The sequence below is a fragment of the Aquimarina sp. Aq78 genome (genome assembly GCF_900299525.1).
In the GTDB taxonomy this organism is placed as follows: domain Bacteria; phylum Bacteroidota; class Bacteroidia; order Flavobacteriales; family Flavobacteriaceae; genus Aquimarina.
In genome coordinates this window covers 698,359-756,029 of sequence record NZ_OMKA01000029.1, presented here as the reverse complement: position 1 = coordinate 756,029, position 57,671 = coordinate 698,359, and the positions used below count along the sequence as shown (strand labels likewise).

General features: G+C 33.0%; 51 protein-coding genes and 1 tRNA gene (1 of these 52 running past the window's edge). 23 read left to right on the top strand and 29 right to left on the bottom strand.

What is annotated here, in order from left to right; translation table 11 throughout:
• The first annotated feature begins 78 nt into the window (after window positions 1-78).
• On the top strand, window positions 79-636 hold the full coding sequence (locus DG435_RS22640; protein WP_106791909.1) for a DUF4303 domain-containing protein: 558 nt from the start codon (window positions 79-81) through the stop codon (window positions 634-636).
• Between the two features lie 118 nt (window positions 637-754).
• Here DG435_RS22640 and rodA read toward each other — a convergent pair whose 3' ends face one another.
• From rodA to purH, 6 genes are all read right to left on the bottom strand, one after another.
• The gene (rodA, locus tag DG435_RS22635; protein WP_106791910.1) at window positions 755-2,008 is read right to left on the bottom strand and encodes a rod shape-determining protein RodA; all 1,254 of its coding nucleotides are present in this window, start codon (window positions 2,006-2,008) and stop codon (window positions 755-757) included.
• Window positions 2,008-3,879: a penicillin-binding protein 2 gene (gene mrdA / locus DG435_RS22630; RefSeq protein WP_106791911.1), complete on the bottom strand. Its 1,872-nt coding sequence runs from the start codon at window positions 3,877-3,879 to the stop codon at window positions 2,008-2,010. The genes rodA and mrdA overlap by 1 nt, the downstream gene beginning before the upstream one ends.
• On the bottom strand, window positions 3,876-4,382 hold the full coding sequence (locus DG435_RS22625; RefSeq protein WP_024772406.1) for a hypothetical protein: 507 nt from the start codon (window positions 4,380-4,382) through the stop codon (window positions 3,876-3,878). The genes mrdA and DG435_RS22625 overlap by 4 nt, the downstream gene beginning before the upstream one ends.
• Before the next feature lie 3 nt (window positions 4,383-4,385).
• Window positions 4,386-5,198, bottom strand: coding sequence for a rod shape-determining protein MreC (mreC, locus tag DG435_RS22620; RefSeq protein WP_106791912.1), 813 nt, complete (start codon window positions 5,196-5,198; stop codon window positions 4,386-4,388).
• A 130-nt stretch (window positions 5,199-5,328) separates the two neighbouring features.
• Window positions 5,329-6,357, bottom strand: coding sequence for a rod shape-determining protein (locus DG435_RS22615; RefSeq protein WP_024772404.1), 1,029 nt, complete (start codon window positions 6,355-6,357; stop codon window positions 5,329-5,331).
• Between the two features lie 43 nt (window positions 6,358-6,400).
• Complete coding sequence (gene purH / locus DG435_RS22610) at window positions 6,401-7,933, bottom strand: bifunctional phosphoribosylaminoimidazolecarboxamide formyltransferase/IMP cyclohydrolase (protein WP_106791913.1); 1,533 nt, start codon at window positions 7,931-7,933, stop codon at window positions 6,401-6,403.
• A gap of 151 nt (window positions 7,934-8,084) precedes the next feature.
• Here purH and DG435_RS22605 point away from each other — a divergent pair, with 151 nt between their 5' ends.
• Window positions 8,085-9,338, top strand: a complete 1,254-nt coding sequence (locus tag DG435_RS22605; RefSeq protein ID WP_024772402.1) for an ABC transporter permease — start codon at window positions 8,085-8,087, stop codon at window positions 9,336-9,338.
• 56 nt (window positions 9,339-9,394) lie between these two features.
• Here the strand turns inward: DG435_RS22605 and DG435_RS22600 are convergent, their stop codons facing one another.
• The 10 genes from DG435_RS22600 to DG435_RS22555 all read right to left on the bottom strand — a co-directional run bounded on the left by DG435_RS22600 (window position 9,395) and on the right by DG435_RS22555 (window position 26,150).
• On the bottom strand, window positions 9,395-10,270 hold the full coding sequence (locus DG435_RS22600; RefSeq protein ID WP_159025513.1) for a type IX secretion system membrane protein PorP/SprF: 876 nt from the start codon (window positions 10,268-10,270) through the stop codon (window positions 9,395-9,397).
• Window positions 10,271-10,340: 70 nt separating this feature from the next.
• Window positions 10,341-16,202, bottom strand: a complete 5,862-nt coding sequence (locus DG435_RS22595; RefSeq protein WP_108840671.1) for an Ig-like domain-containing protein — start codon at window positions 16,200-16,202, stop codon at window positions 10,341-10,343.
• 26 nt (window positions 16,203-16,228) lie between these two features.
• Complete coding sequence (locus tag DG435_RS22590) at window positions 16,229-17,236, bottom strand: hypothetical protein (RefSeq protein WP_106791917.1); 1,008 nt, start codon at window positions 17,234-17,236, stop codon at window positions 16,229-16,231.
• A 52-nt stretch (window positions 17,237-17,288) separates the two neighbouring features.
• Window positions 17,289-17,843 carry a phage tail protein gene (locus tag DG435_RS22585; protein ID WP_106791918.1) on the bottom strand — a complete coding sequence of 185 codons (555 nt, stop codon included), beginning with the start codon at window positions 17,841-17,843 and terminating at the stop codon, window positions 17,289-17,291.
• Between the two features lie 55 nt (window positions 17,844-17,898).
• Window positions 17,899-18,453, bottom strand: coding sequence for a phage tail protein (locus tag DG435_RS22580; RefSeq protein ID WP_106791919.1), 555 nt, complete (start codon window positions 18,451-18,453; stop codon window positions 17,899-17,901).
• 46 nt (window positions 18,454-18,499) lie between these two features.
• On the bottom strand, window positions 18,500-19,465 hold the full coding sequence (locus DG435_RS22575; RefSeq protein ID WP_159025514.1) for a methionyl-tRNA formyltransferase: 966 nt from the start codon (window positions 19,463-19,465) through the stop codon (window positions 18,500-18,502).
• 476 nt (window positions 19,466-19,941) lie between these two features.
• The gene (locus DG435_RS22570) at window positions 19,942-20,379 is read right to left on the bottom strand and encodes a retropepsin-like aspartic protease (RefSeq protein ID WP_106791921.1); all 438 of its coding nucleotides are present in this window, start codon (window positions 20,377-20,379) and stop codon (window positions 19,942-19,944) included.
• Window positions 20,376-22,988, bottom strand: a complete 2,613-nt coding sequence (locus DG435_RS22565) for a CHAT domain-containing protein (protein WP_159025515.1) — start codon at window positions 22,986-22,988, stop codon at window positions 20,376-20,378. The genes DG435_RS22570 and DG435_RS22565 overlap by 4 nt, the downstream gene beginning before the upstream one ends.
• Window positions 22,969-24,963 carry a PKD domain-containing protein gene (locus DG435_RS22560; RefSeq protein ID WP_106791923.1) on the bottom strand — a complete coding sequence of 665 codons (1,995 nt, stop codon included), beginning with the start codon at window positions 24,961-24,963 and terminating at the stop codon, window positions 22,969-22,971. The genes DG435_RS22565 and DG435_RS22560 overlap by 20 nt, the downstream gene beginning before the upstream one ends.
• Window positions 24,964-25,112: 149 nt before the next feature.
• Entirely contained in the window at window positions 25,113-26,150 is a 1,038-nt protein-coding gene (locus tag DG435_RS22555) for a hypothetical protein (RefSeq protein WP_106791924.1), read from the bottom strand.
• Between the two features lie 105 nt (window positions 26,151-26,255).
• Between DG435_RS22555 and DG435_RS22550 the strand changes: the two genes are divergently transcribed.
• From DG435_RS22550 to DG435_RS22495, 12 genes are all read left to right on the top strand, one after another.
• On the top strand, window positions 26,256-26,843 hold the full coding sequence (locus tag DG435_RS22550; RefSeq protein WP_106791925.1) for an RNA polymerase sigma factor: 588 nt from the start codon (window positions 26,256-26,258) through the stop codon (window positions 26,841-26,843).
• Window positions 26,840-27,577, top strand: a complete 738-nt coding sequence (locus DG435_RS22545) for a M48 family metallopeptidase (protein WP_106791926.1) — start codon at window positions 26,840-26,842, stop codon at window positions 27,575-27,577. The genes DG435_RS22550 and DG435_RS22545 overlap by 4 nt, the downstream gene beginning before the upstream one ends.
• A gap of 111 nt (window positions 27,578-27,688) precedes the next feature.
• Window positions 27,689-28,477: a TatD family hydrolase gene (locus DG435_RS22540; RefSeq protein WP_106791927.1), complete on the top strand. Its 789-nt coding sequence runs from the start codon at window positions 27,689-27,691 to the stop codon at window positions 28,475-28,477.
• 38 nt (window positions 28,478-28,515) lie between these two features.
• Window positions 28,516-29,550 carry an asparaginase gene (locus DG435_RS22535; RefSeq protein ID WP_106791928.1) on the top strand — a complete coding sequence of 345 codons (1,035 nt, stop codon included), beginning with the start codon at window positions 28,516-28,518 and terminating at the stop codon, window positions 29,548-29,550.
• A 69-nt stretch (window positions 29,551-29,619) separates the two neighbouring features.
• Window positions 29,620-29,707: transfer RNA gene (locus DG435_RS22530), tRNA-Ser, on the top strand.
• A gap of 82 nt (window positions 29,708-29,789) precedes the next feature.
• On the top strand, window positions 29,790-30,599 hold the full coding sequence (locus tag DG435_RS22525) for a MotA/TolQ/ExbB proton channel family protein (RefSeq protein ID WP_024772272.1): 810 nt from the start codon (window positions 29,790-29,792) through the stop codon (window positions 30,597-30,599).
• Window positions 30,600-30,698: 99 nt separating this feature from the next.
• Window positions 30,699-31,193: a hypothetical protein gene (locus tag DG435_RS22520; RefSeq protein ID WP_106791929.1), complete on the top strand. Its 495-nt coding sequence runs from the start codon at window positions 30,699-30,701 to the stop codon at window positions 31,191-31,193.
• Between the two features lie 6 nt (window positions 31,194-31,199).
• Entirely contained in the window at window positions 31,200-31,808 is a 609-nt protein-coding gene (locus tag DG435_RS22515) for a biopolymer transporter ExbD (protein ID WP_024772274.1), read from the top strand.
• 23 nt (window positions 31,809-31,831) lie between these two features.
• Window positions 31,832-32,314 (top strand): biopolymer transporter ExbD, encoded by a 483-nt coding sequence (locus tag DG435_RS22510; RefSeq protein WP_024772275.1) that lies wholly within the window; start codon window positions 31,832-31,834, stop codon window positions 32,312-32,314.
• Between the two features lie 397 nt (window positions 32,315-32,711).
• A complete protein-coding gene (locus tag DG435_RS22505) occupies window positions 32,712-33,326 on the top strand; it encodes a biopolymer transporter ExbD (RefSeq protein ID WP_106791930.1) in 615 nt (204 codons plus the stop codon).
• 16 nt (window positions 33,327-33,342) lie between these two features.
• Window positions 33,343-33,819 carry a biopolymer transporter ExbD gene (locus tag DG435_RS22500; protein WP_024772276.1) on the top strand — a complete coding sequence of 159 codons (477 nt, stop codon included), beginning with the start codon at window positions 33,343-33,345 and terminating at the stop codon, window positions 33,817-33,819.
• Between the two features lie 118 nt (window positions 33,820-33,937).
• Complete coding sequence (locus DG435_RS22495) at window positions 33,938-34,645, top strand: porin family protein (RefSeq protein WP_106791931.1); 708 nt, start codon at window positions 33,938-33,940, stop codon at window positions 34,643-34,645.
• On the opposite strand, the gene DG435_RS22490 is transcribed toward DG435_RS22495, so the two are convergent.
• The 12 genes from DG435_RS22490 to DG435_RS22425 form a co-directional block, all read right to left on the bottom strand.
• A complete protein-coding gene (locus DG435_RS22490; RefSeq protein ID WP_024772278.1) occupies window positions 34,640-35,245 on the bottom strand; it encodes a hypothetical protein in 606 nt (201 codons plus the stop codon). The genes DG435_RS22495 and DG435_RS22490 overlap by 6 nt on opposite strands.
• The gene (gene rpoN, locus DG435_RS22485) at window positions 35,245-36,705 is read right to left on the bottom strand and encodes an RNA polymerase factor sigma-54 (protein WP_024772279.1); all 1,461 of its coding nucleotides are present in this window, start codon (window positions 36,703-36,705) and stop codon (window positions 35,245-35,247) included. The genes DG435_RS22490 and rpoN overlap by 1 nt, the downstream gene beginning before the upstream one ends.
• 556 nt (window positions 36,706-37,261) lie before the next feature.
• Window positions 37,262-37,903, bottom strand: coding sequence for a response regulator transcription factor (locus DG435_RS22480; protein WP_024772280.1), 642 nt, complete (start codon window positions 37,901-37,903; stop codon window positions 37,262-37,264).
• 42 nt (window positions 37,904-37,945) lie between these two features.
• Complete coding sequence (locus DG435_RS22475) at window positions 37,946-38,740, bottom strand: sensor histidine kinase (RefSeq protein WP_106791932.1); 795 nt, start codon at window positions 38,738-38,740, stop codon at window positions 37,946-37,948.
• Window positions 38,741-39,420: 680 nt separating this feature from the next.
• Window positions 39,421-40,089: a hypothetical protein gene (locus DG435_RS22465; RefSeq protein WP_106791934.1), complete on the bottom strand. Its 669-nt coding sequence runs from the start codon at window positions 40,087-40,089 to the stop codon at window positions 39,421-39,423.
• 491 nt (window positions 40,090-40,580) lie between these two features.
• On the bottom strand, window positions 40,581-41,246 hold the full coding sequence (locus tag DG435_RS22455) for a hypothetical protein (protein WP_106791936.1): 666 nt from the start codon (window positions 41,244-41,246) through the stop codon (window positions 40,581-40,583).
• Window positions 41,236-41,964 (bottom strand): hypothetical protein, encoded by a 729-nt coding sequence (locus tag DG435_RS22450; RefSeq protein WP_106791937.1) that lies wholly within the window; start codon window positions 41,962-41,964, stop codon window positions 41,236-41,238. The genes DG435_RS22455 and DG435_RS22450 overlap by 11 nt, the downstream gene beginning before the upstream one ends.
• 230 nt (window positions 41,965-42,194) lie before the next feature.
• Entirely contained in the window at window positions 42,195-42,662 is a 468-nt protein-coding gene (locus tag DG435_RS22445) for a GNAT family N-acetyltransferase (RefSeq protein WP_106791938.1), read from the bottom strand.
• Window positions 42,663-42,714: 52 nt separating this feature from the next.
• The gene (locus DG435_RS22440; protein ID WP_106791939.1) at window positions 42,715-43,251 is read right to left on the bottom strand and encodes a GNAT family N-acetyltransferase; all 537 of its coding nucleotides are present in this window, start codon (window positions 43,249-43,251) and stop codon (window positions 42,715-42,717) included.
• Window positions 43,251-43,733 (bottom strand): MarR family winged helix-turn-helix transcriptional regulator, encoded by a 483-nt coding sequence (locus DG435_RS22435; protein ID WP_106791940.1) that lies wholly within the window; start codon window positions 43,731-43,733, stop codon window positions 43,251-43,253. The genes DG435_RS22440 and DG435_RS22435 overlap by 1 nt, the downstream gene beginning before the upstream one ends.
• Before the next feature lie 114 nt (window positions 43,734-43,847).
• A complete protein-coding gene (locus DG435_RS22430) occupies window positions 43,848-44,441 on the bottom strand; it encodes a hypothetical protein (protein ID WP_106791941.1) in 594 nt (197 codons plus the stop codon).
• Between the two features lie 112 nt (window positions 44,442-44,553).
• A complete protein-coding gene (locus DG435_RS22425) occupies window positions 44,554-44,949 on the bottom strand; it encodes a molecular chaperone Tir (RefSeq protein WP_106791942.1) in 396 nt (131 codons plus the stop codon).
• A 322-nt stretch (window positions 44,950-45,271) separates the two neighbouring features.
• On the opposite strand from DG435_RS22425, the gene DG435_RS22420 reads away from it, so the two are divergent.
• The 9 genes from DG435_RS22420 to DG435_RS22380 all read left to right on the top strand — a co-directional run bounded on the left by DG435_RS22420 (window position 45,272) and on the right by DG435_RS22380 (window position 56,230).
• Window positions 45,272-46,030, top strand: a complete 759-nt coding sequence (locus DG435_RS22420; protein ID WP_106791943.1) for a helix-turn-helix domain-containing protein — start codon at window positions 45,272-45,274, stop codon at window positions 46,028-46,030.
• Window positions 46,031-46,628: 598 nt separating this feature from the next.
• Entirely contained in the window at window positions 46,629-48,872 is a 2,244-nt protein-coding gene (gene katG / locus DG435_RS22415) for a catalase/peroxidase HPI (protein ID WP_106791944.1), read from the top strand.
• 101 nt (window positions 48,873-48,973) lie between these two features.
• Window positions 48,974-49,441 (top strand): ankyrin repeat domain-containing protein, encoded by a 468-nt coding sequence (locus DG435_RS22410; protein WP_106791945.1) that lies wholly within the window; start codon window positions 48,974-48,976, stop codon window positions 49,439-49,441.
• Entirely contained in the window at window positions 49,438-50,019 is a 582-nt protein-coding gene (locus DG435_RS22405; RefSeq protein ID WP_159025516.1) for a hypothetical protein, read from the top strand. Before DG435_RS22410 ends, DG435_RS22405 begins: the two co-directional genes overlap by 4 nt.
• Window positions 50,020-50,615: 596 nt before the next feature.
• Window positions 50,616-51,362, top strand: a complete 747-nt coding sequence (locus tag DG435_RS22400) for a matrixin family metalloprotease (protein ID WP_106791947.1) — start codon at window positions 50,616-50,618, stop codon at window positions 51,360-51,362.
• Between the two features lie 398 nt (window positions 51,363-51,760).
• Complete coding sequence (locus DG435_RS22395; RefSeq protein ID WP_106791948.1) at window positions 51,761-53,212, top strand: hypothetical protein; 1,452 nt, start codon at window positions 51,761-51,763, stop codon at window positions 53,210-53,212.
• Between the two features lie 108 nt (window positions 53,213-53,320).
• A complete protein-coding gene (locus DG435_RS22390; protein WP_159025517.1) occupies window positions 53,321-54,322 on the top strand; it encodes a sensor histidine kinase in 1,002 nt (333 codons plus the stop codon).
• A 134-nt stretch (window positions 54,323-54,456) separates the two neighbouring features.
• Complete coding sequence (locus DG435_RS22385; protein WP_159025518.1) at window positions 54,457-55,491, top strand: histidine kinase; 1,035 nt, start codon at window positions 54,457-54,459, stop codon at window positions 55,489-55,491.
• A complete protein-coding gene (locus tag DG435_RS22380; RefSeq protein WP_199852651.1) occupies window positions 55,472-56,230 on the top strand; it encodes a LytTR family DNA-binding domain-containing protein in 759 nt (252 codons plus the stop codon). The genes DG435_RS22385 and DG435_RS22380 overlap by 20 nt, the downstream gene beginning before the upstream one ends.
• A gap of 91 nt (window positions 56,231-56,321) precedes the next feature.
• On the opposite strand, the gene asnS is transcribed toward DG435_RS22380, so the two are convergent.
• Window positions 56,322-57,671, bottom strand: partial view of an asparagine--tRNA ligase gene (asnS, locus tag DG435_RS22375; RefSeq protein ID WP_024772301.1) — the 3' portion only. The gene runs 93 nt beyond the window's last position; the window shows 1,350 of its 1,443 coding nt (coding positions 94-1,443); the start codon falls outside the window, past its right edge; the stop codon is at window positions 56,322-56,324.

Here is a 57,671-nt window from a genome sequence, read left to right as displayed (position 1 = left end):
TCAAGATTGAATAAATATTTCAGAATAAGCTGAATAGACACTAAAAGTTGGAGTAGGCATAATTAAAATAAAACAGAAATGAACTTTATAAAATTAGAACAAAAAATTGAAAAAGCAACTAAAAAGGCCTTTATAGAAATTTCTAATAAGTATAAAGATGAAGGAATATATTGCTTTTCACTTTATAGTGACGAAGGAGCAATGACTGTTTGCCCTTCTACAAACACAATTGATTTTTTGAAAAACTTGAATGAGGAAGAAAAAGAAGAGCTGACATATTACAAATTTGATCCTGTTGAATGGAAATATGAGATGATTGGTGGGGATGAGGAATTTGATGAAATATGCAAAGATTTAAGAACTGAACTTCATAAAAATGATTTTGAGAATGAGTATGAAAATGAAGAAACTTTTGTGATTTTTAGAAATCGTCTTTTTGAAATTTGTATTAATGTTCTTAAAAGATTAAAGACAGAGGGCTTTTTTAAAAAATATATCGGACAAGACATTTTTTTAACTTTCTCTGTTTCTGATTTCGAGTATGACCGTAAAGAACTTGAAAATATAATAATAGAACTGAATGATAATGAATATAAAAATGAATATTTAGAGTGGATGAAAACGTGGAAGGAATAAAAGCCGAACCCATAACACTTAGCGATGATTAATGCGATTTTTTACAAACTTGAAACAGAGACTTAATAGAAATTCTAAAATGTTATTTGAATAAATAACAACTTGATATTAGAATTTTTTACCACTCATTTACCCGATTCGAATCTAGCTTAATAAAAATAAAGAGTAAAATTGTAAACCCCCATAAACTTGAGCCCCCGTAGCTAAAAAAAGGCAGAGGAATCCCAATAGTTGGCATTAACCCTGTTACCATACCTATATTTATTGTAAAATGAATAAATAAGATGCCGACCACACTGTAGCCATATACACGACTAAATTGAGATTTTTGCCTTTCGGCCAGATGAATAAGCCGAATTAATAATAAAACAAATAGAGCTATAATCATAGTTGCACCCAGAAAGCCCCATTCTTCACCAACGGTACTAAATATGTAATCAGTACGTTGTTCTGGAACAAAACCTCCTTTGGTTTGTGTTCCTTCTTTAAATCCTTTACCAATCCAACCACCACTACCAATAGCAATCTGACTTTGATTGGTATTATAGCCTATACCTTTAGAATCTACTTCTTTACCTAAAACAATATTAAACCTATCTCTGTGTCTTTGTTCGAACACATGGTTAAAGATATAATTAACCGAAAAACAGAAGCCAGCTACGACAATAATAGTAAGAAGATATCTTGAGTATTTCGGTTTTCGTTTTCTATTTCTAATGAGTATAAAAAACATAATAGCTGCAACCGCCAGAACTACCCATATTGGATTAAAAAGTAATGTGAGGATAAATAATCCTGCGGCAGAAGCTCCAACAATTAGATATATAGTGGCCAGGCCTTCTCTATATAATGGAAAGAAAAAAGCAGCATAAACCAATGCACTCCCCGGGTCGGGTTGGGGTATAATAAATATGGCTGGTATTGCAATAATTAAAAAAGCTCTAACCTGATAGCCAAGAATTTTTATATTGGTTTGCATATCACTTAAAAATTTAGCCAGGGCTAATGCAGTACATGCTTTGGCAAACTCTGAAGGTTGTAGTCCGGCAGGTCCAATCTGATACCAAGATGTTGCACCGTTTATATTTTTTCCAAATACAAAAAGACCTAATAATGATAGTAATGATATTACATAAATCAACCCTGCAAAACGTTCATAAAATTTTGCTTCTATAGCCTGAGTAATAATAATCAATACTATACTGAAAAGAATCCAATAGGCCTGTCTAACATATGCCTGTGAGAAATCTGCCAATGAGAAAGCTTCATTCTCAGAAGAAGCAGAGTATATGTTTACCCACCCAAAACCAACAAGTAATAAAAATAATAAGACCGTTATCCAATCTATTGCTGCTACACTGGATCTTGCCATTATTGATTAATTTTAAAAGGTTCGCCACTATGGGGTTTGGCATATTCTTCTTCGAGGCTATGTGTAAGAATCCAATCTTCTAAATCTGTTCTAGAGATGACCCCGTTTATATGTTGTTCTATCATTAGCGAAGCGATTTTTCCGGCATAACGAGCACCCCAATATCCGTTTTCAACAAATACAGCTATTGCTATTTTAGGATTATCTTTTGGCGCAAATGCAACAAAAACAGAGTGATCGGTAAGTTGGGTCTTTTTTCCGTCAATTTTGGTGAAGTTTTCTGCTGTTCCGGTTTTTCCACAAATCTCAATACCATTAACTTGCAAGGATCTTGCAGTACCTTGAGTGTATACCTGATACATTCCTTCTATTACAGGCTCAAAATGTTCTTTGTTAATAGTTGTGATCTTAGGAATAGTATAGTTTTCATTTTCTATAGGCTTGGTGTCTATTGCTTTTATAATATGAGGAGTAAAATAATGCCCTCTATTTGCAATTGCTGCGGTCATATTTGCTAATTGTATAGGAGTAGAAAGTACTTCTCCTTGTCCGATAGCATTAGATAATGTCGCTGATGCATACCATTTATAAGTTGGGTATTGATAAATTTTATTGTAATATTTTGCGGTTGGCACTTTTCCTCTTTTTCCAGTTGGTAAATCATAACCCAAATAATTTCCTAAACCAAAACTTTCAACATGTTTCCTCCAGGTATCCATTCCTTCTTGCGGAGTATCATATTTCTCAATAATTCTTCGATATACTGTTGCGAAATATGCGTTACAAGAGTTCGCTATACCTGGAATCATATTTAACGGACTTCTATGAGAATGACAACCAAGTTTCCTTCCATTTTTCCCGTAATAATACCCCATTCTACAAGAAATACTTTCCTGAGTATCGATTACCCCTTCCTGTAATGCTATTAATGCATTAACGGTTTTAAAGGGTGATCCCGGAGGGTATTCTGCTTTTAAACCTCTGTCAAAAAGTGGTATTGCTATAGTGTCATAAACTAATCTGGTGAAGTTCGGAGATCTTTTTCGTCCTACTAATAATTCTGGTTTGTACGTAGGTGCGGTTATTAGTGCTAAAATTTCTCCTGTCGAGGGTTCTAGCGCTACAATGCCTCCTCGTTTATTTTCCATTAGCTTTTGCCCATATGCCTGTAGTTTTGAGTCTAGGGTTAGGGTAAGGTCTTTTCCATTTACAGGAAGGGTGTCAAATTTTCCACTTTTATATGGACCTATATCTCTATTAAATCGATCTTTTTGAATTCGTTTTACTCCTTTGATACCTCTAAGTTCATTTTCATATTGTTTTTCTACACCATCAATACCAATAAGATCTCCAGAGAGGTAATAAGTATCTTCTTTAATTAACCTTTCGTTGACCTCACCAATATATCCTAATACGTTTGCAGCATTAACAGTTTGATAATCTCTTAATGAACGCTTTTGGATATAAAAACCTTCAAATTTCCTCATTTTCTCCTGAAGATATGCATACTCATCTTTAGTCAATTGTGGTATAACAATAGAGGGCACCCTTGGAGAATAGACTCTAGCTTTTTTAAGTCTTTTTATAAGTTTATCTTTACTGATATTAAGAATAGAACAAAATTCTAAAGTATCAAAAGGTTTTAATTCCCTAGGGATAACCATAACATCATATGAAGGTTGATTGGTGACCAATAACCTTCCATTTCGATCATAAATAGCACCTCTTTGGGGGTAGTCGTAAATTACTTTAATCGCATTATCTTCTGATAACGAAGCAAAAGAAGTATTGTATATCTGCAAATAAAATAGCCTTGCAACAAAGACAATACCGGTAGTAATAATTATTAGGTAGAGTAGTAACTTTCTCATGAATCATTTCTTCTAAACAATACTAAAACCAACATGGTAATCACTATTGTAAATAAACTAGAAAATAACGTTTTTTTGATGATTAATAGTATGTGAGAGAAGTTAAAAATTTCTAACGAGAAAAGTACAATATGATGTGTTAAAACCATTAAGATTACATAAGCAAAACGCTCACCAAATCCAACATTGCTTAGTTTTACAGTTTGAAACTCATAACTAAGTCCGAATACCGACCGTAATGCTACTGGGCGAAAAAATGCAATAACGGTACAGGCGGCGGCATGTACGCCTCCAGAATCACCAAACATATCTATGATCAGCCCTAACATAAAACTTACTACAAGAAAAAGACCTTTGTTAATATTAATGGGAGCCAGAAGAATAAAAATGATATAGATATAAGGGTTTAGATATCCTAAAAAATTAATATGGTTTAAGATAAATACCTGGATTAAAACCAAAACAATGAATCTAACGATATGTAGTAAAGTATCCCTGTTCATGATCTAATTTTCTAAGCTTTTAATTTCTTCAATATCCCTGCTTTTAATAGCATAAATAAAGCCGATATCACTCATGTCGTTAAATAATTTGACATCTATTAAATAGTAGCTTTTATTTTGATTTAATTTATAATTAGCAATTGTTCCTATTCCTATTCCTCTAGGGAAAATAGTTGAACGACCATGTGTTATAATAGTATCTCCTTCTTTAAGAATTGCTTGTCTCGGAATAGTTTCTAACTGAACAATGTTTGGGTCTTTTCCATTCCAGATTAAAGAACCATACTGGTTAGATTTTTTCAGTCCCGCATTAATTCGAGAATTACTATTAAGGATAGAAATTACTCTACTATAATTTTTTGAAGTATTCTCTATAATTCCTATAATACCTTTATCTGTTATAACACCCATGTCGGGTACAATACTATCTTTTTCACCTTTATTAATCAAGATGTAGTTATCAATTTTGCTATAATCGTTTTTAATTACTCTGGCTTTGGTAAAAGTATATGGTTTATCAAATGATAGTGTGTCTAAATATTTTGTAGCAACAGAATCTGCCCCCAGAGCACTTAATTGATTACGAAGCTTTTCATTCTCATCTAATAATCGTTGGTTTTCCTTTTTTAAACCAAAATAATCACTCACAGAGTGTTGCCAACTATATAATTCTCCGCTTAAGAAATTAGTAGAACTAACAAATTTACTTCTATGGTATGAATGTGATTGTATAGTGAAAATCAGCGCTATACATAATAGCAGTAGAAATAGCAGAAAACGTTTATTCTTAATTAAAAAATTAATAATCTGCTGCATGATTTAAAGTATGATGACTTCTTTAGTTAAACGTTCTATGTTTTAGGCTAAGTCTTACTTAGCAAGTATTAAAGCAGGATAACGTAAAATCAGAAATTTAGGTATATTTCAGGAATGTTTTTTTAAAACATTATTTTATCAATACACTCTTATACCTGTTTAGGTTTTTTAGTGTAATTCCTGTACCACGTACAACTGCTCTTAACGGATCTTCTGCAATATAGACTGGTAAATCTGTTTTTTGTGATAAACGCTTATCTAACCCACGAAGCATAGAACCTCCTCCTGCAAGATATATACCGGTATTATAAATATCTGCAGCAAGTTCTGGAGGAGTTTGCGATAAGGTTTCCATTACTGCATCTTCGATACGTAGAATAGATTTATCAAGTGCTTTAGCCATTTCTCTATAAGAAATTTGAACCTGTTTAGGTTTTCCTGTAAGTAGATCACGACCTTGAACATTCATTTCTTCAGGTGGTAATTCTAAATCTTCTGTAGCAGCACCAATTTGTATTTTTATTTTCTCAGCAGTACGTTCTCCAACATATAAGTTATGTTGTGTACGCATGTAATATATAATATCATTGGTAAATACGTCTCCTGCAATTTTTACCGATTTATCACACACAATTCCTCCTAATGCAATAACTGCAATTTCTGTAGTACCTCCACCTATATCCACAATCATATTTCCTTTAGGTTGCATAATATCAACACCAATACCAATTGCAGCTGCCATAGGTTCATGAATAAGGTATACTTCTTTTCCGTTTACACGTTCTGCGCTTTCTTTTACTGCTCGCATTTCAACTTCGGTAATTCCTGAAGGAATACATATCACCATACGTAAAGCAGGTGCAAATATTTTTTTCTTCAATGCCGGGATATCTTTGATAAACATACTTATCATTTTTTCACTGGCATCAAAATCAGCAATTACCCCATCCTTAAGCGGGCGAATAGTTTTTATATTCTCATGAGTTTTTCCTTGCATCATGGCAGCCTCTTTTCCGGCTGCAATAATTTTACCAGTCATAATATCTCTGGCTACAATAGAGGGGCTATCCACCACTACTTTGTCATTGTGTATCACTAATGTGTTAGCGGTACCTAAATCTATTGCAATCTCTTCGGTAAAGAAGTCAAAAAATCCCATAAAAGTCAAAAAAAGGGGTTAAAATTCAGTAAATGTAATAAAATTAATGTTTAAAATGACGTGTTCCGGTCATAACCATTGCAATTCCGTTTTGATCACAGTAATCAATGCTCAATTGATCCTTGATAGAACCTCCTGGTTGGATCACAGCTTTAATACCTGCGTTGTCTGCAATTTCTACACAATCTGGAAAAGGAAAAAAAGCATCACTAGCCATAACCGCTCCATTAAGATCAAAATTAAATGCCTTTGCTTTCTCTACAGATTGCTTTAATGCATCTACTCTAGAGGTTTGTCCTGTTCCACTTGCTAATAATTGTTTTCCTTTAGTAAATACTATAGTATTTGATTTGGTATGTTTACAGATTTTTGATGCAAATAAAAGATCTTCTATTTGCTCTGATGTAGGCGCTACCTTAGTTACGGTCTCCAAATCTGTTTTAGCATCCGTTTTAAGATCTTTATCCTGAACCAATGCACCATTTAAACAAGTACGTACTTGCGTTTTTGGTAAATCAATATCTTTTTGTATTAAAATAATTCTGTTTTTCTTTCCTTTTAGTATTTCTAACGCTTCATTACTAAAGGAAGGAGCAATAACCACTTCGCAAAATAATTTATGAACTTCGTTGGCAGTCGCTGTTTCAATTTCGCTATTACTAATTAATATACCTCCAAATGCTGAAACAGGATCACCGGCCAATGCATCGACATAGGACTGAAGAACAGTTTCTCTTTGTGCTAAACCACAAGCATTGTTATGTTTTAAAATTGCAAATGTTGGTGACTCACCTTTAAATTCACTCATCAGATTTACTGCTGCGTCAACATCAAGCAGATTGTTGTAAGATAGTTCTTTACCATGTAATTTGTCAAACATGGTATCAAAATCTCCAAAGAAAAATCCTTTTTGATGCGGATTTTCACCATAACGTAATACTTTACCTTTGGTTTCACTTATTTTAAGAGAAGCAATTTCAAGACCACTATTGAAATAATTAAAAATTGCAGAATCATAGTGAGAAGATACATTAAAAGCTTTGGCAGCAAAACGTTTACGGTCTGCCAAAGAAATAGTTCCGTTTCCTTCAGAAATAATTTGTAAAAACTCGGCATAATCATCAACCGAAGCTACACAAGTTACATCGGCAAAGTTTTTGGCTGCTGCTCTAATCAAAGAAATCCCTCCGATATCTATTTTCTCAATAATATCTTGTTCAGGAGCTCCAGAAGCTACTGTTTTTTCAAAAGGATATAAATCTACAATAACAATATCAATTTGTGGAATCTCATATTGTTCAAGCTCTGCAACATCACTATCGTTATTTTGACGATTTAAGATTCCTCCAAAAACTTTTGGGTGCAATGTTTTAACTCTTCCACCTAAGATTGAAGGGTAAGATGTTACATCTTCAACAGGGATAACATCAATACCTAAATCTTTAATAAATTTTTCGGTCCCACCAGTAGAATAAATTGTGATATCAAGTTCGTCTAATTTTTTTACGATAGGTGCTAATCCGTCTTTACTGAATACAGAAATTAGTGCAGATTTAGCAGTTTTTGTGTTGCTCATGAGAAAATTTAGTTAGTAAAACGCAAAAATAGCAATTTAGTACCCAATTAGACAATCAATTATGTGTAATTGTTTTCAATAAATTGTAACAAAAATATAAGGAAAACGTCCTATATTTAAATAATCTAAAATCCAGTCCAAAAAATAGAGCATGCTAATCTATCTTAGAGTACTTAAGGAAAGTTTTAATTTTGCTATTAATGCACTTAGAAATAATAAGTTGCGTACATTTCTTTCGCTGTTAGGTGTTACGATCGGGATTTTTTCAATTATAGGAGTTCTCGCTGCGGTAGACTCATTAAAACAAGAAATAAAGGGAAGTATAAGCTCTCTGGATAATAGTACAATTTATCTTATGCGTTTTTCTTTTGGTCCTTCTGATATACCACAATGGAAACGAGAACAATTTCCTGATGTAACTTTTGAGGAGTATCAATATATTAATAGATCAATGCCTGATCTTAAAGCGGCCAGTTTTATTTTGAATGTAGCTCCTGAAACGATTAAGTATGAAGATAATAGTGTAAGTAATGTAGAAATTGCACCAGTTACCAATGATTATTATGATATTGAAGAATTACAGGTCGTAAAAGGAAGATTTTATAACGAACAAGAATCTGTGGCAGGCGCTCCGGTAATCGTCATAGGAGATGAGATAGCGAATAGCCTGTTTGGATCAAGTGATCCCATCGGAAAAAAAGTACGTTTATATGGAAGAAAACTTACCGTAATAGGGGTGCTTCAAAAAGAAGGAGCAGGTCTCTTTGGAGATAGTAAAGATACAGCGGTTATTCTTCCTGTTAATCTGGTTAGAAGGATTTATGGAGATAATAATAAATCGTCTTTTCCTGCTATCATCATTAAACCAGAATCTGGTATTGATGTACCAGAATTTGTAGCAGCCTTAAAACAAAAAGTAAGAGCATATCGAGGATTAAAGCCGGATGAAGGGAATAACTTTTTTGTAAATCAATTACAAGGGTTTACAGATTTTATAGATAATATAACAGGTACAATGTCTACTATTGGAGGTTTTATTGGGATGTTTTCACTTCTGGTAGGAGGTTTTGGAATTGCTAATATCATGTTTGTCAGTGTTAAAGAACGAACAAACCTAATAGGTATACAAAAAGCATTAGGAGCTAAAAAAAGATTTATATTGTTTCAGTTTCTCTTCGAAGCGATTATTCTTGCAATTTTTGGTGGGCTAATTGGACTTTTATTGGTTTGGTTAATTTCAATATTTGCCTCACAGTTTACAGGAGATTTTAAGTTTATACTTTCTAGTTCTAATATGTTTTGGGGAATGTTCTCTTCTACAATAATAGGTCTGATTGCAGGTATTCTACCTGCATTGTCAGCTTCAAAATTAGATCCTGTAGAAGCAATCAGAACAGGGATGTAACCTTTATAATAGTTTTAAAATCGAGTTGTTCAATATTAATAGTTATGTTTTCCTGTTTACTTTAGCTTAAATTTTAAAATTACTTCATGAGTTCCATTGTTATAAGTATTTATATCAGATGTAACATGTTCATATGCATATCCAATACTTAATATATTTTCTAAAAAGCTAGCCGTAAAAAATGCCGTTATACTCTCGTCTAATCGATAATTTGTTCCTAGCTCTATTCGCTCTTTATATACTATTGAAGTTGTAAGGTCCAAAGATATAGGAGCATTGTTTACGATTTTACCTAGTACAGAGGGGCGTAACTTAAAATCATTACTAAGATCAAAATCATATCCTCCACCCAAAAATACTTGCAAATCATCGCTGGCCGAAACAGGGTTTAAGCCTTCTTTTTCATATCTATCATTAGATAGGAGCCCAGGTGCAGAAAGTGATATATAATACTTTTTAGCTTTTAGGTAAAACCCTACACCTACATTGGGGTTGAATGTACTTACATTTTGGGTAAATAATGGGTCGTCTTCAATTCCAACTTCATTAAGGTTTATTTTTAAGAAAGACCCTCCGACTTTAACTCCTGCATATAGATTTAAGTCTTCGGCAACTTTTATTTTATATGAAAAGTCAGCATAGAGATGTGTTTCATCCAACACAAAAACCTTATCACTTACAGCAGTTAGTCCAATTCCGACATTTTTACCTACTGGGGAGTTTATATTAAAATTAAGAGTTTCTGGGCCATCCTTAACTCCGGCCCATTGACTCCTTACTGCAAATAATGCTTCTAGATTGCCGTTAGTACCTGCATAGGCAGGAGTAATTACATTCATATTATATCTATACATACTAAAATGGGGGTCTTGCTGGGCGTTACCAGTGAATGACATGGTGATAGCAAAAACTATATATTTTAAATACTTCATTTTACCTTTTTTTTGTTGATTTTGATGGAAATAATAACAGCTAAACTCTTCTTTTTTCAAACTATACATCTTAATAGTTTATATAAATCCATCCGACAAGGGGTGGTGCTTCTTTACTACCTGTTTCAATGATGTAGTAATATGCTCCGGCAGGTAGCTTGCCATTTCCAAGCGCTAAACGGCCATTAGAGATTCCATTCCAATTATTTTGATAACTTTTGGCTTCAAATACTTTATTACCCGATCTGCTAAATATCTGGATGTAGTGATTAGGGAAATCTTCAATCCCGTCTATTACCCAGGTGTCATTTATTCCATCTCCATTAGGAGAAAACCCTTTGTCAAACGTAAGTGTTGTTGTTGGAGTTTTTTCCTGTGTATTAATAGTAAAGTTTACAGAATCTGTTGCTCCTATTCCTGTATTACCTGCATTATCTATTATCCCGGTATTGTCCAATGTAATGATATTTACGTTTTCGATTATTCCTGCAATTGGTGTATAGGTAGCGGTGAAAGTGATGTTTCCGTCAATAGAAGTTACAGAAGTAAGGGTTCCATTAGGTACTGTTAAACCGGTATTGCTAAATCCAGTAACAATTTCAGAAAAGATCACGGTTAGTATTGCTGTTTCCCCGCTGGTTAGTGTGGTGTCGCTAATGGTTATTGTTGCTGTCGGAATAGCTGTGTCTTTAATTTTCGTATCTATGGCAGTACTACCCGTATTTCCGTTTGTATCGGTAAGTGTTACACTTAGTGTAATAGTTCCATCACCTAGTGTGCTTAAGTCGATCCCTGATATGGTTTGCCCTGCAGTTGTAATTGTTCCAGATCCGGTTGCATTGGTTCCTCCCCCAGAACTACTAAATGTATAATTGTATGTAGCACCTACTTCTGCATTACTAAATGTATAGCTTACCATATTCTCATTATCAATGTTGATAGGATCTTGATTTATTACAACCGAATACCCTGTTGGTACTCCAGCATCTTTGATTTCGGTATCTGTTGTGGCACTTCCTGTATTTCCATTTACATCGGTAAGGGTTACGCTTAGTGTAATGGTTCCATCGGCTAATCCACTGAGATCGATCCCTGATATGGTTTGCCCTGCAGCTGTAATTGTTCCAGATCCCGTTATATTGGTTCCTCCACCAGAACTACTAAAAGTATAATTATATGTTGCTCCTATTTCTGCAGAAGAGAATGTATAGCTTACTGCATTGTCATTAACATCACTGATAGGACTCTGATCTATTACTACAGAATACCCCGTTGGAGCCACAGTTTCTTTGGTTTCGGTATCTGTTGCAGCACTTCCTGTATTTCCATTTACATCGGTAAGCGTTACACTTAATGTAATGGTTCCATCACCTAGTGCGCTAAGATCGATTCCTAATATGGTCTGTCCTGTAGTTGCAATTGTTCCGGATCCTGTTACATTGGTTCCTCCACCAGAACTACTAAAGGTGTAATTATATGTAGCACCAACTTCTGCGCTGCTAAATGTATAGCTTACTGCATTGTCATTCCCTGCATTGATAGGGCTCTGATTTATTACAACCGAATACCCTGTTGGTGCTCCAGCATCTTTGATTTCTGTATCTGTTGCGGCACTTCCTGTATTTCCATTTACATCCGTGAGCGTTACACTTAATGTAATGGTTCCGTCGGCTAAACCACTAAGATCTATGCCAGAAATAGTTGCTCCTGCAGAAGCTACAGTTCCAGATCCAGTTACTGTTCCTGCTCCTCCTGAAGTACTAAAGGTATAGTTATAAGTAGCGCCAACTTCTGCGCTGCTAAATGTATAGCTTACTGTATTATCATTCCCCGCATTGATAGGACTCTGATTTATTGCGACCGAATACCCCGTTGGGGCCACAGTTTCTTTGGTTTCGGTATCTGTTGCAGCACTTCCTGTATTGCCGTTTGTATCGGTAAGCGTAACACTTAATGTAATGGTACCGTCGGCTAATCCGGTCAAGTCGATTCCTGAAATAGTTGCTCCTGCAGAAGCTACAGTTCCCGATCCGGTCACTGTTCCTGCTCCACCAGAAGTACTAAATGTATAATTGTATGTAGCACCAATTTCTGCACTGCTAAATGTATAGCTTACTGCATTGTCATTCCCTGCATTGATAGGACTCTGGTTTATTGCGACCGAATATCCTGTTGGGGCCACAGTTTCTTTTGTTTCGGTATCTGTTACAGCACTTCCCGTATTTCCATTTACATCGGTAAGTGTTACGCTTAATGTAATGGTTCCATCGGCTAATCCGGTCAAGTCGATTCCTGAAATAGTTGCTCCTGCAGAAGCTACAGTTCCTGATCCGGTCACTGTTCCTGCTCCACCAGACGTACTAAAGGTATAATTGTATGTAGCACCAACTTCAGCAGAAGAAAATGTATAGCTTACTGCATTGTCATTCCCTGCATTGATAGGACTCTGATTTATTGCGACCGAATATCCTGTTGGGGCCACAGTTTCTTTGGTTTCGGTGTCTGTTGCAGCACTTCCCGTATTTCCATTTACATCGGTAAGTGTTACGCTTAATGTAATGGTGCCGTCGGCTAGTCCAGTCAGATCTATGCTAGAAATAGTTGCTCCTGCAGAAGCTACAGTTCCTGATCCGGTCACTGTTCCTGCTCCACCAGAAGTACTAAAGGTGTAATTATATGTAGCGCCAACTTCAGCAGAAGAAAATGTATAGCTTACTGCATTGTCATTCCCTGCATTGATAGGACTCTGGTTTATTGCGACCGAATATCCTGTTGGGGCCACAGTTTCTTTTGTTTCGGTATCTGTTACAGCACTTCCCGTATTTCCATTTACATCGGTAAGTGTTACGCTTAATGTAATGGTTCCATCGGCTAATCCGGTCAAGTCGATTCCTGAAATAGTTGCTCCTGCAGAAGCTACAGTTCCTGATCCGGTCACTGTTCCTGCTCCACCAGACGTACTAAAGGTATAGTTGTAAGTAGCACCTACTTCTGCACTGCTAAATGTATAGCTTACCGCATCATCATTTCCTGCATTGATAGGACTCTGATTTATTACGACAGAATATCCCGTTGGAGCAACGGTTTCTTTTGCTTCGGTATCTGTTGCAGCACTTCCTGTATTTCCAGCTATATCAGTTAATGTTACGCTAAGTGTAATGGTACCGTCGGCTAACCCACTCAGGTCAATTCCTGAAACAGTTGCTCCTGCAGAAGCTACTGTTCCTGATCCGGTTACCGTTCCTGCTCCTCCAGAAGTACTAAAGGTATAATTATATGTAGTACCAACTTCAGCAGAAGAAAATGTATAGCTTACTGCATTGTCATTACCCGCATTAATAGGACTCTGATTTATTGCGACCGAATACCCCGTTGGTACTATATTATCAACTACAAAATTTTCAGGAGTATTTATTGATGAAGTATCAGTTAATGCATTTCCTAAAGTATCGGTAATATTCTGTGAGACTACAAATCCTAAAGATACAGTTCCATTAAGAGTTGCTAAATTACCTCCTGAAACGGTTACAAAAAAGGTGTTATTTCCTTGGTCAGATACATTGGTAACAGTTCCTGTTGTTCCTGAAACAGAAAAATCATCTGCAGTTACATTAGTCACAGCTTCATTAAATAAGACTGAAAAAATAAGAGTATCAGCATTGGTTGGTGATGTTGCTGGAGTTTGTCTAGTAATAGACTGTACCCTTGGAGCAGTAGTATCTGAGCAGATTTCAAAATTATCAACAGCCAGGTACACAAAACTAGATAAAATCTCTATTTCTATTTCATCTATATTAACAATGCTAAAATCTGATGATCCATCTGTAGCAAAATTTACCTGAAAAAAACCATTGTTACCATTTGCTGTTGTAGTAGGAAAACCTGTTGTCTTGGTAATGGTATAAACTGTTGCTCCAGCTACTTTACCTCGTATTGCTAATGTGCCATCTGCCGTTGGAGTTGTCCCTGCTGCCACAGAAGATACATAGAAGTATGTAGTATTAGCTGCAAATAAGGAATTATCCGTTGTTTTTATGGAATATGAACCTGCTCCAGCACCATTATTCTCTAAAAATTTATCTGAATTACCAACTCCTGCATTAACTTGATTCTTGACTACCAACCCATTTGTTGAAGAAAGAGGTCTTCCATTACTAGTAAAAGCAGAAGCACCATTTGTAAAAGATTCAAAGCTTTCTGCGAAACAAGCGGATACGGTATGATTTTCTCCACTTGTAAAAGCAGGAGGACCACTGTTTCCTAATGCATCTTCAATATTTGTAGAGGCATTAAGGTCGATGCTAATGGTACCCTCACCAGAAATATTATCAACAGTTACTGTATAGATATTATTAGATCCTGTTATGTTAGTAATATTTCCTGTTGTTCCCGTGGCATCTACCGAAAAATCATCTGTTGTAACGTTGCTTGCATTTTCATTAAAAGTCACGATAAAACCTACAGAAGTGTCTAATGTTGTTGGATTTCCAGAAACGACTATACTTTGTACTTCTGGAGCAAACGTATCTACAATACCTTCTTCACAAAACTCGAAATGATCAACCGCAATATATACGAATGCTGATCCTATTATTATTTCTATCTCATCTACATTGGTAGTTGTATAATCAGCTGCACCATCAGTGGCAAAATTAAGGTTGAAAAAACCATTATCACCATTTGAAGTTGTAGTAGGAAAACCTGTTGTTTTGGTAATGGTGTATACAGTGGTATTTGCTACTTTACCATTAATTGTTAATGTGCCATTATTAGTAGGAGTGGTACCAGCTACTATAGAAGAGAGATATAAGTCTATAGTTTTCATAGTAAATAATTCTCCACCAGTAGTTTTTATTGAATATGCTCCTGCACCACTACCATTGTTATCTAAATATTGATCTGACCCACCAGCTCCCGCATTGTTTAGATTAAAAACATCTAACCCGTTAGTAGAAGTAAAGGGAAGTCCATTACTACCAAAAGTGTTATCTGCAACACTGAAATTTTCAAAATCCTCTTCGAAACAAGCAGAAATCGTATGTATTTCTCCTGCTGTAAAAGCATTAGTGTTGCCATTAGTTCCGTTACCATTCCCTAGATCATCAATAATATCTGTTCCACTATTAAGATCAATACTGATGGTACCTTCTCCAGAAAGACTATTTACGGTTACGGTATAGCTGGTCCCAGAACCACTTATGGCTGATATCGTTCCTGTAGCACTACCTGTAGGATCAACAGCAAAATCATTCATTGTTACATTACTGGCATTTTCATTAAAAGTAACAATAAAATCAACCTGATTAGATGTGGTAGGAGGGGTGCCGCTTAATGCGATGCTGACAATCAATGGTGGAGCAATGTCTACGGGAACATTTTCTGGGCCAAATGAAAAATCATCAACAGCAATGTAATTAAAACTTCCAGTTATTTCTAATTCTAATTCGGTAATATTAGTTAAACTATAATCTGCGGCACCATCAGTGGCCAAATTGATATTAAAAAACCCATTATCTCCACTGAAATCAGTAGGAAAACCAGTAGTCTTGGTAATAGTAAAAACCTCACTGACTCCAGATTTTCCTTTCAAAATAAATGTGCCATCAGCTGTAGGGTTGTTACCACCATCAGATGAAACATAAATGTCAAGGTGCTTCATTGTAAAGGCTGCTCCATTTGTTGTTAAGATAGAATAGACTCCTGGCCCCGCTGTTGCGCTTTCTATCCATCGATCAGAATTTCCTGATCCAAATCCTGGAATACCATTACTAACCAAACTGGTGTTTGAAGAAAACGGTAACCCAGTATTTACAAAGGTTGATGCTCCATCAGAAAGAGATTCAAAGGTCTCAGTAGACTGAGCTTGCACTCCATTTATTCCCCAAAGTATTATAGAGAATATAAAGTAGGTTTTAAGGTATAATTGTTTCATAATTTTGATTTTAAAAGCACGTTATTCTAACTAACTGTGATTTCCCAATTAGGAATATTTTCTATACTATATTTTATTTTAAATTTGCTCTGTTTTTGCAAGTTATATAGAGAAGTCAAGCAATATGGATTTGTAATTAGCGAGTCTTCATATTGTAGTTGAAAGGTATCGAACACTTTGATGTAGGTATAAATACAGACATCAGGGGTTTCTTCATAATTTTTCGGAATAGGATACCACTTGCTTTCAAAATAACTTGAATCTACTATATCTTTATTTTCACTTTTGGTAAGAGAAAATAAGGTTTCAACAAATTTTCTTTTTGTATTTTGATTGATAAGATTAGCTACATGATATGTATTATTGTATTGGTTAAGAAATGGTTCTTTGGAAAAAAAAGAATACCCTAATGTTATACTAATTTCTTCAGGGATTAATATACCTCCTTCGATGAGTTGAGGAGCTAGATTTTGTGTTATCGCTACTTGTGGTTCTTTGGTTAACGCATGAAACATTGTTTCGGCAATGATAATGTGTAAAGGAATGTTTTTGTTGTGTTTGTATTGCGTGGCGTCTGCTATAGTAATATCTGATATATAAGTTTTATAGCCTAATTCTGAAATTATTTTTTTTACTACGACTATAGAACTTTGATTAATGTCTATTAGGGTGGCTTTAATATATTTTGATTCAAAAAATGAAAGTAATGGTAAAAGCAATGGAGCATAGGGGCCACAACCAGCATAAAGAATGTTTATTTCTGTGTTTGGGAATTTTTGTAAACATGTACTTATGGCTTTATATATACCTCTTAAAAAACAGGCGGTTCTTTTATAATCCTTAATACAATCTGAAGCATGTTTTTTTGATAGAGCAATTCCGTTTTTCAAAGTGATATCACCTTCATTGTCTTCTTCGGTTTGAAATTGAGCATAAAAATTATAGAGATCCAAAATAAGTCCTGCATCGTTTTCTTTTGAAGAATGTAGTAACCATTGAGTTATATCATGTATTTTTTTTATGCTTTTGATCATTATAATTTTGATATATACAAAGAGGTAGTTAACTACCTCTTTGTATGTGTTTTTAGTTTCTAGAAGGAAAAAGCCCTTGTAGGCATATGATGTAATTTATAGCTAGAAATGGTTGTATATTATTTATAGATTGATTTCCTCCTGTGTTTCCTGTTACTACAGAGTCTGTATTTAATGTAATATCTGGTGTTGTAGTATTAAACCCTTCGGTAGGAAAAAAAGATCTTCCTGATCCCTCTCCAGGAGTGGCTATTGATGTGCCATTAGTAGCTGTACTTTGCGTTGCATTCATAGAGCTTACTCTTGCTGCTCCAGTATGGTTATGAGCAGGTATTTGTGTAATATTTAAAATATTGATAGCTGAGCCTCCTTTTTGCCCTTCTCGATATGAAGGTAAACCTGGCCCTGTACCAGGACTAATAGGAGTTCTTCCTCTTAAATCAGGAAGCCCAAATGAGGTTCTGCCGTCACCTCCGTAAGTAGTTCCTAATATTGAAAATAATGCTTGGTTAGAGTTTATAGCTAATAATTGTCCTTCGCAAAGTGCCCAGGCTCTTGGGGCAAAATTACCAGCAAACATTCGTACTTCTCCTAGTGTTGGTTCCATAAGTTGTTGGTTTTGAATTGATGTTTTTTTTGTTCAAATAATAGGTTTAGACTTCTTAATTTCTAGAAGGAAAAACTCCTTGAAGGCAAATAATGTAGTATACAGATAAAAAAGGCTGCATGTTATTAATAGATTGATTTCCTCCTGTGTTTCCCGTTACAACTGAGTTTGAGTTTAAAGTAACGTCGGGAGATGCAGTATTAAATCCTTCGGTAGGGGAGAATGATCTTCCTGATCCAATTCCTGGAGTAGCAATAGATGCTCCGTTGGTAGCTATAGATTGTGTAGCATTACCAGAGCTTACTTTTACGGCTCCGATATGATTGTGAGAAGGGAGTTGTGTGACATTAAGGATGTTTGTTGGCGCACCTCCTTTTTGCCCTTCTCTATATGAAGGTAGACCAGGTCCATTTCCTGGTCCAATAGGAACGCGACCTCTTAAATCTGGTAGTGCAAAGGTGGTTCTGCCATCTCCTCCGTAAATGGTTCCCAAGATTGAAAATAAAGCTGTGTTTTGAGAAATAGCTATGAGTTGTCCTTCGCAAAATGCCCAGGTTCTTGGCGCAAAATTACCTGCAAACATGCGAACTTCTCCGATCATTCCTTCCATAATGTGTTGGTTTTAAGGTTTGTAATTAGTTGTTTTGAGTTTGTTTTTATATTACACTATGTGTTTTAGGTGTTTGATGCAAGGTTGTTGTAAATAAATGTCCTTGTCGTATTCCTAGATGTACATATTTAGTTCCGGTTAGTGTACCTGCATCAGAATTAATGATGTTTAATTTTATAAGTTTTCCATACTTACAACATACATACAAACCTTCTTGAGGATGTGCATGAATAATTTCTCCAGGTGTTTTTCCTAACAATGGTACTTGGGTATCAACAGGAGAGACTTCTAGTATTTTTATTGGAGATCCTTGATAATAAGTCATTGCTCCACCGTATTTCGGGTTACAAGCATTTACCAGGTTTTCAATCTCATCTGCTGTCTGTTCTTCCCAATTAATAGTCGTTTGTAAGGAGGATGGTCTTCTGTTATAAAATGACAGTTTAGATGATTGAAGCTTGTAATTATTCGAATTTTGAACCAATTCAATAGCTTGCTCAGTTAAATTCTTCAGCAAATAACTCATTTTAGAATTTACCATTCCTAACGTTTCTCCTGGGATTATAGAAACAGGATGTTCTAAGAGAATTTTTCCGGTATCCCATTCTTCATCAATTTGATGTATAGTAATGGCGGTATTACTCTCTCCTTTTTTGATAGACCAGAATAGTGGATCAGGACCTCGATTTTCTGGTAATTTCCCATAATGAATATTTAAAAATCCATATTTGGGAATGTGCAATATGTCTTTCGGTACTTTTAATGAGAAACCACAAACTAAGACTAAATCAGGAGAGGTGTTTAGTAACCAATCTTTAAATTGGGTTAAAATGTTTTTGTTATTAATAACAAAAGTTTCTATTCCTTCTTGTTTGATTAAATCTAAATAATTAGGATTTGATTGCTGAGATGCTATTTCCTCCACGCAAATGGCGTGAAGAGATTTGTTTTGATGTAGATATTGATATAGCGTTATGCTAGTTGGAAAACTTCCTATAAGTATAATTTTCATGTTCATAAATTAAACCGGTTTGATTGTTGGTTTATTTGTAAATGACAATAGCAGCCTTTTTAACTTTATCTCTTTTTCAAAGAAAACAGAAAGTTAAAAACCAGTCAATACGTATAATTACTTGATTTTGACAGATATGTTAGCTTAAAATAGCCTGGGAATGATTGCTTAAAATTTGCAATACATGAGATAATTCGTGATGCTTTTAGATATAAACTTCTTTACAATAAAGCTTATTTAGGGGTAATTAGAGAATTAATAAGCGTATTTACAATTTAGAATATCAAAGTATAAGTTTTGTATACTAAGATGCTGGATGTAATAATTACCAAGGGAAACATTTGTATAATGGCAGAATCCGTACCATTGATTAGAAAATCAATTATAACTTAAATTTAGTTAAAAAATAATAATAAATCTTAATTTTAAACTGTTTTTTTAATCTATACGCTATACACATTGTTGGATAATTATAGCTATTTCAAATACAGACATTTTTTTTCGTAGTCAATAATTGCCTTTCCTCTTTTAAGGATATCAGCTCCAATAATACCGTCTACAGGCTCTGCATGATGTGCTATTAATGCTGCATTTACATGATTAAGATCAAATAAAACAAGAGATATTCTTTTTCTCGACCAACTTCCGATTTGTATAGCGTTTTTTTGTGAAAGTTGTGTTAGCATATCAGTAGCACCTGCTCCAGCAGCTTTTACATCGCTATCCTGGGCAAAAAGAGAAAACTTATCTACAGCTTCAAACCCAACACAAGAATTAGAAGCACCAGTATCAACAATAAAATTACCTTCTACATCATTTAATATTGCTTTAACTTCAAAATGATTTGTTTTTGTAAAAACTAATTTGATTCTGTGGTATTCTTTTTGGTTTAAAAATTTTCGAAGTGTACTCATGCTTTATTTTGAAGAAACTTGGGTAAAAGTAGTATAATTAAAATAAATAAAACAATACTTATTCTATACCAAAGGTAGTTTAGAGAATAAGAATGTTCAACCTCGCCATAATATACAAATGCAGCCCAATAATAAGGTGATTTTTGAACATTAGGGATACCTTCCGTGTCCAGATAGTCTAGCTTGGCACGATGTATTGCTTTTGCTTTGGGAATAGAATGATTAAGATTTTTGTAAAAGTTTTTCATTACTATAGCAGTAGTTTTGTCATTTACCTTCCATAGTGAAAAGAGTATATTTTCTACTCCTGCATAATGAAAACCTCTGCCAATACTAATAGGGCCTTCTCCTTTTGCTAACCTGCCAACTCCGGTTTCGCAGGCACTTAGAACTACCAGATTAGCATTAAGTTGTGTTCCATATAGTTGATTAACCAGAATGTTCTGATCTCTAAATTGTATAGAGGCTGGTCTGGAAAAATTTCCAGATTCGGCATGTGTAGACAAATGAATAATATCATGTTCTTTTGCCAATTTAATAAATCGTAGATAAGTTGCTTGTTCTTTTTCTATAAAATCACCATTAAAATATTGCTGTATAGATTTGCTTTCGTTTTTTGAAAATGAGAGCTCTATTTCGGTATTTTCAAAAACAGGGAACACACCCAGAACAGTTTTTTCCTGAAGGCTTTTAGGATTAGATCTTAAATATTTACTAGCCGAAATCTCATAACTTACTTCGGTGGATCTTAATAAAAAAGACATTTTGCCAAAATTCATAGAGTTAGTGTCTTTTAGCAATAAGGTTTCAAAAGGAATAAAAGAGAGAAGACCATCGGGAATGATTAATAACCTTTTAGATTGCCTGGGAATTTTTAATACGTTAAAAAGCTCGGTAGCATTTTTTGTGAATTCGTTTATATCACGGGTAATCATCGAAGCATTGTCGAAATAATGAATGTACTTTTTGACGATGTTTTTTAAATAAACAGGATTTTCTATTTTTTTGATCTCAAAAGAATCTTGGGTAATTACAAATTGATATATGTTTCGATTTCCGTAAAAATATTCAATCAAAGTAGTATGGTCTTTTTTTAATTTTTTCTGAAGAGAAGGAATAGAAATGCTTTTTTGATACTGAAGTAATTTGGGATATGTGTAATGAAGTTTTTTGAGCACCTTTTTAAGAGCAATAGATGTAGTGTCATGGGCTGTAGTCCATTTTTGAATTTGAGCAATACTGGCATCTCCCCCTTTTAGTTTTTCTTTTAAAATTAGAGTCTCATATGATATTAATGCGGAATTAAGTCGGTTTTTATTTGAAACTACAGGGTCACTTTTGTATTGTGATAGTATTTTTTTTGATATTAAAGCCTGATTTACAAAAGGGGCTTTAGAATGCTCGGCTGCCCGAAATGCCTGGATACTATATTTTTCCTCTTTTTTGGATTTGTAAATGGTAAAAAGAATATCAATATAGGTCTCTGTTCTGTTTCTGTTTTGACCATGTTGAATGATTCGAGTGTCTTGAAGCGGGTATAAAACATTTAGTTTAGAGTTTACTTCAAAGGTTAAATCAAAGGCGGTTATAGCTAGAAGAGGCTTCTTTGTTTGTTGATAAATATAGGCGTGAATGTCTAGAGCCTTTAGTAGAAGTCTATCTGCAATAAGGTGTTCTTTAGATGGTAAATCAGTATTTACCGAATATCCCGGTAGGAGAGCGGCATATATTTCTTTCAGGGTTTTTTGAATTTCTCCAAATTCTGATTTGGATAATAAAATATCGATATATGCCAATTGCCATTTGACAGTAATTCTGGCAGATGTGTTTTTATTTTTGAGTAATTGAGACCTGGCCTGTACAATATAATCCTTAGCATTTTTAAATTCTTTTTTTTCTAAAGCAGCGGCTGCAAGAACCTGATAAGCGTTTATTTGATTTGCATCTATGGCGATTACTTTATCTGCAAAAGTTTTTGCTTTGTTATAGTCACCAGAATCCAGGTAGTTTGTGGCTGTGTTTGTTAGTAAATTGATGTTTTTTGGATCAATATCTAAACCTTGTTTAAGTATTTCGAGAGCTTTTAGGTAATTTCCTTGGTTATGATATACGATAGAAAGATTAGTAATCCCCGAAATAATTTTTGAAGTATTCTCAGATTGTTCAGCTAAATATAAATAGTTTTTTATTGTGGTCTCAGCTTTTGGTAAATCTCCAACTTCTGTATAGATGTTACCAAGAGGTTGTAGGCAATTTTCGATTATATCATAATCGATAAGTCCTTTTTCATAATATGTTTTCCAGGCAGTTTCATAATGTAAAATGGCAGTTGGTTTATGGTTAAACTGATTGTGATAATACCCCAGATTACAATTTACGATTACCCAAGCTAATTGATCTGCTTTTGTATGAAGCTGATTTTTTTTTGAAGCAATAATTTTACTTAACCTTAGCGCTTCAGAATTCGAAGGTTTTTGTATAAAGTGATCTAATTGATCATATAAAAACGCTGAGGTTTTTGTTTTTTGTTGTGCCTGTAGTATTGGATTACCTATCCACAGGGACAGAGCAGCAATACATAGAATTGTTCTAAAACTTCCAAATTCCATAGAATTGAATTTGAGAGTTAGGACTATCAAAATTATGAACATATCTAACTCCCAGACTTGGTCCTATTCTTACAGCCCCCAAATTTATTCCAACAAAAACACCAGTCTGTATATTTGTAAAGTCATCTTTTATTTCTTGTGTTTCTGCAACATCAAGATCAGGGTTTCGAATAATTTCTGGGGGAGTTGGGCCATTATTTCTAATAATCGTAAAACCTTCTCCTGTGGTTTCCTGATCATTTTTGCTGGTAATATCCATTTTTAATTGAACACCTGCTCCCATGGCAAAAAAGTTGTTGAAATTATAGCGAAATGATCCGGGAACAGCATAAATAGAAATGTTATTAAATGTATTGGCTTCAGAGAACTGAATTAAGCTCTCGGTACCGTTTGCATCTACAGTAGTAGTGTTAAAGTTTCGTAGTTCATCATAAGAAGATGCAGATGCCATTATCTCGGCCTGATAATACCCTCTGTAAGATTTAAAAGGAGATAGTGTTGCTCCTACAAAGTATTCTTTTTGGTTATTGAGTTCGGGAACCACAATATATCCTGCTTTTGCACCAATAGAAATACCAGGCATAAATCGGGTAGTTGCATAGTTGGTGATAATAGGTTCGTTTTTATCAAAATATATTGCAGTACGGCTTTTGGTCTTTTTTTTATGAAAGTCTTTACTAAATTTCATAGAATATTTTACAAATCCTTTGGTCGAATCTATTTCGGTTACATTCTTTTGTTGGCTTCCGGGGAGATAAATTCGGTTAAACTGAAAAATGATCTTGTCTTTTTTCAAAATAGTATCAAGACAACTATAATTAACTTCTCTTTCTTTAGGACAGATAGGGCATTCGGGATACATACCGTCAATTCGTAATGTAGATTTGTCAAACATTTCTGGAGTGTCTACTACTAGTTTTATAGTATTGGCAGGACCTTCTCCATTATTTTGAAAACGTACTTTAAATTTGAGACGTTTAAATCGTACTAACCGGTAGTTCATTAGCCAACCATTAGAAGACATTTTATTTGGATCATGAGAAGTAACAATTTCCATTTCTGTATCCTTCACGGTATGGTTGTCAAAATTTTCATCAGGAACATAGATACTTCTTAGTGTAACAATGGCACTGGTATCTTTGATCATTTCAGGTGTTGTTTTTAAAGTTCTGAAAATGTTTCGTTCTTCACCAGGTTGCATATCATTAAATGCTATAACCTGATAATTGCGATATAATGATTTGGATTCTTCTAGAGTAAGTGGAAGGTTTTTTCTTTTGGTAGTGTCCTGAACAAATAATGTTCTATTTTGTAGAATGGTATGAGTTGCAGAGGCTAATAAAGTATGGTTGTCGTTTTGAGAGAGCGTTTCAGAAATAATGGGTAGCGGAATAATCTTTTCACCATGGTGCAATCGGGTGTCTTCTAGAATAAAATTATCATTTTTGAATTGATTGTCATTATAAAATAAGTACAATTTACCACTAGAAATATAGTTATTGGTATTCTTATAACCTGTTATAAATACCATTTCCTGATCTGGGATAGGCTCACGGTTTCGTTTTAGAATTAAATCATGATCTTCAATAAAGGGAGAGTTAGAGTCTACAGAAGCCTCGTCGGATGCATCACTTACGGTTATTGATTTGGGTCTACTTGCTGGAGGTTTCCCATTATCATAATTATTAGTTGCCCAAAGTTTGGCTTCGTATGTCCCTGGAGATGTATATCGATGTACAGGTTTTTCTTTAAAACTATAATTACCATCACCAAACTCCCAATAGTAGGTGTAAAAAGCTTTGGGAGCACCTGCAATTTGATTTAGAGGAGGCATCTCTGCTCCGTAAATTACTTGGTTCCCATTAATCTCATAGGATATAGGTGCAATTCTTGGTATGGTATCATTTGTAAGTATTTGTCCAGAACACAGAAATGGAAATAATACTGTACAGTATAAGATGATGTAGCCCCTCATGATTTGTTGTTAGTAGTTACTAAAGATAAGTAAAAAGTTAAATTAGAAATATTGATAAAAATATTCCGGGAGATTACCTCCCGGAATATATGCTGGAATTTGCCGTAACCCCCGCTAACTAATTTACATATTCCAGCATAATTTTTGTTTTATGGTAACCCATTTATTAATGCTATTAATTCGGCTTCAGTACCTGTGGTGGTAGATCCAATCATTTCTACGTGATCTTCAACAATAGTTGCACCCTGGATTGCATATGTATACGCACCATCCTGAACAGATACAAATATGAAATGTACTTCTAATCCGATAGGGATTTGCCCGTAATGCTCAGAGAATAATTCGGTTTCTTCATTATAAATATCCAATAGTGCTAATGCGGTTGGTTCACCATCATAAGACACATATACATTACAATTCGTATTGTCGTATCCTTCAGGAGCATCTACATAAATAACAGTTTTTGGCCTTGGGTCATTATACCAACGATCGATATTGGTCCACCCAAAATTATTAATGAAACCAGAATATCCAGTTACTCCTGTTCCGTTAGGTCCTTCTCCTTGACCAAGATCAATATCCCCTTCCTCATTTTCTTCCCAAACAACATCGCAGTCTATTACATCGCTGTCGCAACCATTTTCTTCAGCTTTAAACAGCCTCATTTCAGGATCAAAATCTTCATTTGGCGAAAAAATATCAAATCCACTTGCAAGTTGCAGTTGATTTCCATTCTGTTTTGCATTTATAAAAAATTCTCCAGCAGATTTTAAAGTTTCAACATTACCATTTGGGCGTTTACCATTGGTTGGCATTTTGGTTAGTAGCATTTTGGCTTTATCATAGATTTCTATTAATTCAATAGTAACACTTCCGCTAACGGGATCGCCATTTTGATCTAAAAAACTATTAGGAAGAAAATGTAGCTGCGTACCTTCTTCTCCGTACATATATCCTCCCGATTCAGCATTCATTGCAAAAGTCTGCATTGCTCCTTTACGGTTGTCCTTAATTGCTTTTTGTAACTCTACCCCATCTATGATTTTTTCGATGCTAATATCATTATCATCATTTTTACAGCTTCCTAATAAAAGAATAGTTATACCTAAAAGTAAAAAATTCATCATCGCTTTTTTTGCATTCCTACTATTCTTCAGTACTGCAATCGTTCTATTTGATGTTTTCATAATTTTCGAAATTTTGTTGTTTACACCATCAGATCAATAGCTTTGATTTTTTGTTACCCTTATCTTGATAACTTTTTTTAAATTAGTTGCTTATATTCACTATTTATGGGAAACACCAAATTTCATTCTGATCAGAAATACATTGAAGCTCTTTTGAAGAATGATACAGTAATCTTATCCGAGATTTATGATAAATTCGCTCCGAAAGTAGTTGGGTATATAAAAAACAATAGTGGAGATGAATCCAGAGCTCAGGATATTATCCAGGAAACATTAATCACTATTTATAAACAAGCAAAAGAGAAAGGACTACAACTTACTTGTCCGTTTGATGCCTATTTCTTCCTATTGTGTAAGCGTAAATGGTTGAATGAATTAAAAAAGCATTCTAATAATCAGGTAACAATTAATGAAGAGATTGTATCTATAGATGATGAGAGTGTTCGTTTTGTAGAAGAAACTGAAATTTTTAATGCAAAACACGAACTTTTTAAAGAGATGTTTGATCAATTAGGTAAAGCTTGTAAAGAATTACTGAAAGCAACTTTTACTATAAAATCTATGGAAGAAGTAGCTTTAAAACTAGGGCAATCCTATGGATATGTTCGTAAAAAGAAGTCTTTATGTATTGGCCAATTAACAAAACTTGTTCAAAACACTCCTAAGTTTAATAAAATAAAGAATTTGTTATGACCCCAGAAGAAAAATACGAGCTGTTTGATCGGTTCTGTAGCAACGAGCTTTCTGCTACCGAAAAAGAAACACTAACAAAATTGATTAGAGAGAATGAGTCTATTGCAAAAGAACTTAAGTTATATCAAGAGTTGAATTCACATCTTGATACACGTTTTACTTCGGAAAAAGAGGAAGAAGCATTAGAAAATAATTTGAAAGCGATTGGAAATTCGCACTTCAACAGGAAAGCAACTACAAAAGAAACCAAAATGATAAGAATGCCTGCTTGGGCATATGCCGCGGCTGCAAGTGTAGCTATAATTTTTGGAGTATACTTTTTTGGTCAAAGCAGTCCTACATATAATGATTTTGCAAATATTCCTGAATTATCAATTACAGAAAGAGGAAATACAGAAAAGAATAGTAAGAATGCTGAATATGCTTTTAACTCTAAAGATTATGCTGAAGCCGAAAAACACCTATTGATATTACTGTCAAAAGATAAAAATAATACAGAATATCAATTCTATTATGGATTATCATTATTAGAACAAGATAAATATGTAGCAACTACTCGGGTTTTCGAAAAATTGTATCAAGGGAACTCGGGATATAAATACAAAGCATTATGGTTTGAAGCATTAAACCAGCTAAAACAAAAAAAATATGATCAATGCGCTGCGTTGTTAAAGAATATACCTGAAGATGCCGAAGATTACCTTCGGGCCCAAGAATTGTTGAAAAAAATGTAATGTGTTGTGATCTATTAATTTGCCTCTTGTATGGCGAACCTTAAAATAAGTTCAATAACAAAAGCAACACATTGCTGATTGGTATTAACTCTAATTTAATACTTTTGCGGCATGATACTAACCGATACCCATACCCATATTTATAGCGAAGCCTTTGATGAAGATCAGGATGAAATGATGCAACGTGCTATAAAAAATGGTGTGACACGCTTTTTTGTTCCTGCTATTGATTCTACATATACCAAAGCTATGTATGCAATAGAAACCAAGTATCCCGAACATGTTTTTTTGATGATGGGACTGCACCCTACACATGTAAAAGAAAATTACAAAGAGGAACTTGTATTTGTAGAGGATGAACTCAAAAAACGTTCTAATAAAGAGACGGGTAAGGATTTTTATGCAATAGGGGAGATAGGCATAGATTTATATTGGGATAAAACTTTTTTGGCAGCTCAGCAAGAAGCCTTTAGGTATCAAATCCAGTTGGCAAAAAAACACAAGTTACCTATTGTAATACATTGTCGTGAAGCTTTTGAAGAGGTTTTTGAAGTATTAGAATCAGAAAAAAGTGATGACCTATTTGGGATTTTTCATTGTTTTACAGGAACCATAGACGATGCCAATCGAGCTATTGGGTATAATATGAAATTAGGAATAGGAGGAGTTGTTACTTTTAAGAATGGTAAAATAGATACGTTTTTAAATCAGATTTCATTAGATCATATTGTTCTGGAGACAGATGCTCCATATTTGGCACCAACTCCGTATCGAGGTAAACGTAATGAAAGTTCTTATTTACTTAATATCCTAGAAAAACTGTCAGAGATATATCAAAAACCTATTGAAGAAATAGCCGCAATCACTACCAAAAACTCTAGTGATATATTTGGTATTTAGACCAATAAAATATGATTTAATTTTCGTTCATTTGCCATATGATTACTTCGCCAAACATATTACTTATTTATACTGGAGGAACCATTGGAATGGTTAAAGATTTCAAGACTGGTGCTCTGGTAGCTTTTGATTTTGATGAGCTATTATTAAACATTCCAGAACTCAAACAATTAGATTGTAATATTAATACCATTAGTTTTGATAAACCTATTGATTCTTCTGATATGAATGTTGATCGATGGAAAGAATTAGGAGAAATTATCAATGTCAATTATAAAAAATATGACGGGTTTGTTGTTTTACATGGAAGTGATACCATGTCTTATACAGCATCTGCGATTAGTTTTATGTTTGAAAATCTGGCTAAACCTATTATTTTTACCGGCTCTCAATTGCCAATAGGGGATTTGCGAACAGATGCAAAAGAGAATCTGATCACAGCAGTTCAGATTTCGGCATTACAAGAAAAAGGAAAGCCTGTAATTACAGAGGTAGGACTCTATTTTGAATATAAATTACTTAGAGCCAATAGAACTACTAAGATTAATGCAGAACATTTTGAAGCATTTCAATCCCTTAATTATCCATCTTTGGTAGAATCTGGAGTACATCTTAAGGTTAATACACCTTTTTTACTAACGTGTAACCGACGAAAGAAGATGGTATACCACACACATTTTGATAATAATGTTGTTATTGTTAAGATGTTTCCGGGGATTAATGAGAGTATTTTGAAAAGTATTTTCTCTTTAGAAGCTATAAAAGGAGTTGTTTTAGAAACATATGGAGCAGGTAATACAACGACAAAAAAATGGTTTACCACTATAATTTCTGATCTTATACAAAAAGGAATACCAGTAGTTAATGTTACACAATGTATAGGTGGAAGTGTAGAAATGGGGAAGTATGATACGAGTATTGCACTAAAAAAAGCAGGTGTTATATCAGGAAAAGACATTACTACAGAGGCCGCAGTAGCAAAATTGATGTATTTATTAGGTGAAAAATTACCACTTAAAGTCCTCAAAACCATTTATGAAACCTCTCTGCGTGGTGAAATGTCAGAAAATTAACGCCTCAAATTTCAATAGTTAACATTTTTTTTGTTATTTGCCCATCCTTATTTTTTTAGGGGAAAACCTAGAGAGGTGGCCGAGTGGTCGAAGGCGCACGCCTGGAAAGTGTGTATACGTCAAAAGCGTATCGAGGGTTCGAATCCCTTCCTCTCTGCATTATTATCAATTTTTTAATAAATTTTATATTATTTTTATATCTTTAACCCTTTAACTAATTAAAATTAAGAATCAGCGCAATGAAAAGATTATTTTCTATTCTGGCAATCGCAGCAGTAATGACTTTTGGAAACTTACAAGCATCTACTGCACCTGCCCAGTTATTAACGGCAAATGTGCAATTACTAATTGCTCCTATAACTAATACGACAACAATTCAAGAAGAAGCGGTATCCGAGGCTACTACAGATGAACTATCTTTTCATCAAAACCTTAAAAGACGTTTTATTGAAGGAGGTCCTCAATTCATGGGTATCGTACTTTTATGTTTGATCTTAGGTCTTGCGATAGCAATTGAAAGAATTATCTTTTTAAATCTTTCTACAACAAATACTAAGAAATTACAACAAAATGTAGAAGATGCATTAAACAGTGGTGGTATTGAAGCTGCAAAAGAGGTATGTAGAAATACAAAAGGACCTGTTGCATCGATTTATTATCAAGGTCTTGACAGAGCAGACGAAAGTATAGACGCAGCAGAGAAATCAGTTGTAGCATACGGAGGTGTTCAAATGGGACAATTAGAGAAAAATGTATCTTGGATATCATTATTTATCGCTCTTGCTCCAATGCTTGGATTTATGGGAACGGTAATTGGTATGATTACGGCATTTGATAAAATTGCGGCTGCAGATGATATGCAACCTTCTCTTGTAGCAGGTGGTATTAAAGTAGCACTTCTTACTACTGTATTTGGACTTATTGTTGCAATTATTCTTCAAATATTCTATAACTATATCGTTGCGAAAATTGATAGAATTGTAAATGATATGGAAGATGCTTCGATTACTTTGATCGATATTTTGGTAGATTACAAGAAAAAGAAATAATTGATGTTTCTAATAAAAATCTGATTTAGAAGATTTTTAATTTACACTTTTATTTAATTAAGGGTTACCTGTGAGTAATCCAAACAAAAAATTAGTAACATGAAAATTTCAAAAATATTATCATATATCGTAATGGCTATAGGTGCTATAGGCGCACTTTTATTGTTCTTAATGAGCAATAACTTTGATGGTCTTATGGAGAAATATGGTATTACAGAAACCAAAGATTTTGTTAGAGAAGGAGGATCGATGGATGTTTTAAAAGAAGCAACATCATTGGTGAACCCGTTATATACTCTTACAGTTGTAGTCTTTATTGGTGTAATAGTAGTTACTTTGATTGCTGTTTTCTCTTCTTTAGCTAAAAACCCAGGAGGTCTTAAAAATACTGCAATTGGTATTGTTGCTTTCCTTGTTGTTGTGGGCATTGGTTTTGTTGTGGCAGAAGGAGTAGAAGCTCCTTTAAACGATGGAGGAATGCTTTCAGAAAGTGGCTCTAAATGGGTAGGAACAGGATTGTATACATTTTACTTTTTGGCTGCTATTGCAGTTGGGTTGATGTTCTTTTCTGGTATTAAGAAACTAATTAAGTAAACAATTATGGCAAGAAGAGCAGCACCAGAAGTTAATGCAGGATCTATGGCAGATATTGCATTCTTACTTCTTATATTTTTCTTGGTTACTACTACTATCGAAACCGATACTGGTATTAGCCGTAAGCTCCCTCCTCCTCAAGAGGAAGAAATAGAGCCGCCAGTTCTTAAACAAAAAAATATTTTTGTTGTAGAATTGAATAAGAACAACGATTTATTGGTAGAAGAAGCTCCTATGGAATTGAAAGATCTTCGGGAAGCTGCTATTAAGTTCTTAGATAATGGTGGTGGAAGAGGAGAAGAAGCTTGTGATTACTGTCAAGGAGATAGAGATCCTTCTTCTTCAGATAATCCTACTAAAGCGGTTATATCTTTAAATAATAATAGAGAGACAAATTACGGTGCATATATAGCAGTTCAAAATGAATTGGTGGCAGCGTATACTACATTGCGTAATAGAGAAGCACAACGTCTTTATGGTAAAACATTTGTACAAATGGAAGCCGATTTTAAAGATGTAAATTATTCTGGAAGTAAGACTAAACTTAAAGAAGATATCAAAAAGATACAATTTTTGTTTCCTGAAAAACTTTCAGAAGCTGAGCCTAAAAAATAGAAATAACATAAAACAGAATTCTTATGTCTAAGTTTAAAAAGAAAAAGAGTGGTGAATTACCTCCCGTTTCTACGGCATCATTACCGGATATTGTATTTATGTTATTGTTTTTCTTTATGGTTGCAACGGTGATGCGTAAAAATACGCTGATGATAGATAATAAATTACCTTTTGCAGATCAAATAGAAAAACTAGATAAAAAAAATCTAGTAATGTATATCTATGCAGGAAAACCTAGTTCAAGATATCGTGCAAGTGCAGGTAGCCAAGCTAGAATCCAGCTTAATGATAAATTTGCTGATGTAAGCGAAGTAAAAGCGTTTGTGTTGGCAGAGAGAGCAGCAAAAAGAGAGGAAGAAGTTCCGTTTCTAATTACAGCTCTTAAGATAGATGGAAAGACCAATATGGGTCTTGTAGGTGATATCAAAAAAGAATTAAGAGAAGTTCAGGCATTAAAGATTAATTATACAACCAAATCTGGTAAAGCTTCAGATAATTTTAAATAGTATACTATTTATTATCGTAGCATAAATGTCTAAATGATACTAAAAAATCCTGCCCAAAGGCAGGATTTTTTAGTACTACTCCTTCCGCCATTCCCGAAAATGGCATAACAATTGTTGCTAGTTTTATAGTAGCTGTGATCTATCGTTTTATAGCATCAATATCTAACCTTTCAAAGTGATATTGAATATATAGATAAAATGGTTGTAATACGAAATGAATTCTCAAACCCTCTAAAATATATATAGCTTATTTTTTGTTTCTGTTAAGAGATAATATACGTGAGTTATGAAGGTTTTTCAGATATAGTTTCTGTATGTTTTTCTTCTGCATATTTCTTGTCACTTATGATCATAGTTTCTTGATTCTGTAAGTAATTATTAACTAAATATGTTTATTATGACAAGAAGATTAGCACCAAGTGTTAATGCGGGATCTATGGCTGATATCGCATTTTTATTACTCATCTTTTTTTTAGTTTCTACTAAGATGGAAACAGATCATGGGATCACTAGAAAATTACCACCTCCCGCAGATGATGACCCTGCAGAAACAATTATTAAAGAAAAAAATCTCTTTAAGGTAGAACTAAATCAACTTAATGAGTTGTTGGTAGAAGGCACTGTAATGGAGATTTCTGCTCTTAAAGATGCCACTATTGCGTTTTTGGATAATGGAGGAGAGTCAGATGGTCTGGCTTGTGATTATTGTAAGGGAGAAGGTGATGTTACATCTTCTGATCATCCAAGTAAGGCAATTATATCTCTTATTAATAGTCGTGAGACAAATTATGCAACTTATGTAGCCGTGCAAAATGAATTAGTAGCTGCGTATATCGAGTTACGTAATCGAGAAGCAAAAAGACTATATGGTATCTCATTTATAGAAATGAAGAAAAATTTAAAAGGCGCTCGTAATCTTAATGATAAAGAGGTGTTAAGAGAACGAATTAAGAAAATTCAATCCCTATTCCCAGAAAAACTTTCTGAAGCAGAACCTAGAAATCAATACTAACTTAATTTTTGTAATTATGTCTAAATTTAAAAACAAGAAAAACACTCAGTTGCCGGAGATTTCAACCGCATCACTACCCGATATTGTATTTATGTTATTATTTTTCTTTATGGTTGCTACGGTAATACGGAACAATACATTAATGATAGAGAACAAATTACCTGTCGCAGATCAAATAGAAAAATTAGATAATAAGAATTTAATTATGAATGTATATGCTGGAAAACCAAGTTCTAGGTACAAGAATATAGGTTCTGAAGCCAGAATTCAACTTAATGATAAGTTTGCGGATATAAGGGATATAAAAGCATTTGTTTTGGCAGAAAGAGCTTCTAAAACAGATGCGCTGCTTCCTTTTTTAATAACTTCTTTAAAGATAGATAAGAATACCAAAATGGGACTGGTAGGTGATATTAAGAATGAACTAAGGAAAGTTCATGCACTTAAAATTAATTATGCCACCAAAATCGGAGAAGCAAATGACAATTTTTAGTATATCTGTTTAATTAATAATAAGAATCCTGCCTTTGGGCAGGATTTTGTGTGATTTCGTTTTGTTTTTATAAACTTTGTCTTATTTCTAAAGAAATAGATTTATTTTAGTGATCTATATGAAAAAATTGTTTGCATTCATTGTATTTTATTTGTTTGTGTTTCTTTCTTCGGGACAGGAGACCCAGCAAGATTCTACTCAAGAAATAGAAATAGATTCTTTATATCGAGAAGATCAGTTTTACGTAGGAGTAACATTTAACCTGTTACTTAATAAACCAAAAGGTGTGAGTCAATCTGGTTTTTCAGGAGGGTTACATTTAGGATTTATACGGGATATGCCAATCAATAAAAGACGCAATGTTGCTATAGGTCTGGGAGTTGGCTATTCATTGAATGTGTATAATCAGAATTTATTTATAGGAGAACAAGAAAATACAGAACAGAGTATATTTAGTAGTTTAGAAGGTATTGATTACAGTACTAATAGATTTACCACACATTTGGTAGAGGCTCCTTTTGAGTTTAGATGGCGTACATCTACTCCTGAAACCCATAAATTTTATAGGATTTATACTGGCGTTAGAGTGGGATACCTGTATTCTTTTAAGTCTAATTTTAAACAACCAGGAAATAGGGTAAGACAAACAAAATTGGATGAGTTAAATCGATGGAGAATAGGAGCAACGTTCACTTTTGGGTGGAATACCTTTAATTTTCATTTCTACTATAGTTTAAATACTTTATTCAATAGCGATGCGGTAATTCAGGGAGAATCTGTAGGATTGAATACTGCAAAAATAGGATTGATGTTCTATATTTTATAGCCAGAAATTTGCTAAAGTAAGTTGCGGGATTATTCCTATTAGGAACCCCAGGATTAATTCTAGATTACTATGTGCTTTGCAGTGTAATCTGGATGTGGCTACCAGACCATTAAAAATCATCAACATGGCTATTAGGATAGTTAAATTAAGCCCAAAATGAATACTTAGCGCAACGGTAAACATGGTAATTCCACTAATACCAATCATATGTAAACTTGCTTTTATATTAAACAATACCATGAAAATTGCACTTAATGATGAAAACAGAATTCCTAAAAAGAAAAAATATAACTCGGGATAATGATATACATCAATGACCATTTTGATAACCACTATGAGTAAAATAGATTGTAGTAATAGTGGGATTTTACGCTGTTTTACATTTTCAAGATGTATTGAGGTGATGGTTCCTGTACTTTTTAATAAAAAGAATAATACAATGGGTATTAGAATAGTAAGAATAATTAATCCAAAGACTTTGGCTCTAATAATCTCAATAGGAATAAATCTTGGAGCAGTACTAAAATAAATTATTGCACCCAAAAGGGGCATCAATAATGGATGTAAAATATAAGAAACACTTCTAAGAAAAAAATTCATTAAATTTTCTTTCGTAGTCTGGCAACAGGAATATCTAATTGTTCCCTGTATTTGGCTACAGTTCTTCTGGCTATGGGATATCCTTTCTCTTTAAGGATTTTGGCAAGCTTTTCATCCGTAAGGGGTTTTTTCTTGTCTTCTTCACCTATAGTTATTTCCAGTATTTTTTTAATTTCTCTAGTAGAAACTTCTTCACCTTGATCATTGGTCATTGATTCAGAAAAGAACTCTTTGATAAGTTTTGTTCCATAAGGAGTATCAACATATTTACTATTTGCCACTCTTGAAACGGTGCTTACATCCATAGAGATCTCGTCGGCAATGTCTTTTAAAATCATTGGTTTGAGATTTCTTTCGTCTCCACTAAGGAAATAACTTTTTTGATAGTGCATTATTGCACTCATAGTAATAAAAAGTGTCTGCTGTCTTTGTTTTACAGCTTCGATAAACCATTTTGCAGCATCTAACTTTTGTTTGATAAACATAACAGCATCCTTTTGTGATTTAGACTTTTCTTTACTGGCTTTATACCCCTGAAGCATGTTGTTGTATTCTCTCGATACATGAAGTTCTGGAGCATTACGACCGTTTAAAGTTAGCTCAAGTTCTCCATCTGCAATTCTAATTGTAAAGTCAGGAACTACATGTTCAATCAAACGATTGTTTCCTGCATAGGCTCCTCCCGGTTTAGGATTAAGGTGTTCAATTTCATCAATTGCTTCTTTTAGCTGTTCTTCAGTGATGTCAAATTTCACTAAAAGTTTATCATAATGCTTTTTGCTAAAATGATCAAATGCTTTTTTTAGAATCCCTGAAGCTAATTTTATTGGGATGGTAGTTTCTTTTCTATCCAGTTGAATCCAAAGACATTCTTGCAAATTACGAGCACCAACACCTGCGGGATCCAGTTGATGAACAATTTGTAAGATATTTTCTATTTTTTCTTCGGTAGTATATACGTTTTGAGTGAAAGCTAAATCATCTAAAATATCAGATAAAGACCTTCTTATATAACCACTTTCATCGACACTACCAACAAGAAATTCGGCTATTTCTCTTTCTTCATCATTAAATCGATAGGTGTTTAATTGATTAACCAAGTGTTGATGGAATGATGTTCCGGAGGCATAGGGAACACTTTTTTCCTCATCATCAGCACTATAATTGTTAGAGCTAAGCCTGTAACTAGGAATCTCATCATCACTAAGATATTCATCAACATTGATATCTGCCTCTATTTTTTCGGTTCCATAGTCTTCTTCTGCAGAGTTTTCGTTACTAAACGCGTCTTCAAATTCATCCGCTTTATCTTTTCCGCTATCAAGAGCAGGGTTTTCTTCCATCTCCTGTTTCAAACGTTGTTCGAATGCTTGCGTAGGAAGTTGAATCAACTTCATGAGTTGAATCTGCTGTGGAGAAAGTTTTTGAGAAAGCTTAAAATTTAATTGTTGTTTTAGCATAAAAAATTGTCAATGTTCTTCTACTCACAAAAATAAACAAAAAACACTGTTTTTAAAGAAGTATAAGATGGTTAGTTTATTTAAAAAATGCTATAAAACCATAATTGGGATGATTTTATTTTTCGATGTAATCAATAAACGGGCCAAAAGTAATTATAATATGTAATAAACGATGTTTTTTAAGATATAAACCGGTCAATGTTGTTTGGTTATGGATAAGATTTGAAATTCCTTGCCATACTACGATTGTCGAAGTGTTTTCAGGTTTATGATCTTAAATATCGTGGATAGGTTTAAATGTGAAATTAAAAGCCAGATTTAAAGGTTTTTATGGGTTTAATTAGGGATTCGATTTCCAGACCACACTCTGTAGAGTAGAGGGTAGGTGGTTGTATTTCGACAAACCCAGCAGAATTATTGAGAATAGTATTTTTTGAACCTTTAATAGAATTAAAGTGTAAAGCAAAATGTGTATGTCTCCTTTTGATGTTTTTTTATACATGTGTATACAGAAATCCTAGACAAAGGATATTATACATGGAGCGAAAAGAAAACACTAAGGAACAAATAATTTACTTTTAATAGCATAAATAACCAAGCCTGTTCTATTTTTAAGACTTAGTTTTTCAAAAATAGAATCTCGATATCCTTCAATTGTTTTTGGGCTTAAACACATGTCATTTGCAATTTCTTTATAAGTTTTCTCGGTACAGGCGTGTTTAATAAATTCTACTTCTCGATCTTTGAGTACTACATTATTTTCTTCTTTAGGATTTAGGGAGCCTAGTAGTAAATTAGTTACATCTTTTGTGTGGTAGAAACCTGTTTCCTGTACCTGGATAAGCGCATTTTCCAGAATGCTTTTTTCAGTATCTTTTAAGAGATATCCTTTTGCACCAGCTCTAAGCATTTTAAGAATTGTACTTTCATCTTCTTCTACAGAGAGCGCTAATACCTTAACTTGTGGGTATTGTTCTTTTAATGCTGCTGTAGTTTCAATCCCATTCATAATAGGCATGTTGATATCCATAAGTACGATATCAGGGATATTTTTAGGATCTTTAAATCGGGTAAGTAGTTCTTTACCGTTTTTACAGATATATAGAATTTTAAATTTAGCGAACCCATTAACCAACCCAGATAATGCCTGGGATAGTAAAATATGATCTTCTACAATTACTACTGAGTATTTCATGATTGACAATACTTATTATTTGTGTGAATAGTTTTCTTTACAAAGTTAGTTAACTTCATTGTCTAATGCCATCGAACTTTCTTTTTTATATGGATAGGTTAGTGTTATTGCTGTTCCTTTCCCTTTTTGCGATGTTATTTGTACAATGGCATCGATTAATTTTCCTCTGTTTTGCATATTACTTAATCCTATCCCTCTTTTGGTTGGGCAGTCTATCTGATCAAAACCAACACCGTTATCTTTTGCATGGATTACTAACTTATCGGCATCATAATGTACATCTACATCCAGATTTGTAGCTTTAGAATGTTTGATAGTATTCGTAAAGAATTCTTGCAATATTCTAAAGATGATGATCTCGGCCTTATCATCCAGTACTTCTATTTCTTCATTACTGGTGATTGCAGCTTTAATAAACTGCATGCGGTTAAATCGTTCTATTTCTAATGTTATGGCTTCTGTGAGACTTAAGCTTTTTATAGTATCTGGGTTGATTAGTTTTGATAATGATCGCAGTTCTGTAAGACTTTTGGTTATGGTCTCGGTAACCTCTTCTAGTTTCTCGGGGTCATCCTGAGCTATGTTGACTTGTATTTTGGCCAATGTGAGTAGCTGGCCAATATTATCATGTAACTCCCAGCTAATATTGCGCAGTGTTTCTTCTCTGATCTCGATCTGAGTCTCTGCAATAGCTTTTTCAAACTTTTTTTCAGTTTCTTTTTGCTGTAATAGCAAACTATTTTTCCTTTTTTGAAAGATGATAAAAAGTCCAATAATAATGACTACAAGAATTACTAAAATAATACTGGCTACTAATATTCCTGTTTCTTGCTGCTCCATATAAATCCAATTATAAAACAAGTATTTGATATTGCAATCAAAGTGTATAAAATCAAAAATAAATTACTCAATTTTTGAATATCGGCATAATAATTAATAGTAATACTAAATGGGATGTATCCAGCATAACATAATAGTAAACCAACACTAATCCAGAAAAGTAAATTTTTTTTAACATAAAGCACTTTTTCACTTTTCAAAATTTCTATAAAATAGAGAATAATAGCTAGGATTAAAAAACTAGATCCTACGATAAAGGAAATAGTCTGTGACCTAGTCAGGAAATCCTCAAAAAATGCATTAATAATACAGACAATACTGTATATGATAGCAAAATAACTTATTAATAACTTTCTTTTTTTACTGTGTAATACATGCCAATACGTAAAAAATAAATAAATAAAATGTATAACATAAAATGAATTAATTAACCCTTTGTTGTTTGGGATGTCAAGATATTCCCTCATGCTAAAAGCAGAATATTCTATAAAAACTATAAACCATAAATAAAATAGAAAATACTTTAATATTGAATTTTTATATTTATAAAAATATATAGATCCAATAATAGCGGTAACTAATTCTATAATTAGTGTAGAGAAATCCCTAAAGAATACTATTAAATTATCATAATTCATTTTTTACTATTGTTAATTGAGATTTAGTAGATGATAAACTTGTTATTGAGCTTCTCCATCAGGGGGACTTACTTGTCCTCCTTGACCATATAAAGAAGTAGGCTCATCATAAGTGTTTAATAGATTAGAAAAAGAGAAAACGCTAGCTTTTGAATAATTTTTACCGGGTTTTTCACAATTAAAATTATTGATATCATCAATAATTACGATCTTTGGTCTATTTCCCGATTCATCAATAGCATAAGCTAAATTCATTGTTTCACCATCAATAGTATCTTGAATAGTAGGGTTGAAAAATAACATTTGTTGTCCTGGGTATTTTGGATGTTCATTAGAGTATTTACCAAAATAAAAGCGTAAGCCAGAAATTTTATTACCTGTTTTTTCAGTTATCTGTTCAACAAAACTAAAATAATTTACTAATTCTTGATATTTAAATGTAATGGTTCTGGATGCTCGAAAAGCATCATTAAACTGTTGCTCATATTTTTCAATAGAGTCAGTACGACTTTTGTATTTTTTGTATAGTTTTTGACCTTTACATAAATCTATAATTTGTTTAGGGTCTCCATCAGGTAAATAAAGTACTTCTTTATTAATTATTTCCTGATCAATTTGATCTTTTTTCTCACAAGTACTTAATAAAAAAGTAAGTATTGCAGTGATAATAATAACAATCGGATATCCAATAAAGTTCGTTTTTTTGTCCATTTTTTTAGGTTTATTAAGATTTTTGTGTTGTGATTACCAGAAAAATTAATTAGGTTGTTTTTGATTACGGTTGACATTAATTAAATTCTAGTCTTCACCGAAATGACAGTTTTTTTAAATCTCCATATAAATAAAGAGACTTTATCTGCAATTAAAAATACTATTATTCTGTAGTTTTAAAAAAGTAATGGCGTATTTTGTTAAAACAAAAACACATCAAACCATTGATAATAAGTGTCTTTGGGGTTGTTTTAGGAGTTTTGGAGTATATGCAGGTTTTGAAAAAAGGGGGTTTTACCCCTTTCTAAAAAAGGGATTCGACTCTTTTGCAGAATTAAAAATTCTTATTATAAATACCATAAAGAGAGAGTGTTCTTTGTGAGAAACAAATATGAATTTTATAAAAAAAGAATACTAAAATGATTTATTTATAGCAGAAACTACATTAATTGCTGTTAATTTCTGAGTATTGTTTTTATCAATAGTAACTATTAGGAGACTGTTTTTCTATGTATTAAAAACCCGGTTATAAAACAACTATTCATTATAATAGTAAAAATACTATTTAGAATAAAAAGAGCTGAGGAATCATTATGATTTGCATAATAATCCCTTACAATACGAAAAGGCATTTTTCCTACATAATAAATCAATAATCCGACACTAATCCAGAACAAGAAATCTTTAGTGCTTTCCTGGATTTGCTCTGATTTTAATAATTCTGCATAATAAAAAATAATAGAAGTCATTAATAGAAATGCACCTAAGAGAAACGGAATACTTTGTAATTGATTTAGATAATTTTCATAGAACCCACTTATAAAAAGAGTGATTATATAGAATATCATAAAATACATGATAAAGTGTTTGCTTGTTTTTTCTTTAATATGTTGATGGTACATAAAAAATAAAAATAAGAAAGTAAGAGAGGTAGATATATTATACAATATTAGGTTGTTAGAATTGGGAAACCAATGTCTTGTATTATAGCCAATAATATCATTGATAAAGATATAAATCAGAAAAATGGAAAACCATTTTAACAGACCTTTTGTCTTATAGGTAAACAAAAAAAACAACCCAATAAGTGCAGCGATGCATTCGCTACCAAAAGCAACTTTTCTCAATACTATTAGAAGCTCTATTTTATTGTCCATATTCTGGAGGGGTTGCTCCTAGCTCGTTGGCAATAAGACTAAATTTATCGTTGTCATTTCTTTTCCCTAAAAAGGATACATCATCTGTCTTACCACGACTTCGGCTAAAATGGCTAAATCCGTTATTTTTATCTAACAATTCTACTTTGCCATCATTGTTAAGTGTATATCCTATATGTAAAATATGATTGTCATATTTTTTTTCTAAGGTAGGAGCAATGAAGATAGTTTGATGCCTTGCGTTTATGTCACTTCCGGTAGAGGAGACATATGTATTTGGGTATAATGCAAAGTAGAAACGTAGTCCAGTTGTTTTTATACCCGCCTTTTGTGATAACTCATCGACATATGATAAATAGCTGCGTAACTCAGAAATTTCATAAAACATGGATCTTGTGGGTTTAAAAGAACCGTCGTTTGAATTCGAATTAACAACTTCGCTAATTAAATCGGCTCTATCATCATAAGCCTTATATATTCTTTGTGCTTGTTCAAAACTGATAATATTTTTTGGTCTGCTTCGATTAGATTTTTCTTGACCTAGTTTTCCTTCTAAATCTTTAATTTTTGTTTCTAAGGTTTCAATTTTTCTTATATATTCTTCTTCCTCAAGAACTTCTATAGTTGAGTCCTGTTGGCAGGAATGTAAAAAGAATAAGCTAGTAGTTAATGCTAGGAATAAGGCATACCATGTACTGCCGTTCGTTGGTTTTTTCATGACGATTACTTTTGGTTAAAAATTATTATTTTCCAATGTAAGAGTCTTCATGTTTGGTTTTAAGAATACTCGTGATATTGAAAGTGTATTTTAGATATTGTATTGATATATAGGGAAATATCTAAAATAGGCTTTCAAAAATACAACTATTATCTGATTATAAAATTATTCCTTGCAATGTGTAGAAAAATAAATTACTCTGTCTGGAGAAAAGAAGAAAATAACTAGTTTTATTTTTGCAATATAAGTTCCATTTTGATATTACTACGTTGATAGGGAGGGTGATCTTCCATAGGAATTTCTTTAAAACCATATTTACCATAAATGTAGATTGCATTTTCTAAAATTCTATTAGAGTATAGAAGCAATTTTTTCCAGCCTTGAGTTGCAGAAAATTCAATACAAAATTCTAATAATTGCTGCCCGATTTTTTGACCTTGAAATTTTGGAGAAACAGCCATTTTTCCTAATTCATAAATACCATCTTCGATTTTGATTAGTGAAAAAGTACCAGCTATGTTATTGTCTGCTTTTGCAAAAAAGATAAATCCTCCTTGATTGATAATAGTGTGCTCACATTGTTCTAATAATTCTGCGTCATGTGGTTCTACTACAAAATATTTTTCTAGCCATTCTATATTAAGAGCTGCGAAGTCTTTTGCGTATTTTGGGTCAAAAGGAATGATAGAAGTGTTCATTGCGATATTAAAACTTTAAAATTTGTGATTAGCCTTACGATTCGAATATCAATCAATATGTAAGATCATTATTGTATTCTGGATTAAACCAAGCCATATGAATAGGAGTCTCTATACTATGATCAAGATTCTTAATTTTTTGATTATGTTTTCCTTCATTTATAAATCCTAGTTTTTCATAAAATTGAACGGTATTTGTGTTATTCTCTCGAACGAATAATTCAACACGAAGGATATGAGGATATGATGTTTTGATTTTGGTTAAAAAACTTGTGAAAAGTAATTTTCCGAGACCTTGTCCCTGAAATTCTGGGTTAACGACAATGGTAAGATCTGTTAATATATGTCTGAATGCAGAAATATGTATACGATATGCATGGATTTCTGCGATGATCTGATGTTCATGTTTTGGATGAGCAATTGCCAATATCAAACCATCAGATATACTTTTATGTACAAAGTCTTGTATGTAGTCTATGGTGATTTCGTTTGATACCCGTATAATCCCACCAGGTTGTTCACCAATTTTTTTATAAAGCTGATAAATATTTTGAATATCTGATATCTGTACTGCTCTTACTATATGCATTATGAGGTGTACTTTTCTAGTATTTGTTGATGTAATGGTTTTTCTCTTAGTTTGCTTTCGAAATGAGTAACATGATCTGCAAGATTTGTTGATGAGAAGGTTGTTAGTGCTGTTACTTGCTGATCAATTACTTTCCATAACGGAATCATAATTTGATGTGTTTCATTACCCTTTTTGGTTAATTGAAATAGCTTTTTTCTTTTATCAGATGTATCGATTTTATATTCAACCAACCCTTTTTCCATTAGTTTTTTTAATGCTTGGGTGATTGCAGGTTGTGTGTAAAGTAGTTTTTCTTGTATGTCTGTAGTCGTAGTATGACCTTGATCTATGATGATTTTAAAAATTGGAAATAGATAAGGGTCAAAATCAATATTACAAGAAGTATATACAATTTGAATTTCTTTCATCACAAATTCACTTAGGCGTTTTAGTCTGGACCCTAAACCCAATTCTGCGTATTCTTGTAATTTATCTTGCATAAGTATTTATATAAGTACTTATGCAAATGTATAAAATATTTTTGAATTATTTAGATAGTAGGAGGAAGGAAGACCTTTAAGAATCTAAAAAACTATATTTTTTACAACTCTACTTTAACTTTTAAACATTTCTTCTGGCGGTAAAGGACATTCGGGGGTATCTAATTTTTGTATTGAGGTGGTACCATTTAATCCTTCTTTATGTAATAACCAGTAATCATTAAAGACAGATTTATAACAGATCTCAATTGTTATTTTTTCTTTTCTTTCATAAATCCAGTGTCTTAATTTTGGGTCATGTGCAAGCTGCATCCAATAAAAACTTTCATTAGCAGAGATTACTGAGTTATAAATTCCTCTATTCGAAATCCCTGTACTTATAGAATCAGGGACTTTGGCTTTGTTAAACAGATCCCACCAGCTTTTTGTGACCTGTCCATCGTATGTAATCCTAACTCCTTCGATTATAGCAGGCCCTGTGCCTTTATTGTGTAGAGGGATTTTTAAATATTCTAGTGCTTTATCAGACCAACTTTGATCAAAACCGACAGATAATCTAGGCCAGGCATTTGATTTGGTTTGCTCTAAGAGAATATCTGTTTGTTTATTCATGATTGACGCTTGTCGCATAGAAACGATAAGGGCACCACCACTGATAATCAATACGGCAATTGCCAGAAGCATTTGCGAATCATACTTTTTTTTCATTTTTGATAGGACTTAATGTATACCTGAAGCAATATAAGAAATCCACATTACTTCTTTAATCTCTGGGTGTATACATTTGTCTTTAAGGAATTCTAAACGATTTAGTATGGTTTTAATACTTAGAGAAATTGATAATTTGTTCAGAATACTCGCCTAATAACAGTCCGATAGAATTTAATGATCCTTCGAGCTCATTAAGATCCAGATTTGCTATCTGTAATGTATCCCTAAAAATTACTTTATCACCAGTCTCGTCTAGTACAAAAGCACCGTGTATGATATCTCTGTTTTTTTGTAATAGACTACGGTATACGATTTCATTTTTATTTTTGATAGTGCAGATGTGCTGCTCCATTATTAAAATGGGTGGTGCAACTCCAAGAATCATATTTTTAATTCCTTCGGTTTCTTTGCTGATCATAATAATACCTTCCCTATTGTTTTCATGGATAATATCATATTTAAGCTGTAGTAAATATTTTTTTACTACCTGATAATGATCTTGCATTAGATGATTTTTTGATGAATGAATAATTATGTGTGACTGATTTTCTTTAGTGTATCAATATTACAAAAAGTAGCACAAATTTTCTGTAATATCTTTGGCTAAATTAACGAGATAAAAAATAAGAGTGATCATGGGTATGAATGATTTAAGTTAATAATTAGATGTTGTGCTAAGATTTTTAGTATAATCCTCATTGTTTCTTAGGAAAAGAATAAAATTGTGAAGTATTTCTACTAAAATTAGCTTTTTAATAGAATATTGGCTAATATTGTTAGTGTAAATGTACAACTATTTTTTATAATTGCAAATAAAATTAGCAAAAATGTCTTTTTTCGGAAAAAATATAAAAAAAATACGTGGAGTAAAAGGTTTAAGTCAACAAGCCTTTGCTGAGCTTTTTGACCTAAAACGTGGTACATTAGGCGCATATGAAGAGGGTAGAAGTGAACCGAAAATAGAAACAATTATCAAAATTGCTAACCATTTTAGCATTGCGATAGATGATTTATTAACGAATGAACTTACCGTAAATCAACTACTAAAGTTTAAAGGAGATCTTACCACGTATGCAGAAGATGTGAAACGAGAAAAGTTTGCAATCGTCCCGTGTATAACAGAAAGTACAGCCAATGATTATATTACTTTATATAATACAGAAGGTTTTATTAAAGAATTACCAACTATGCAATTACCGGTAAATCCAACTAAAGAGTTTAGAGGATATACTGTAAGTAGTCTCGAGATGACATCACATGATAAAGGTTTTTATCCAAAGGATGTTGTAATAGGAGAAAAAGTTCCTCCTACCGTGATTAAAAAACTGAATAATGGCACACTGGTTTTTGTAGTTGTCGAGAATAAACTAATCTTTAGAAGGTTATATGTTATAAAAGGTAATGCAGTACTAAGGGCCGATCATAAAAATATTGAAGATTCATCATTCCCTTTATCCGAGATCAAAGAATTGTGGAGAGTGCGATACGCATTTTTTAGACGTATTCCAGAATTTGGTGACCTGGTTGAAGATAAATTGTTGTTGATAGAGCAGGAGCTATTACGAATGAAAGAGAAACTTAGATAGTTATGTAATTTATCTCAATCCAATGAGCTTTTGGATACCTCACGTTTTTTAAGAGAACACTCATACTTTATGTTCTAATTCATAGGTATCAATTATTTTCTGTATTGTATTTAGTATTTAAATTTGGTATCTTGATCTATCCTATTTATGATGATAGATTAAAAACTCTTTTATCATAAATATCTATTCCAGAATAAATTGCTAACAATGTTAGAGTTATCGGCTAATTTATGCTCTGCATTATATCGATAAGAATAATACTTTCTATATCTAATTAATCCAATACTGTTACCCCAATGATGAATACTATTAAAATAGTTGTAGAGGTCAAGAGGTATAGATGAGTTTTCAATCAAACATAAAATTGAAGGTTAGTTAGCTACTACATGCCAGGTGCAATAAGAATTAAAATAGATTTATTAGGTTAGACGTATTGTATTTCTTTTAATAGGTATAACAAACCCATTTGGCTTTTTTATAAGAGGATTTAATAGTTTAATAGATTTTATATATTAAAAATATAAAAACAATAATATTTTTTTATCATAAATTTGAAAGAGCATAAGAACAAATAATCATCTAATAAAATCTACAGCAAATGGAAAATAAAAACCTCAAGAGTGCAGAATCTCATGGTTCAAATCATCATGTTAATGGTGAAGGTGAGTGTCCTTTTATGAATGGTACACTTAAACAAGGTGCAGGTACAGGAACTTCTAATCGTGATTGGTGGCCGAATCAATTGAACTTAAATATTCTTCGTCAACATTCTTTATCATCAAACCCTATGGGGGAAGAATTTAGTTACAGTAAAGAGTTCAAAACTCTTGATCTTAAGGCAATAAAGAAAGATCTTTTTGAGCTTATGACCGATTCTCAAGAGTGGTGGCCTGCCGATTATGGTCATTATGGCCCTCTTTTTGTTCGTATGGCATGGCATAGTGCTGGTACTTATCGAATTGCTGATGGTAGGGGGGGGGCTGGTTCAGGAACTCAGCGTTTTGCACCATTAAACAGTTGGCCAGATAATGTTAATCTGGATAAAGCACGTTTGTTATTATGGCCAATTAAACAGAAATATGGTAAGAAAATTTCCTGGGCTGACCTTATGATTCTTGCAGGTAATTGTGCTTTAGAATCTATGGGTTTCAAGACTTTTGGTTTTGGCGGAGGACGTGAAGATGTTTGGGAATCTGAACAAGATATTTATTGGGGAGCCGAGACCGAGTGGTTAGGTGATAAACGTTACACAGGTGACCGAGAGTTAGAGAATCCTCTGGGAGCTGTTCAAATGGGATTGATCTATGTAAATCCCGAAGGACCAAATGGAAATCCTGATCCAATTGCTTCGGCTCATGATATTCGTGAAACTTTTGGTCGTATGGCGATGAACGATGAAGAAACAGTTGCTCTTATTGCTGGTGGACATACATTTGGTAAAACTCATGGAGCAGCCGATCCTGATAAGTATGTAGAGAGAGAGCCTGCAGCAGCAGGTATTGAGGAACAAAATTTGGGGTGGAAAAATAACTTTGGAAGCGGTAATGCAGGAGATACTATATCCAGTGGATTAGAAGGAGCATGGACCAGTACTCCTACAAAATGGAGTAATAACTTCTTTTGGAATTTATTTGGCTACGAATGGGAGTTGACCAAGAGCCCTGCAGGGGCACATCAATGGATTCCAAAACATGGAGCTGGTGCCGATAGCGTACCAGATGCACATGACTCTTCTAAACGTCATGCGCCAATTATGCTCACCACAGACCTAGCTTTACGAATGGATCCTGCCTATGAGAAAATTTCTAGACGTTTTTATGAAAATCCTGATGAGTTTGCAGATGCATTTGCTCGAGCATGGTATAAGTTAACACATCGTGATATGGGACCTATTGCAAGATATCTTGGCCCAGAAGTGCCTAAAGAAGAGTTGATTTGGCAAGACCCGATCCCAAAAGTTGCCGATACATTAATAGATGATCAAGATATTGCCAGTCTAAAAAGCAAAATACTTTCTTCGGGACTGTCAGTTTCTCAATTAGTATCCACTGCCTGGGCCTCAGCATCCACATTCCGTGGTTCTGATAAGCGTGGTGGTGCAAATGGTGCACGTATTAGCCTTACACCACAAAAGAATTGGGAAGTGAATAATCCAACTCAGTTAGCCAATGTATTAAAAACCTTAGAAAGTATTCAACAAGAATTTAATGGCTCAAAATCTGGAGACAAGAAAATTTCATTAGCAGATTTGATAGTCTTAGGAGGAGCTGCTGGAGTAGAAGAGGCAGCAACCAATGCAGGACATAAGGTTACAGTACCTTTTTCACCTGGGAGAGCCGATGCGCTACAAGAACAAACCGATGTGGAATCCTTCTCTGCTCTAGAACCTGTTGCCGATGGATTTCGTAACTATAAGAAAACAAAGTCTTCTATATCTGCAGAAGAAATGTTGGTAGACAGAGCTCAATTATTAACATTAACTGTGCCTGAGATGACTGTACTTATAGGAGGTCTTCGAGTATTGAATACGAATTTTGATCAATCCCAACATGGAGTTTTTACTCAGCGTCCTGAGGTGCTTACGAATGACTTCTTTATCAACTTACTTGATTTAGGGACCACTTGGAAAGCAACTTCAGATGCTCAGGAAGTATTTGAAGGATGTGATCGTACTACGGGAGAAGTAAAATGGACAGGTACTCGAGCAGACCTCATATTTGGTTCTAATTCTGAATTACGTGCTCTTGCCGAGGTTTATGCCTGTGAAGATTCTAAGAAGAAGTTTGTAGATCATTTTGTTGCAGCTTGGTGTAAAGTTATGGATCTTGATCGATTCGATTAAACATAATAATAGTAATACATTATAAGGAGATTAAAACAACAGGTGGTTTGTTGCCAGATCACCTGTTATTTTAATCATAATTAATAGATACATAATACATTATGAAAGATATTTTTAATTTCATTCGATCTGAAGAACTAGAAGGAGTAAAAACGCTTTTAAACAGTAATCCTGAAGTTGTGAACTCAAAAGACTCCAGAGGTTTTACTCCCTTGTTATTAGCATCTTATTATGGTCTTGAAGATATAACTAAAGAAATTCTAAAATGCTCTCCGGATATCGATATAAAAGATGGCTCTGGAAATACAACATTAATGGGAGTTTGTTATAAAGGACATTACAATATTGCGAAATTACTTATAGAATCTGGAGCAGATGTAAATCAAAAAAATAGTAATGAAGCTACTGCACTAATCTATGCAGCGACTTTTGGTCAAAAAGAAATTATTAAATTACTTATAGAATCTGGAGCAGATATTTCTCCTAGAGATAACCGTGGATTTACAGCAGAAATGCATGCAAAAAATCAAGGTTTAGAGATTTCCGAATTATTTAAGCTTACTCAGTGAACAAGAATGACGATATAAAAAGCATAAAATCGGTAAATATTAGATCTATTGATTTTAAAAGGCAATTGTTAATGTCCTCTACTATGGTAGCTATTTTTGAATCTTTCTTAAAAGAAAGTATCGGAAATGAGGTATTAGTGATAAATACTAATATAGGAATGGAGGTATATTATTTTTCTAATAATGACTATAGTACATTTATTAGAGAAAGCATCTTATTATATACACTTACTCAAATAGATCACAAAAAACTTAAATTTAAAAATAATCAAAATAGAGAAGAAGTATATCAAAGTTTTTGCCAAGCACTAATTACATTCTCTCAATATCCCCAAATCTTTTTGGCGTACGCCAAAAAGTTTATTCATCTCAAGGAAAAAAACAAATCGAGCACATTTGTGATTCCCATTTTAAATAGTTTTTTTGAAGAAGTGCTTAAAGTACTCTTGAAGACTGGTAAAATACCACATTACGAAAAGATAAAAAAAGCAAAAAACAAAGCTCAGAAACCTGATTTTGATAAAAGTATTATTGAAAACTTAATTTCTGAAATTTTATTAAAAAAGCATTCTAATTAATTCAACTTTAGAATCTAAGTTATCCTAATTGTACATTTTTTACATATTAATACTCCATTCAATACTATGAATATGTACACAATTGATAAAAAGCATACATCTTTTATTTTCTTATTTCTATAGCTAAATTGATAGCAGCATGTCAGATTTTAAGGTTTAGCTATAGGAAAAACCACAATATTGGGATAATCTTTTAAATATCAAGGTCATGAACAGGGGAAAAAACCCCCTAAAATTACTTGTTTTACGTTAACATTTGTAGTATTTAACCTTCATTTTTGAGTAAAAAAATGTTAAAATTTCAATGAAAACACCTATTTATCGCCGAAATACATGGTGTTTTGGTGATTACGTAAACATATTACGTTTTTCCCGTATTCGGATATTGATAATCTATACTACCTTTATAATGAATTGATTACGAAAAATCATATCAGTTCAAGAGTAAAAATAAATTCGTCAAAATGTAAAATAATCTTCTATTGCCCCAGAAGAATGTTTAACACGGTTTAAAAGATTAAAGATCAAAGAAAAGATCCCTCTTTTAAAATACCAATACTTCTATTACCCCGGAGGTATCCCAAATCTTAAAAACAATGACGAAAACTACTAAGCCTACACTAGACAGTACTATATTTAATAGTATATTTCAAATCAAGAATTTTTTCAATAACTTCTTTCTTAAGACTTCAGTTAATAAAAATAATGCTAAGGATACATTTAAAATACTATATCAACGATTCCTTTTTATAGTATCAATCCCACTCTTATTATCTTGTAGTGCTAGTGATGATCTTGATTCTGTGGGTGTAGAACCAGAATTTGCAGCCCCAGAGAAGATTATAAAAGTTAATATTATTTATGTAGAATCTTCAGAAACTTTAGATAAATCATCATATACTCTTGACGAAAAAGAGTTTATAAATTATTTGAATGGAGAATATTTTCACAGATTTGGAATAGGATTAGAGTTAGGGGAGTCTAAAAGTTTAATTAATGAAGAACTTTATGATCTTAGAGATAATGAAGGTTCAGAACCTAGTACATTTTTGATGCAATCTCGAGAATCTTATGATAAAAGTAAAGTAAACATATATATTGTTAAAAGGTGTAATATCCTTGGTATTGCAGGAATCGGGAGAGATCAAAGAGTATTGATAACAGATGAAAACTTATTTACTTCAACTGCTCCACATGAAATAGGTCATGCTTTAGGTTTATTTCATAGTCACGAATCAGAAAATATTATGAATACTGTAAATAAGGATTCCAGACATAATTTTAATGAAACTCAAGAAAAGAAAATAAAGAAAAGAATTGATCAAATTAACTTGAAAAATTAAGATGAGCTAATTCATAATTTGATTATAATGAAATATAAAATATGTTGCCGATATCAAATTATATATAGTAAAGTATTTTCTTTGTAACCTATACTACAGTAAATTCTTATACTCGGACCATACATAAATAAACCTGTAAATTTTTTAGTAACTACTTCCCTACAGCATGCAGAAGGGGTAATCATCCTTAAAAATAATTACCATTTTTTGATAGTGGTAAAGTGCTGGTAATAAAATTGATTTAAGAAAAAACAGAATTTTTAAAAACAGAAAAAACTAATGTACAGTTCAATACATTAGCAGTACAGTTCAATTCATTTAGTTTTTTATATACGACATAGTGTTCCACCTTTGCATTAATAAAATCAATCAATCAATTAATCAAAAAACGAACAGTTATGAATCTAATATCAAGAATTATTGTCGCAAACCTGTTTAAGGTTGCACTGCTAATCGCTTCTCTACTCTTTATATCAAATGTTAATGCCCAATCCTATGCCGTAAATTATAATAAAGGTAAAACCACTATTAAGGTTCAAAATGGCATGTTTGATAATTTCTCGATTAATTATGAAGGAGAGATCACATTATCAAATGATGATAAAGATATAATTGCTATTTCTGATGGTGGTTATCTTGAAATAAAAAAATCTGCTTTTGGTAGTAAGCGCCGGATTGTAATCGAATCCGAAGGTAATGGAAAGCTTAATAAAAAGTATTTTGTTGGTTCTTCTAGAAAAGATTTCAACTCTGAAGGTAAGAAATGGCTTGGTGAGATTTTGCCAGAAATTGTAAAAACGACAACTTTAGGAGCAAAAGGTAGAGTAGATCGACTTTATAATCAGGGCGGTGCCAATATGGTATTTAATGAAATCAGATCTTTTGAAAGCGACCATGTAAAATCTGCCTATTTAAAATTAATATTAGAAAAAAATCTATCTCCTCAAGAGATGGAATCGTTATTAAGATTAGCAGGAAAAGAAATAAAATCAGATCACTACCTAGCTGAGCTATTAAGATATAAACAACAAAACTTTTTTGCCTCGAATGCGCTAATATCTGCTTATATAGAAGCAACAAAAAGTATTGGATCAGATCACTATGCTACTGTAGTATTAAATACTGCTATTGAAGATGGTAACCTCTCTGATGATCAAATAGGTAAACTATTTAAGATAACAACAGGAATTGATTCTGATCATTATATGTCCCAGGTGCTTATGAATGTAATGAAGAAACGAGAACTAAATGCTACGAACCTTAATCTTTTAATCGAAAACTCTAAGCAAATTGGGTCAGATCATTACAAAGCACAGGTATTAAATAAAGCACTAGAGCTTCCAGGGCTTTCTAAAGGTAATTACAATTCTTTTTTGTCCACACTAGAAGATATTCAATCTGATCATTATATTACTACAGTTCTTTCTAGACTATTGGATAAGAAATTAAATAGTAATGAATTAGGTGAATTACTTTCACTTGCAGGAAATTCTGTTGGATCTGATCATTATTTGGTAGAAGTTCTGACCAAGGTTGTAGATAGACAAGGTTTGGATGGCGAGAATATGGATGTCTTTATTCGAGCATTATCCAGTGTTAGTTCTGATCATTATGCTTCTGTGGCTTTAATAAAATTAGCAAGAAAAAACCTTAGTAGCATGCAACTTATGGATGTACTTCAAAATGCAACAGGTCAAATAAGTTCAGATCATTATTTATCAGAAACTCTAGTGGCTTTTGCTCCATCAGTTAATAAATCCGGAGATAATGTAAAAGAAGCGTACCGTAACGCTTGTAAAAATATTTCATCAGAAACATATTTCGGAAGAGCTCTTCGTGCATTAAAATAACAATACATATTTCATCCTGCCAATGGTCTTTTATATATCTGTATTATTGACTATTTTGGTAGGATGAAGTATCGTATAGATCATTATATATACCAACCATCATCAATCGTGAAAAAGTATTTCACTATCATTTTAGTAGGATTTATTCTGGGAATGCTTACGTATAGTTTTTTGGGGTTTACCCAAGAAGAGGATAATACGAAGCTATTATGGCTATCTGGGCTTTTGGGAATTACTATAGCCTATATCAATACGGTCTTCAATGAAATATTTAACAAATTTATTTCCTGGAAAAAATATACGGGATTTCGCCTTTTAATAGGAGTGTTATCCAATACGATCATTTCCTTTATATTCATAAGTATTGTTTTATATGGGTATGCTTTTATAAAAAATGCACAGATTTCTTTTATCGAAGATTATAGCGAAATATTATTAAAACTTGTCATTCTTATATTTTTTGCTTCTCTGGTCTATACGATCATCTATTTTGCAATACATTCTTATTATCAATATGCAAAAGGCCAAATAATAGCATTACAATTAGAACGAAAACAAACCGAATTACAATTAACAGCACTAAAATCACAATTAAGCCCTCACTTTTTGTTTAATAGTGTAAACACAATATCTTCTTTGTTGTTTAGTGATGTAAAAAAAGCAGAATTATTTATTCGAGAACTTGCTAAATCCTATCAATATATTTTAAACAAATACGAAAGTAAATGGTTAACTGTCGAAGAAGAATTACGATTTGTGAATTCTTACCACTTTTTATTGCGTACACGATTTAATGATCGTATTAATTTAGAAATTACATTACCAGATTGGGTATTAAAAAGTAAAATCCCACCACTAGCACTTCAAATGTTGATAGAGAATGCTGTAAAACATAATCAAATGACTTCTTCTGAAGTATTAAAAATAGTTATTACCTGTGATACTCATAATATTAGTGTATCAAATAATAAGACAGTAAAACCTAAAGGAGTGGATTCTTTTAAAATAGGGTTAGGCAATATTAAATTAAGGTATGACCTAATATTTAATAAGACTATCGAGGTAATAGATGATGAACAGTTTACCGTAAAACTTCCTATTGTTTTATGAAAAAAATACCTGAGAATGTTAGTGTCAACCCAAAGTGATTGTGATACGATGCTATACTGATTTGTATTAATACAGATCTGAACTCTTAAACGATAAAAAAATGGATGAAACAAATATTAAAAAATTGAAAGCGTGTGAATAAGCTGTTTATACATCATCCAATATTTAGAATCATTGGCCCTCTATGTAGTGGTGCTCTGGTATATCTGCTTATTTTATTGGTTAATAATAATGTGACCCAGTTACAAGAAGAATTTCTTGGACAGGAGTTATATGTGTGTATTGGATTAGCATATCTTATTCAGGAATATTCTAGAATTTCTTTGTTCTTTTTTGAAAGACTAAAATTTCCAAATTCATTGATGGGTAAGATTATGTTGCAGATTGTCATTTCGGTAATTACCTCTATACTTTTAGTTTCTGGATCGATGTTTCTATATTTTGATTTAGTACTAGGGTTTACACCAAACAGTTCAGAACTTGTTATTTTCAATAGTATCTTTTCGGTTATCACAATAATATATCTTTCATTATATCTGAGTCATCAGTTTTTACATAAAATAAATACAGAAATAATGACAAAAGAACTATCTCTGAAAGAAGGGATAGAACAGGATTTTATTCAATTTAAAAAAGGAATAAACCCTACACTAATGTTTGAAACTTTGGAATCATTGATACTGGTCATGAAAAAGGATACTGATAAAGCAGAATTTTTAGTAGATCATTTTTCGGCGGTATATCGATATATCCTTTCGAAAACAACAAAAGAGTTAGTGCCTATTCATGAAGAACTTGATGTTTTGGATCAATTATTACTTTTGTTTGAATACTTGCCATACAGAAAAACGAAGTTTATTAGAGAAGAATCTATACATACTTTGGTGGTTCCTGGGAGCCTTTTATCCTGTGCAGAACAGATCATAAGAAGTACGATTGTTTCAAGAGAAACAGAGCTTGTTGTGACGATGACTGAGGATTCGAAATATGTTTTATTAAAATATCCACATCAGGAAAAGATTAGTTATACTATGGATAGCAATAGTATCAAAGACATTCAGGATATGTATCAATTCTATACAGATATACCCATTACTATTACCAAAGATGATGTTTATACTATAATTTATATACCAAAACTTACTATTGATGAAAGTAGCGATAATTGAAGACGAACCTTTAGCGGCAGAAAAATTAGAACGTTACTTGTTGAAGTATAATTCTGATATCCAGGTGATAGGAAAACTAGCTTCAATAGAAGAAGCGGTACTTTGGATAGATTCACATCAGGAAGAAGTAGATCTTTTTTTTATGGATGTTCAGCTTATGGATGGACTTAGTTTTGAGATTTTTAATAAAATTAAGGTAAATAAACCTGTAATCTTTACTACAGCTTTTGATGAATTTGCAATTGATGCTTTTAAGGTAAATAGTATAGACTATCTTCTAAAACCAGTATTGTTTACAGATCTTTCAAAAGCATTGAAAAAACTAGAAACATTACGATCTCAGTTTTTGGGAGAGATTAGTGTTAGCCATGCGGTTAAGAGTATGACTAATACTGTATATAAGAATAGATTTTTGGTCCGCCTGGGAAATCATATTCATTCTGTTAAGAGTGAGGATATTTCCTTTTTCTTTGCAGAAGGACGGGATGCTTATCTTGTTGCAGAGAACCGAAAAAAATACATGATAGAATATAAATTAGAAACTCTTGAAGAATTACTGGAACCCAAAAGTTTTTTTAGAGTAAATCGAACTTTTATCGTCAATATCAATGCTATTGAAGATGTATTGGTGTATTCTAACAGACGTTTAAAGCTTACCTTAAGTCAAAACATAGATAAAGAAGTTATTGTAAGCCGGGAAAAAGTTACAGATTTTAAACAGTGGTTTGAAGGGAATTAAAACGCATGATACTATAAAAATTCCTCAACAATGAATGTAATTTATTGTTGAGGAATTAACCTAATATTTTGAATCTTTACTAGCAGGAAGATTAAAACTCTGCATTGAGAGGAGTTCTTGGATAAGGGATTACATCACGAATATTACCCATTCCTGTTACAAAAAGAACAAGACGCTCAAACCCAAGTCCAAAACCACTATGTGTACACGTACCAAAACGACGAGTATCTAAGTACCACCATAATTCTTCTTCAGGAATATTAAGAGCAGCCATTTTTTCTTTAAGAACATCCAAACGCTCTTCACGTTGAGAACCACCTACTATTTCTCCAATACCAGGAAATAAGATATCCATAGCTCTTACCGTTTTTCCATCTTCATTAAGTCGCATATAGAACGATTTAATATCTGCTGGATAATCAAATAAAATCACAGGGCATTTAAAATGCTTTTCGACAAGAAATCTTTCGTGCTCACTTTGTAAATCAGCACCCCATCCATCAATAGGAAATTTAAATTTCTTCTTCTTGTTAGGTTTAGAATTTTTAAGAATGTCAATGGCTTCGGTATAACTTACTCGTTTAAAATTGTTTTCTAAAATAAACTTTAACTTATCTCGTAATAACATTTCGGCACGCTCTGCCTGAGGCTTTTGCTTATCTTCTTGTACCAGACGATTTTCTAAAAATTCTAGATCATCCTGGCAGTTATCCAAAACAAATTGGATTACGTATTTAATAAAATCTTCTGCCAAATCCATATTGCCATCCAGGTCACAGAAAGCAACTTCTGGTTCTACCATCCAGAATTCTGCAAGATGTCGGGATGTATTTGAGTTTTCTGCTCTAAAAGTAGGACCAAAAGTATACACTTGGCCTAATCCCATAGCATAAGTCTCAGCTTCTAATTGACCAGAAACAGTTAAATTTGTTTCACCACCAAAAAAATCTTCTTTATAATCAACCTCACCATTCTCATTTTTCGGAATCTTATTAAGATCCATATTGGTTACCTTAAATGCTTCTCCAGCACCCTCGGCATCACTTTTTGTAATTACTGGTGTATGTACATAGTAAAAATCATTCTTTTGAAAATATTCATGTATTGCAAAAGATAATTTTGAACGCACTCTCATGATAGCTCCAAAGGTATTGGTGCGAACTCTTAGGTGAGCTTGCTCACGTAATTTTTCTAGTGTATGCCGTTTTGGAGATAAAATAGTGAGTTTTAATTCTTCGGGATCAGCATCTCCCTCGATTTCTACATTAGATATCTGGATCTCTACACGCTGTCCTTTTCCTTGACTTTCTGTAAGAGTACCTGTTATTGCAATTGCTGCTCCAACATTTATCCTGCTTTGCACAGCAGCGTCGATTGTATTATCTTCTAAAACACACTGAATATTATTAATAGTTGATCCATCATTAACCGCTATAAAACG

Excerpts from the sequence above, each read along its gene's own strand:
- DG435_RS22640 (WP_106791909.1), top strand. The coding sequence starts at position 79 with ATGAACTTTATAAAATTAGAACAAAAAATTGAAAAAGCAACTAAAAAG.
- rodA (WP_106791910.1), bottom strand. The coding sequence starts at position 2,008 with ATGGCAAGATCCAGTGTAGCAGCAATAGATTGGATAACGGTCTTATTA.
- mrdA (WP_106791911.1), bottom strand. The coding sequence starts at position 3,879 with ATGAGAAAGTTACTACTCTACCTAATAATTATTACTACCGGTATTGTC.
- DG435_RS22625 (WP_024772406.1), bottom strand. The coding sequence starts at position 4,382 with ATGAACAGGGATACTTTACTACATATCGTTAGATTCATTGTTTTGGTT.
- mreC (WP_106791912.1), bottom strand. The coding sequence starts at position 5,198 with ATGCAGCAGATTATTAATTTTTTAATTAAGAATAAACGTTTTCTGCTA.
- DG435_RS22615 (WP_024772404.1), bottom strand. The coding sequence starts at position 6,357 with ATGGGATTTTTTGACTTCTTTACCGAAGAGATTGCAATAGATTTAGGT.
- purH (WP_106791913.1), bottom strand. The coding sequence starts at position 7,933 with ATGAGCAACACAAAAACTGCTAAATCTGCACTAATTTCTGTATTCAGT.
- DG435_RS22605 (WP_024772402.1), top strand. The coding sequence starts at position 8,085 with ATGCTAATCTATCTTAGAGTACTTAAGGAAAGTTTTAATTTTGCTATT.
- DG435_RS22600 (WP_159025513.1), bottom strand. The coding sequence starts at position 10,270 with ATGAAGTATTTAAAATATATAGTTTTTGCTATCACCATGTCATTCACT.
- DG435_RS22595 (WP_108840671.1), bottom strand. The coding sequence starts at position 16,202 with ATGAAACAATTATACCTTAAAACCTACTTTATATTCTCTATAATACTT.
- DG435_RS22590 (WP_106791917.1), bottom strand. The coding sequence starts at position 17,236 with ATGATCAAAAGCATAAAAAAAATACATGATATAACTCAATGGTTACTA.
- DG435_RS22585 (WP_106791918.1), bottom strand. The coding sequence starts at position 17,843 with ATGGAACCAACACTAGGAGAAGTACGAATGTTTGCTGGTAATTTTGCC.
- DG435_RS22580 (WP_106791919.1), bottom strand. The coding sequence starts at position 18,453 with ATGGAAGGAATGATCGGAGAAGTTCGCATGTTTGCAGGTAATTTTGCG.
- DG435_RS22575 (WP_159025514.1), bottom strand. The coding sequence starts at position 19,465 with ATGAAAATTATACTTATAGGAAGTTTTCCAACTAGCATAACGCTATAT.
- DG435_RS22570 (WP_106791921.1), bottom strand. The coding sequence starts at position 20,379 with ATGAGTACACTTCGAAAATTTTTAAACCAAAAAGAATACCACAGAATC.
- DG435_RS22565 (WP_159025515.1), bottom strand. The coding sequence starts at position 22,988 with ATGGAATTTGGAAGTTTTAGAACAATTCTATGTATTGCTGCTCTGTCC.
- DG435_RS22560 (WP_106791923.1), bottom strand. The coding sequence starts at position 24,963 with ATGAGGGGCTACATCATCTTATACTGTACAGTATTATTTCCATTTCTG.
- DG435_RS22555 (WP_106791924.1), bottom strand. The coding sequence starts at position 26,150 with ATGAAAACATCAAATAGAACGATTGCAGTACTGAAGAATAGTAGGAAT.
- DG435_RS22550 (WP_106791925.1), top strand. The coding sequence starts at position 26,256 with ATGGGAAACACCAAATTTCATTCTGATCAGAAATACATTGAAGCTCTT.
- DG435_RS22545 (WP_106791926.1), top strand. The coding sequence starts at position 26,840 with ATGACCCCAGAAGAAAAATACGAGCTGTTTGATCGGTTCTGTAGCAAC.
- DG435_RS22540 (WP_106791927.1), top strand. The coding sequence starts at position 27,689 with ATGATACTAACCGATACCCATACCCATATTTATAGCGAAGCCTTTGAT.
- DG435_RS22535 (WP_106791928.1), top strand. The coding sequence starts at position 28,516 with ATGATTACTTCGCCAAACATATTACTTATTTATACTGGAGGAACCATT.
- DG435_RS22525 (WP_024772272.1), top strand. The coding sequence starts at position 29,790 with ATGAAAAGATTATTTTCTATTCTGGCAATCGCAGCAGTAATGACTTTT.
- DG435_RS22520 (WP_106791929.1), top strand. The coding sequence starts at position 30,699 with ATGAAAATTTCAAAAATATTATCATATATCGTAATGGCTATAGGTGCT.
- DG435_RS22515 (WP_024772274.1), top strand. The coding sequence starts at position 31,200 with ATGGCAAGAAGAGCAGCACCAGAAGTTAATGCAGGATCTATGGCAGAT.
- DG435_RS22510 (WP_024772275.1), top strand. The coding sequence starts at position 31,832 with ATGTCTAAGTTTAAAAAGAAAAAGAGTGGTGAATTACCTCCCGTTTCT.
- DG435_RS22505 (WP_106791930.1), top strand. The coding sequence starts at position 32,712 with ATGACAAGAAGATTAGCACCAAGTGTTAATGCGGGATCTATGGCTGAT.
- DG435_RS22500 (WP_024772276.1), top strand. The coding sequence starts at position 33,343 with ATGTCTAAATTTAAAAACAAGAAAAACACTCAGTTGCCGGAGATTTCA.
- DG435_RS22495 (WP_106791931.1), top strand. The coding sequence starts at position 33,938 with ATGAAAAAATTGTTTGCATTCATTGTATTTTATTTGTTTGTGTTTCTT.
- DG435_RS22490 (WP_024772278.1), bottom strand. The coding sequence starts at position 35,245 with ATGAATTTTTTTCTTAGAAGTGTTTCTTATATTTTACATCCATTATTG.
- rpoN (WP_024772279.1), bottom strand. The coding sequence starts at position 36,705 with ATGCTAAAACAACAATTAAATTTTAAGCTTTCTCAAAAACTTTCTCCA.
- DG435_RS22475 (WP_106791932.1), bottom strand. The coding sequence starts at position 38,740 with ATGGAGCAGCAAGAAACAGGAATATTAGTAGCCAGTATTATTTTAGTA.
- DG435_RS22465 (WP_106791934.1), bottom strand. The coding sequence starts at position 40,089 with ATGGACAAAAAAACGAACTTTATTGGATATCCGATTGTTATTATTATC.
- DG435_RS22455 (WP_106791936.1), bottom strand. The coding sequence starts at position 41,246 with ATGGACAATAAAATAGAGCTTCTAATAGTATTGAGAAAAGTTGCTTTT.
- DG435_RS22450 (WP_106791937.1), bottom strand. The coding sequence starts at position 41,964 with ATGAAAAAACCAACGAACGGCAGTACATGGTATGCCTTATTCCTAGCA.
- DG435_RS22445 (WP_106791938.1), bottom strand. The coding sequence starts at position 42,662 with ATGAACACTTCTATCATTCCTTTTGACCCAAAATACGCAAAAGACTTC.
- DG435_RS22440 (WP_106791939.1), bottom strand. The coding sequence starts at position 43,251 with ATGCATATAGTAAGAGCAGTACAGATATCAGATATTCAAAATATTTAT.
- DG435_RS22435 (WP_106791940.1), bottom strand. The coding sequence starts at position 43,733 with ATGCAAGATAAATTACAAGAATACGCAGAATTGGGTTTAGGGTCCAGA.
- DG435_RS22430 (WP_106791941.1), bottom strand. The coding sequence starts at position 44,441 with ATGAAAAAAAAGTATGATTCGCAAATGCTTCTGGCAATTGCCGTATTG.
- DG435_RS22425 (WP_106791942.1), bottom strand. The coding sequence starts at position 44,949 with ATGCAAGATCATTATCAGGTAGTAAAAAAATATTTACTACAGCTTAAA.
- DG435_RS22420 (WP_106791943.1), top strand. The coding sequence starts at position 45,272 with ATGTCTTTTTTCGGAAAAAATATAAAAAAAATACGTGGAGTAAAAGGT.
- katG (WP_106791944.1), top strand. The coding sequence starts at position 46,629 with ATGGAAAATAAAAACCTCAAGAGTGCAGAATCTCATGGTTCAAATCAT.
- DG435_RS22410 (WP_106791945.1), top strand. The coding sequence starts at position 48,974 with ATGAAAGATATTTTTAATTTCATTCGATCTGAAGAACTAGAAGGAGTA.
- DG435_RS22400 (WP_106791947.1), top strand. The coding sequence starts at position 50,616 with ATGACGAAAACTACTAAGCCTACACTAGACAGTACTATATTTAATAGT.
- DG435_RS22395 (WP_106791948.1), top strand. The coding sequence starts at position 51,761 with ATGAATCTAATATCAAGAATTATTGTCGCAAACCTGTTTAAGGTTGCA.
- DG435_RS22380 (WP_199852651.1), top strand. The coding sequence starts at position 55,472 with ATGAAAGTAGCGATAATTGAAGACGAACCTTTAGCGGCAGAAAAATTA.